General features: G+C 71.3%; 50 protein-coding genes, 1 pseudogene and 1 riboswitch (1 of these 52 running past the window's edge). Of the genes and pseudogenes, 38 read left to right on the top strand and 13 right to left on the bottom strand.

Going from position 1 to position 56,708, the window contains the following annotated elements; genetic code table 11:
* The 7 genes from ABZY45_RS33160 to ABZY45_RS33130 all read left to right on the top strand — a co-directional run.
* On the top strand, positions 1 to 456 hold the 3' portion of the coding sequence (locus ABZY45_RS33160) for an NUDIX hydrolase (protein ID WP_356745974.1). It extends 33 nt beyond the left edge of the window; 456 of the gene's 489 nt are visible here — the last part of the coding sequence; its start codon lies beyond the left edge, outside the window; it ends in the stop codon at positions 454 to 456.
* 63 nt (positions 457 to 519) lie between these two features.
* A complete protein-coding gene (locus ABZY45_RS33155; protein WP_008745401.1) occupies positions 520 to 828 on the top strand; it encodes a DUF2469 domain-containing protein in 309 nt (102 codons plus the stop codon).
* A 258-nt stretch (positions 829 to 1,086) separates the two neighbouring features.
* Positions 1,087 to 1,446, top strand: coding sequence for a YraN family protein (locus ABZY45_RS33150; protein ID WP_356745973.1), 360 nt, complete (start codon positions 1,087 to 1,089; stop codon positions 1,444 to 1,446).
* Positions 1,446 to 3,068, top strand: a complete 1,623-nt coding sequence (locus tag ABZY45_RS33145) for an ATP-binding protein (protein ID WP_356745972.1) — start codon at positions 1,446 to 1,448, stop codon at positions 3,066 to 3,068. Before ABZY45_RS33150 ends, ABZY45_RS33145 begins: the two co-directional genes overlap by 1 nt.
* Positions 3,065 to 4,240, top strand: coding sequence for a DNA-processing protein DprA (gene dprA, locus ABZY45_RS33140; RefSeq protein WP_356745971.1), 1,176 nt, complete (start codon positions 3,065 to 3,067; stop codon positions 4,238 to 4,240). Before ABZY45_RS33145 ends, dprA begins: the two co-directional genes overlap by 4 nt.
* Before the next feature lie 251 nt (positions 4,241 to 4,491).
* The gene (gene whiG, locus ABZY45_RS33135; RefSeq protein WP_356745970.1) at positions 4,492 to 5,328 is read left to right on the top strand and encodes an RNA polymerase sigma factor WhiG; all 837 of its coding nucleotides are present in this window, start codon (positions 4,492 to 4,494) and stop codon (positions 5,326 to 5,328) included.
* A 97-nt stretch (positions 5,329 to 5,425) separates the two neighbouring features.
* Positions 5,426 to 5,983, top strand: coding sequence for a helix-turn-helix domain-containing protein (locus tag ABZY45_RS33130; RefSeq protein ID WP_356746022.1), 558 nt, complete (start codon positions 5,426 to 5,428; stop codon positions 5,981 to 5,983).
* Positions 5,984 to 6,024: 41 nt separating this feature from the next.
* Here ABZY45_RS33130 and ABZY45_RS33125 read toward each other — a convergent pair.
* Positions 6,025 to 6,714, bottom strand: a pseudogene (locus ABZY45_RS33125) (M23 family metallopeptidase); the annotation flags it as partial.
* 358 nt (positions 6,715 to 7,072) lie between these two features.
* Between ABZY45_RS33125 and rpsB the strand changes: the two are divergent.
* The 6 genes from rpsB to ABZY45_RS33095 all read left to right on the top strand — a co-directional run bounded on the left by rpsB (position 7,073) and on the right by ABZY45_RS33095 (position 12,044).
* Positions 7,073 to 8,008: a 30S ribosomal protein S2 gene (rpsB, locus tag ABZY45_RS33120; protein ID WP_356745969.1), complete on the top strand. Its 936-nt coding sequence runs from the start codon at positions 7,073 to 7,075 to the stop codon at positions 8,006 to 8,008.
* Positions 8,009 to 8,109: 101 nt separating this feature from the next.
* Positions 8,110 to 8,946 carry a translation elongation factor Ts gene (gene tsf, locus ABZY45_RS33115; RefSeq protein ID WP_356745968.1) on the top strand — a complete coding sequence of 279 codons (837 nt, stop codon included), beginning with the start codon at positions 8,110 to 8,112 and terminating at the stop codon, positions 8,944 to 8,946.
* 158 nt (positions 8,947 to 9,104) lie between these two features.
* Positions 9,105 to 9,881, top strand: a complete 777-nt coding sequence (gene pyrH, locus ABZY45_RS33110) for a UMP kinase (protein WP_356745967.1) — start codon at positions 9,105 to 9,107, stop codon at positions 9,879 to 9,881.
* Positions 9,882 to 9,996: 115 nt separating this feature from the next.
* Positions 9,997 to 10,554, top strand: a complete 558-nt coding sequence (gene frr, locus ABZY45_RS33105) for a ribosome recycling factor (RefSeq protein WP_031100531.1) — start codon at positions 9,997 to 9,999, stop codon at positions 10,552 to 10,554.
* Positions 10,554 to 11,642, top strand: coding sequence for a phosphatidate cytidylyltransferase (locus ABZY45_RS33100; RefSeq protein WP_356745966.1), 1,089 nt, complete (start codon positions 10,554 to 10,556; stop codon positions 11,640 to 11,642). The genes frr and ABZY45_RS33100 overlap by 1 nt, the downstream gene beginning before the upstream one ends.
* Positions 11,643 to 11,735: 93 nt before the next feature.
* Positions 11,736 to 12,044, top strand: a complete 309-nt coding sequence (locus ABZY45_RS33095) for a DUF6191 domain-containing protein (RefSeq protein WP_356745965.1) — start codon at positions 11,736 to 11,738, stop codon at positions 12,042 to 12,044.
* Between the two features lie 298 nt (positions 12,045 to 12,342).
* On the opposite strand, the gene ABZY45_RS33090 is transcribed toward ABZY45_RS33095, so the two are convergent.
* Entirely contained in the window at positions 12,343 to 12,684 is a 342-nt protein-coding gene (locus ABZY45_RS33090) for a DUF6233 domain-containing protein (protein WP_356745964.1), read from the bottom strand.
* A gap of 237 nt (positions 12,685 to 12,921) precedes the next feature.
* On the opposite strand from ABZY45_RS33090, the gene rlmN reads away from it, so the two are divergent.
* From rlmN to ABZY45_RS33070, 4 genes are all read left to right on the top strand, one after another.
* Entirely contained in the window at positions 12,922 to 14,028 is a 1,107-nt protein-coding gene (gene rlmN, locus ABZY45_RS33085; protein ID WP_356745963.1) for a 23S rRNA (adenine(2503)-C(2))-methyltransferase RlmN, read from the top strand.
* Between the two features lie 119 nt (positions 14,029 to 14,147).
* Positions 14,148 to 14,263, top strand: a riboswitch (TPP riboswitch).
* Between the two features lie 71 nt (positions 14,264 to 14,334).
* Positions 14,335 to 15,429, top strand: a complete 1,095-nt coding sequence (locus tag ABZY45_RS33080; protein WP_356745962.1) for a thiamine ABC transporter substrate-binding protein — start codon at positions 14,335 to 14,337, stop codon at positions 15,427 to 15,429.
* A gap of 44 nt (positions 15,430 to 15,473) precedes the next feature.
* Positions 15,474 to 17,087 carry an iron ABC transporter permease gene (locus tag ABZY45_RS33075; RefSeq protein ID WP_356746021.1) on the top strand — a complete coding sequence of 538 codons (1,614 nt, stop codon included), beginning with the start codon at positions 15,474 to 15,476 and terminating at the stop codon, positions 17,085 to 17,087.
* A gap of 2 nt (positions 17,088 to 17,089) precedes the next feature.
* Entirely contained in the window at positions 17,090 to 18,112 is a 1,023-nt protein-coding gene (locus tag ABZY45_RS33070) for an ABC transporter ATP-binding protein (protein ID WP_356745961.1), read from the top strand.
* A 181-nt stretch (positions 18,113 to 18,293) separates the two neighbouring features.
* Here ABZY45_RS33070 and ABZY45_RS33065 read toward each other — a convergent pair whose 3' ends face one another.
* The 5 genes from ABZY45_RS33065 to ABZY45_RS33045 form a co-directional block, all read right to left on the bottom strand.
* Positions 18,294 to 19,412 carry a Rossmann fold nucleotide-binding protein gene (locus ABZY45_RS33065; RefSeq protein WP_356745960.1) on the bottom strand — a complete coding sequence of 373 codons (1,119 nt, stop codon included), beginning with the start codon at positions 19,410 to 19,412 and terminating at the stop codon, positions 18,294 to 18,296.
* A 35-nt stretch (positions 19,413 to 19,447) separates the two neighbouring features.
* Positions 19,448 to 20,611 (bottom strand): hypothetical protein, encoded by a 1,164-nt coding sequence (locus ABZY45_RS33060; RefSeq protein WP_356745959.1) that lies wholly within the window; start codon positions 20,609 to 20,611, stop codon positions 19,448 to 19,450.
* Complete coding sequence (locus ABZY45_RS33055; protein WP_356745958.1) at positions 20,593 to 21,330, bottom strand: ATP-binding cassette domain-containing protein; 738 nt, start codon at positions 21,328 to 21,330, stop codon at positions 20,593 to 20,595. The genes ABZY45_RS33060 and ABZY45_RS33055 overlap by 19 nt, the downstream gene beginning before the upstream one ends.
* A gap of 226 nt (positions 21,331 to 21,556) precedes the next feature.
* Complete coding sequence (locus ABZY45_RS33050) at positions 21,557 to 22,936, bottom strand: aspartate aminotransferase family protein (RefSeq protein ID WP_356745957.1); 1,380 nt, start codon at positions 22,934 to 22,936, stop codon at positions 21,557 to 21,559.
* Positions 22,921 to 23,427 (bottom strand): Lrp/AsnC family transcriptional regulator, encoded by a 507-nt coding sequence (locus tag ABZY45_RS33045; protein WP_356746020.1) that lies wholly within the window; start codon positions 23,425 to 23,427, stop codon positions 22,921 to 22,923. Before ABZY45_RS33045 ends, ABZY45_RS33050 begins: the two co-directional genes overlap by 16 nt.
* 161 nt (positions 23,428 to 23,588) lie before the next feature.
* On the opposite strand from ABZY45_RS33045, the gene ABZY45_RS33040 reads away from it, so the two are divergent.
* A complete protein-coding gene (locus tag ABZY45_RS33040) occupies positions 23,589 to 25,028 on the top strand; it encodes a gamma-aminobutyraldehyde dehydrogenase (RefSeq protein WP_356745956.1) in 1,440 nt (479 codons plus the stop codon).
* 168 nt (positions 25,029 to 25,196) lie between these two features.
* The gene (locus tag ABZY45_RS33035) at positions 25,197 to 25,718 is read left to right on the top strand and encodes a hypothetical protein (RefSeq protein ID WP_356745955.1); all 522 of its coding nucleotides are present in this window, start codon (positions 25,197 to 25,199) and stop codon (positions 25,716 to 25,718) included.
* A 119-nt stretch (positions 25,719 to 25,837) separates the two neighbouring features.
* On the opposite strand, the gene ABZY45_RS33030 is transcribed toward ABZY45_RS33035, so the two are convergent.
* The 3 genes from ABZY45_RS33030 to ABZY45_RS33020 are packed head-to-tail and all read right to left on the bottom strand — an operon-like array spanning position 25,838 to position 28,550.
* Positions 25,838 to 26,644, bottom strand: coding sequence for an SAM-dependent methyltransferase (locus ABZY45_RS33030; RefSeq protein ID WP_356745954.1), 807 nt, complete (start codon positions 26,642 to 26,644; stop codon positions 25,838 to 25,840).
* A gap of 51 nt (positions 26,645 to 26,695) precedes the next feature.
* On the bottom strand, positions 26,696 to 27,400 hold the full coding sequence (locus tag ABZY45_RS33025; RefSeq protein WP_356745953.1) for a glycerophosphodiester phosphodiesterase: 705 nt from the start codon (positions 27,398 to 27,400) through the stop codon (positions 26,696 to 26,698).
* A gap of 22 nt (positions 27,401 to 27,422) precedes the next feature.
* A complete protein-coding gene (locus tag ABZY45_RS33020; RefSeq protein ID WP_356745952.1) occupies positions 27,423 to 28,550 on the bottom strand; it encodes an adenosine deaminase in 1,128 nt (375 codons plus the stop codon).
* 25 nt (positions 28,551 to 28,575) lie between these two features.
* On the opposite strand from ABZY45_RS33020, the gene ABZY45_RS33015 reads away from it, so the two are divergent.
* The gene (locus ABZY45_RS33015) at positions 28,576 to 29,298 is read left to right on the top strand and encodes a DUF4190 domain-containing protein (RefSeq protein WP_356745951.1); all 723 of its coding nucleotides are present in this window, start codon (positions 28,576 to 28,578) and stop codon (positions 29,296 to 29,298) included.
* A 66-nt stretch (positions 29,299 to 29,364) separates the two neighbouring features.
* Here the strand turns inward: ABZY45_RS33015 and ABZY45_RS33010 are convergent, their stop codons facing one another.
* A complete protein-coding gene (locus ABZY45_RS33010) occupies positions 29,365 to 29,925 on the bottom strand; it encodes an NADAR family protein (RefSeq protein WP_356745950.1) in 561 nt (186 codons plus the stop codon).
* A 203-nt stretch (positions 29,926 to 30,128) separates the two neighbouring features.
* Here ABZY45_RS33010 and ABZY45_RS33005 point away from each other — a divergent pair, with 203 nt between their 5' ends.
* The 8 genes from ABZY45_RS33005 (at position 30,129) to ABZY45_RS32970 (ending at position 39,803) form a co-directional block, all read left to right on the top strand.
* The gene (locus ABZY45_RS33005; protein ID WP_356745949.1) at positions 30,129 to 31,643 is read left to right on the top strand and encodes a gamma-aminobutyraldehyde dehydrogenase; all 1,515 of its coding nucleotides are present in this window, start codon (positions 30,129 to 30,131) and stop codon (positions 31,641 to 31,643) included.
* Between the two features lie 48 nt (positions 31,644 to 31,691).
* Entirely contained in the window at positions 31,692 to 32,939 is a 1,248-nt protein-coding gene (locus tag ABZY45_RS33000; protein WP_356745948.1) for a spermidine/putrescine ABC transporter substrate-binding protein, read from the top strand.
* A gap of 50 nt (positions 32,940 to 32,989) precedes the next feature.
* Positions 32,990 to 34,141: an ABC transporter ATP-binding protein gene (locus ABZY45_RS32995; RefSeq protein WP_356745947.1), complete on the top strand. Its 1,152-nt coding sequence runs from the start codon at positions 32,990 to 32,992 to the stop codon at positions 34,139 to 34,141.
* The gene (locus ABZY45_RS32990) at positions 34,138 to 35,061 is read left to right on the top strand and encodes an ABC transporter permease (protein ID WP_356745946.1); all 924 of its coding nucleotides are present in this window, start codon (positions 34,138 to 34,140) and stop codon (positions 35,059 to 35,061) included. Before ABZY45_RS32995 ends, ABZY45_RS32990 begins: the two co-directional genes overlap by 4 nt.
* Positions 35,061 to 35,864: an ABC transporter permease gene (locus ABZY45_RS32985; protein ID WP_356745945.1), complete on the top strand. Its 804-nt coding sequence runs from the start codon at positions 35,061 to 35,063 to the stop codon at positions 35,862 to 35,864. Before ABZY45_RS32990 ends, ABZY45_RS32985 begins: the two co-directional genes overlap by 1 nt.
* A 21-nt stretch (positions 35,865 to 35,885) precedes the next feature.
* On the top strand, positions 35,886 to 37,301 hold the full coding sequence (locus ABZY45_RS32980; protein ID WP_356745944.1) for an FAD-dependent oxidoreductase: 1,416 nt from the start codon (positions 35,886 to 35,888) through the stop codon (positions 37,299 to 37,301).
* 128 nt (positions 37,302 to 37,429) lie between these two features.
* A complete protein-coding gene (locus ABZY45_RS32975) occupies positions 37,430 to 37,891 on the top strand; it encodes a hypothetical protein (RefSeq protein WP_356745943.1) in 462 nt (153 codons plus the stop codon).
* An 85-nt stretch (positions 37,892 to 37,976) separates the two neighbouring features.
* On the top strand, positions 37,977 to 39,803 hold the full coding sequence (locus ABZY45_RS32970; protein ID WP_356745942.1) for a glycoside hydrolase family 18 protein: 1,827 nt from the start codon (positions 37,977 to 37,979) through the stop codon (positions 39,801 to 39,803).
* On the opposite strand, the gene ABZY45_RS32965 is transcribed toward ABZY45_RS32970, so the two are convergent.
* Both ABZY45_RS32965 and gabT read right to left on the bottom strand, forming a co-directional pair.
* Positions 39,788 to 40,360, bottom strand: coding sequence for a phosphatase PAP2 family protein (locus ABZY45_RS32965; protein ID WP_356745941.1), 573 nt, complete (start codon positions 40,358 to 40,360; stop codon positions 39,788 to 39,790). The genes ABZY45_RS32970 and ABZY45_RS32965 overlap by 16 nt on opposite strands.
* 374 nt (positions 40,361 to 40,734) lie before the next feature.
* Entirely contained in the window at positions 40,735 to 42,075 is a 1,341-nt protein-coding gene (gene gabT, locus ABZY45_RS32960; RefSeq protein WP_356745940.1) for a 4-aminobutyrate--2-oxoglutarate transaminase, read from the bottom strand.
* A gap of 244 nt (positions 42,076 to 42,319) precedes the next feature.
* Here gabT and ABZY45_RS32955 point away from each other — a divergent pair, with 244 nt between their 5' ends.
* From ABZY45_RS32955 to ABZY45_RS32910, 10 genes are all read left to right on the top strand, one after another.
* Complete coding sequence (locus ABZY45_RS32955; RefSeq protein WP_356745939.1) at positions 42,320 to 44,722, top strand: ATP/GTP-binding protein; 2,403 nt, start codon at positions 42,320 to 42,322, stop codon at positions 44,720 to 44,722.
* A 175-nt stretch (positions 44,723 to 44,897) separates the two neighbouring features.
* Positions 44,898 to 46,478: a PucR family transcriptional regulator gene (locus ABZY45_RS32950; protein WP_356745938.1), complete on the top strand. Its 1,581-nt coding sequence runs from the start codon at positions 44,898 to 44,900 to the stop codon at positions 46,476 to 46,478.
* 289 nt (positions 46,479 to 46,767) lie between these two features.
* On the top strand, positions 46,768 to 48,213 hold the full coding sequence (locus ABZY45_RS32945) for an aldehyde dehydrogenase family protein (RefSeq protein WP_356745937.1): 1,446 nt from the start codon (positions 46,768 to 46,770) through the stop codon (positions 48,211 to 48,213).
* Positions 48,214 to 48,737: 524 nt separating this feature from the next.
* The gene (locus ABZY45_RS32940; RefSeq protein WP_356745936.1) at positions 48,738 to 48,902 is read left to right on the top strand and encodes a hypothetical protein; all 165 of its coding nucleotides are present in this window, start codon (positions 48,738 to 48,740) and stop codon (positions 48,900 to 48,902) included.
* A gap of 344 nt (positions 48,903 to 49,246) precedes the next feature.
* A complete protein-coding gene (locus tag ABZY45_RS32935; protein ID WP_356745935.1) occupies positions 49,247 to 51,193 on the top strand; it encodes an acyl-CoA dehydrogenase family protein in 1,947 nt (648 codons plus the stop codon).
* A gap of 80 nt (positions 51,194 to 51,273) precedes the next feature.
* A complete protein-coding gene (gene aroA, locus ABZY45_RS32930; protein WP_356745934.1) occupies positions 51,274 to 52,518 on the top strand; it encodes a 3-phosphoshikimate 1-carboxyvinyltransferase in 1,245 nt (414 codons plus the stop codon).
* Between the two features lie 408 nt (positions 52,519 to 52,926).
* On the top strand, positions 52,927 to 53,703 hold the full coding sequence (locus ABZY45_RS32925; RefSeq protein WP_356745933.1) for a hypothetical protein: 777 nt from the start codon (positions 52,927 to 52,929) through the stop codon (positions 53,701 to 53,703).
* Between the two features lie 52 nt (positions 53,704 to 53,755).
* Complete coding sequence (dxr, locus tag ABZY45_RS32920; RefSeq protein WP_356745932.1) at positions 53,756 to 55,018, top strand: 1-deoxy-D-xylulose-5-phosphate reductoisomerase; 1,263 nt, start codon at positions 53,756 to 53,758, stop codon at positions 55,016 to 55,018.
* Positions 55,015 to 56,325: a site-2 protease family protein gene (locus ABZY45_RS32915; RefSeq protein WP_356745931.1), complete on the top strand. Its 1,311-nt coding sequence runs from the start codon at positions 55,015 to 55,017 to the stop codon at positions 56,323 to 56,325. Before dxr ends, ABZY45_RS32915 begins: the two co-directional genes overlap by 4 nt.
* A 150-nt stretch (positions 56,326 to 56,475) precedes the next feature.
* On the top strand, positions 56,476 to 56,708 hold a 233-nt coding region (locus ABZY45_RS32910), incomplete at its 3' end, for a flavodoxin-dependent (E)-4-hydroxy-3-methylbut-2-enyl-diphosphate synthase (protein ID WP_356745930.1).

Below are 56,708 nucleotides of genomic sequence, written 5' to 3'. Positions count from 1 at the left end.
GTGCTCCTGGACCCGGACGACAGGATCCTGCTGCTGCACGGTTTCGAGCCGGAGGATCCGGCCGAGAGCTGGTGGTTCACCCCGGGCGGTGGCCTGGAGGGAGACGAGACCAGAGAGCAGGCCGCACTGCGCGAGCTGGCGGAGGAGACGGGGATCACGGACGTCTCACTCGGGCCGCTGCTGTGGACGAGGATTTGCTCCTTCCCCTTCGACGGGCGGCGCTGGGACCAGGACGAGTGGTACTTCCTGGGGCGTACGTCGCAGACCGTCACGGACCAGAAGGGCCTGACCGAGCTGGAGCTGCGCAGCATCGCCGGTCTGAGGTGGTGGACGTCCGCCGAACTTCTCGCCACGCGTGAGACGGTGTATCCGACCAAGCTCGCCGGGCTGCTGCGCACGCTGCTCGACGAGGGTCCCCCGAGTGTTCCGCTGGTTCTCGCCCCCGAAATCGTGTAATCGGCCAGGGGTGCGTGAGGCTGACGCACAATGGGGGGACGCACGGCTGAAGGGGAACATGCCATGAGCGCCGAGGACCTCGAGAAGTACGAGACCGAGATGGAGCTGAAGCTCTACCGGGAGTACCGCGATGTCGTCGGTCTGTTCAAATATGTGATCGAGACCGAACGGCGTTTCTACCTCACCAACGACTACGAGATGCAGGTGCACTCGGTCCAGGGTGAGGTCTTTTTCGAGGTTTCCATGGCGGACGCCTGGGTCTGGGACATGTACAGACCGGCGCGGTTCGTCAAGCAGGTCCGAGTGTTGACGTTCAAGGACGTGAACATCGAGGAGCTCAACAAGACCGACCTGGAGCTTCCGGGCGGCTGATTCGCACGGCTCGGTCGCCCGGCTGAGCGCGCGGGCTCCCGCGTGGGGGTCCGCGTGCCGGTGCGCCGCCCCCATCCCGGTGCTCCGCCCGTGCTCCGCCCGTGCCCGTGCCGGTCCATGTACCGGTATCCCGGTCCACTCGTATCGACATATTTCACTCGTACGAGTGGCCGGGATATTCACATCGCCAAGGTTGTCCACCAAGATCCAAAAGATCCGGCGGGGCGCGTCAGAGTCGGTGCCGGAGGTGGTGCCGACATGAACGCACAGGGGGCACTCGGGCGGTACGGCGAGGATCTGGCGGCGCGGCTGCTGAGCGAAGCCGGAATGACCGTCCTGGAGCGCAACTGGCGCTGTCGCGCAGGAGAGATCGACATCGTCGCCAGGGACGGCGACGCGGTGGTCATCTGCGAGGTGAAGGCCCGGAGGGCGGGCTTCTTCGAACATCCGATGGAGGCCGTCACACCGGCCAAGGCCGACCGGCTGCGCAGGCTCGCCGAGATCTGGCTCTCCCGGCACGGTGGTCCTCCGCCGGGCGGGGTCCGGATCGATCTGGTCGGCGTGATCCTGCCCAGGCGGGGCGCCCCGGTCGCCGAGCACGTGCGGGGCGTGGCCTGATGGGGTTCGCGCGGGCGTGCTCGGTGGCGCTGGTCGGCGTCGAGGGTGTGGTGGTGGAGGTCCAGGCCGATCTGGAACCGGGCGTCGCGGCGTTCGCGCTCGTCGGCCTCCCGGACAAGAGCCTGGTGGAGAGCCGCGACCGGGTGAGGGCGGCGGTCGTCAATTCCGGCGCGGAGTGGCCGCAGAAGAAGCTCACCGTGGGCCTGTCGCCCGCGTCCGTTCCCAAAGGCGGATCGGGCTTCGACCTCGCGGTGGCGTGTGCGGTGCTGGGCGCCGCGGAGCGGATCGACCCCGCGGCCATCGCCGACGTGGTGATGATCGGAGAGCTGGGGCTGGACGGCCGGGTGCGTCCCGTGCGCGGGGTGCTGCCAGCGGTGCTCGCGGCGGCGGAGGCGGGGTACCGCCACGTCGTGGTTCCGGAGCAGACGGCAGGGGAGGCGGCCCTGGTCCCGGGAGTCTCGGTGCTCGGCGTGCGCAGTCTGCGCCAGCTGATCGCCGTCCTCGGCGACGAACCGGTGCCCGACGAGCCCGTTGCCGACCGGAGCCGTCCCGACACGATGCTGAGCGGCCTGATGGTGCCGGGAGCGGGCATCGGCACGGGCCTGGCCCCGCATGCGGCCGACGGCACGGGACGTCCCCCCGACCTGTCGGACGTCGCCGGCCAGGGCCGGGCGCGCAAGGCGCTGGAGGTGGCCGCGGCGGGCGGACACCATCTGCTGCTCTCCGGGCCGCCCGGCGCCGGGAAGACCATGCTGGCCGAGCGGCTCACGGCGATCCTGCCGCCGCTCACCCGGCAGGAATCCCTCGAAGTGACGGCGGTGCACTCGGTCGCGGGCATCCTCCCCCCGGGCGAACCACTGATCGGCACGGCACCGTACTGCGCACCGCACCACTCGGCGACGATGCAGTCGCTCGTGGGCGGGGGGAACGGCCTGCCGCGGCCGGGCGCGGTGAGCCTGGCGCACCGGGGCGTGCTCTTCCTGGACGAGGCCCCCGAGTTCTCCGTGCGGGCCCTCGACGCGCTGCGTCAGCCCCTGGAGTCCGGGCACGTGGTGGTCGCGCGCGCGGCCGGGGTCGTGCGGCTGCCCGCGCGGTTCCTCATGGTCCTGGCCGCGAATCCCTGCCCCTGCGGCAGGCACACCCTGGCGGGCGCCGGCTGTGAATGCCCGCCCTCCCTGGTGCGCCGCTACCAGTCGCGACTGTCGGGCCCCCTGCTCGACCGGGTCGATCTACGGGTCGAGGTCGAGCCGGTCGGCCGGGCGGATCTGATGGGGAACGGCGGGCGCGGGGAGCCCTCGGCCGCCGTCGCCGCCCGGGTGGCGGAGGCCAGGGAGCGGGCCGCCGCGCGTCTCACGGGCACTCCCTGGGCGACCAACAGCGAAGTGCCGGGACATGAGCTGCGGACGAGGCTGGTCGCGGCGCCCGGTGCGCTCATGGCCGCCGAGCGGGACATGGAGCGGGGCATCCTCACAGCCCGTGGGCTCGACCGCGTCCTGCGGGTGGCCTGGACCGTGGCCGATCTGAGGGCCGCCGAGCGGCCGGACGCCTCGGACATCGCGGTGGCCCTGGAGCTGCGCACCGGCATCCAGCGCGGGGTGCCGATGCGGGCCGGTGCCTCATGAACGGCGCGCCCGCCGTCGACGAGCGCGAGCGGCTGGCGCGAGCCGCCCTGACCCGGGTCTTCGAGCCCGGCGACGAGCGGGGCGGGCGCTGGCTCCGCGAGGTCGGCGCCGTCGAGCTGGTGCGGAGGCTCAGCGGCACGGACGACGGACCGGCGCAGGCGCTCGCCGGGATGACGGAGACCCGGCTCGCCGGTTACCGCTTACGGGCATCGGACGTCGATCCCCGCAAGGACCTCGCCGACACGGCGGCGATCGGGGGACGGTTCGTCTGCCCCGGTGACCTGGAGTGGCCGAGCCAGCTCGACGACCTGGGAGACGCGCGACCCATCGGACTCTGGGTACGCGGCAGATGCGATCTGCGCCTGTGGGCGCTGCGCTCCGTGGCGCTCGTCGGCGCCCGGGCCTGCACGCCCTACGGGGCGCACATGGCGGCGACCCTCGGCGCCGGACTGGCCGAGCTGGGCTGGGTGGTCGTCTCCGGTGCGGCGTTCGGCGTGGACGGCGCCGCCCACCGGGGGGCGCTCGCGGCCGGTGGGGCGACCATGGCCGTGCTGGCCTGCGGAGTGGACGTGGCCTATCCCCGGGGCCACGCCGAGCTGATCGGGCGTATCGCGGAACAGGGCCTGGTCATGGGGGAACTGCCGCCCTCCGGTCATCCCACCCGTAGCAGATTCATCCTCCGCAACAGGGTCATCGCCGCACTGACCAGGGGGACCGTCGTCGTGGAGGCCGAGTACCGCAGCGGTTCGCTGGTCACCGCCAGGAACGCACAGCAGCTGGGCCGCTTCACGATGGGTGTGCCCGGCCCCGCGACCAGCGGTCTGTCGTCCGGGGTGCATGAACTCCTGCGCGGCGAGGGCGTCCTGGTGACCGACGCCGCCGAGATCGTCGAACTCGTGGGGGAGATCGGTGACCTCGCCCCGGTCAGGCGTGGGCCCGTCCTGCCCAGGGACCACCTCGACGCCGTCTCCGCCCGGGTGCTGGACGCCCTGCCGGGCAAGGGCGTCATGGACGGCCGCGACATCGCCCGGAGCGCCGGGACGTCCACGGACGAAGCACTCGGGCACCTGTACGAACTTCACTCACTGGGGTTCGTCGAACGCCAAGGCGACGGATGGAGGTTGACGTCCGCACGGACATGCAATGGCGACGCGCGGCGAGGCGTTACTTGACCCGGAGCATTCGGGTGAAAAGGTGATGCCGATGACCTCGGCAGTACCTCTACAGGCCCCTGGGGCCGGTGCGCGCGGTGACGGTCCCGCCGTCGGGCCGTCTCCGGCGGCGGGGGAAATGGAACGCAATCGCACCGCACGGTTCCCTTGTCCTGCGCGCACCGCAACACCTCAGTCACGCTACGCTCACAAGGAATCCGCCCCAGAGACACGTCCCCAGCACGTCACGGCAGAACGGCTCAAGGCACCACATGCCCCAGCACACCTCCGGGTCTGACCGCGCGGCAGTACCACCGGCTGCGCGTGGCACTGTGCGCCCTCCCGCCCCCTCCTCGCTCGACGAGTTGTGGCGTTCGTACAAGTCCACCGGTGACGAGCGGCTGCGGGAGCAGCTGATCCTGCACTACTCGCCCCTGGTGAAGTACGTCGCCGGGCGGGTCAGCGTGGGGCTGCCGTCCAACGTGGAACAGGCGGACTTCGTGTCCTCCGGAGTGTTCGGGCTGATCGACGCGATCGAGAAGTTCGACATCGAGCGCGCCATCAAGTTCGAGACGTACGCGATCACCAGGATCCGCGGCGCGATGATCGACGAACTCCGGGCCCTGGACTGGATTCCCAGGTCCGTGCGGCAGAAGGCGCGCAACGTCGAGCGCGCCTACGCCACGCTCGAGGCCCAGTTGCGGCGTACACCGTCGGAGTCCGAGGTCGCCGCGGAGATGGGTATCGCCCTGGAGGAACTGCACGCGGTTTTCAGCCAGTTGTCGCTCGCCAACGTGGTGGCACTGGAGGAGTTGCTGCACGTGGGCGGCGAGGGCGGTGACCGGCTGAGCCTGATGGACACTCTGGAGGACACGGCGGCGGACGACCCGGTCGAGGTCGCCGAGGACCGCGAGCTCAGACGGTTGCTCGCCCGCGCCATCAACACGCTCCCCGAGCGGGAGAAGACCGTGGTCACCCTGTACTACTACGAAGGCCTCACCCTGGCCGAGATCGGCAACGTCCTCGGAGTCACGGAGAGCAGGGTCAGCCAGATCCACACCAAGTCGGTGCTCCAGCTCCGCGCGAAGCTGGCCGACGCCGGCCGCTGAGCCGGAGCCGCTTCGGCCACCTCGTGGCGGACGCGCACCCCCCTTCGGGCGGGCCCCGCCGTAGAGTGGACGGGTGCCCAGGATTCGAGCGGCCTCCGTGGCCGAGCACCGGACCATGCAGCGCGGCGCCCTCCTGGACGCCGCGCGCTCCCTGCTGTCCGAGGGCGGCACGGAAGCGCTGACCTTCCCCGCCCTTGCCGAGCGCACCGGCCTCGCCAGGTCCTCCGTCTACGAGTACTTCCGCTCCCGGGCCGCCGTGGTCGAGGAACTCTGCGCCGTCGACTTCCCCGTCTGGGCGGCCGAGGTGGAGAACGCCATGGAGCGCGCCGCCACACCCGAGGCGAAGATCGAGGCCTATGTGCGCCGGCAGCTCGACCTGGTCGGCGACCGCCGGCACCGGGCCGTCGTGGCGATCTCCGCGAGCGAGCTGGACGCGGGCGCGCGCGAGAAGATCCGCGCCGCGCACGGCGGCCTGATCGCCATGATCGTCGAGGCGCTGGCCGACCTGGGCCACACCGAGCCGAGACTCGCCGCCATGCTGCTGCAGGGTTCCGTGGACGCCGCGGTGCGCAGGATCGAGCTGGGCGCGGCGGAGGATCCCGGCACCGTGGCCGACACGGCCGTGGCCATGATCCTGCGCGGCGTACGCGGCTGAGCGGTCGAGCTCCCCGTCTCCGGTGACGGGCCCCCCGTGTCCGGCAACGGCACGCCCAGCACCGGCAGCAGCCTGGAGGGGCCCCGCCGCAGCTGTGAGGGCGGAAGCATCGACAGCGGGTCCAGGTAGACGCCGCCCCGGCGCAGCCCCCAGTGCAGACAGCCGGAGGCGCAGTGGGACGGCTCAGGGCCGGCCACTCCCACCAGCTGCCCCGCGGCCACCGTCTCGCCCCTGGTGACACGCGTCCGCACCGGCTCGTACGTGAAGCGCAGCGGGGGCTCACCGCTCCCGGCCACGTCGACCGAGAGCACCCCGCGCCCCGCCACCTGGCCCGCGAAGGCGACCCGGCCCGCGGCAGCCGCCCGTACCGGGGTGCCCGGTGGGGCGGCGAGATCCACGCCGCGGTGGCCCGGCCCGTAGGGCCCCGCGGGCGGCTCCCATCCCCGCACGACCAGCGGCCGGCCCGCGAGCGGCCAGACACGGTCACCGCCGGGCCCCCGCGCCCCCGCCCTGGCCCCGGGCCCCGAGGCCGCGTCCCGATCGGTGGACGCCCGTGTCCCGGCCTCGGTTCTGGGCCCCGAAGCCGCGTCCCGGTCGGTGGACTCCCGGGAGGCGGACCAGGCGGTGGGCTGCGAGGCCCCTGCCCAGGGGGCGGGCCGCACCGCGGGCGACGACGCCGGCAACGACGCCGGCAGCAACGTCAGCAGCGCGGTCGGCAGCGCGGCGGCCACGGCGCGCGCGAGTGGCGCCGAGGGCAGGGCGATGCGGAAGGACGGTGGCCGGGACAGCCGTGTTCCAGGTGTACGGGGCATGGCGTCACGATCTCCCGGCCGTCCGTTCCGTGGGGATCATGGCCCGGATCTGTGGACAGCCGGCCGCTTGTGGACATCGCCGTCACCCGGCACCCGGCGGGTCCCGTACACTTCTTCTGGCGATCCGGGTCACCGGGTCGACTTCGCACGCCCCTCCACCTCCCTCTCTGCGGACGGTGGCCGCGCCTCTCGGTCCCTCGTGGCACGGCGCGTCGGGGCGTCAGGCGCGGCAGCAATCCTGCTGTCGCGACAACCGAGCACCTCAAGGAGTACGGCCATGGCCGTCGTCACGATGCGGGAGCTGCTGGAAAGCGGCGTCCACTTCGGTCACCAGACCCGTCGCTGGAACCCGAAGATGAAGCGCTTCATCTTCACCGAGCGCAACGGCATCTACATCATCGACCTGCTCCAGTCGCTGTCGTACATCGACCGCGCCTACGAGTTCGTCAAGGAGACCGTCGCCCACGGCGGCTCCATCATGTTCGTGGGTACGAAGAAGCAGGCCCAGGAGGCCATCGCCGAGCAGGCGACGCGCGTCGGCATGCCGTACGTCAACCAGCGTTGGCTCGGTGGCATGCTCACCAACTTCTCCACCGTCTACAAGCGCCTTCAGCGTCTGAAGGAGCTCGAGCTCATCGACTTCGAGGACGTGGCCGCCTCCGGCCTCACCAAGAAGGAGCTCCTGGTCCTCTCCCGCGAGAAGGCCAAGCTGGAGAAGACCCTCGGTGGTATCCGCGAGATGCAGAAGGTGCCGAGCGCCGTCTGGATCGTCGACACCAAGAAGGAGCACATCGCCGTCGGTGAGGCGCGCAAGCTCCACATCCCGGTCGTCGCGATCCTCGACACCAACTGTGACCCCGACGAGGTCGACTACAAGATCCCGGGCAACGACGACGCGATCCGCTCCGTCACCCTGCTCACCCGCGTGATCGCCGACGCCGTCGCCGAGGGCCTCATCGCCCGTTCCGGTGCCGCCACCGGTGACTCGAAGCCGGGCGAGAAGGCCGCCGGCGAGCCCCTCGCCGAGTGGGAGCGCGACCTGCTCGCGGGCGAGAAGAAGGACGACGCGGAGGTCCAGTCCTCCGCCGAGACCGAGAAGGCCGCCGACGCCGAGCCGGCCGCCGCCGCTCAGGAGCAGGCCGAGGCCGAGGCCCCCGCCGCCGCTGAGGCGCCCGCCGCCGAGGCCCCGGCCGCCGACGGCGAGCAGGCCTGACACCCGTCAGTCACGGCTGAATGACGGCGGGGGCCGGTGCGCAGGCACCGCCCCCGCCGTTCACCCGTAGATCTTTCAGACTTCGAGAGAGAAACAGACTCATGGCGAACTACACCGCCGCTGACGTCAAGAAGCTCCGCGAGCTCACCGGCGCCGGCATGATGGACTGCAAGAAGGCGCTCGACGAGGCCGACGGCAACGTCGACGGCGCGGTCGAGGCCCTCCGTATCAAGGGCCAGAAGGGCGTCGCCAAGCGCGAGGGCCGTTCGGCCGAGAACGGCGCCGTCGTCTCCCTCCTCTCCGAGGACAAGACGTCCGGCGTGCTGGTCGAGCTGAAGTGCGAGACGGACTTCGTCGCCAAGGGTGACAAGTTCCAGGCCGTCGCCAACGCGCTGGCCGCGCACGTCGCCGCGACCTCCCCGGCCGACATCGAGGCGCTGCTCGCCTCGGAGATCGAGCCCGGCAAGACCGTCCAGGCGTACGTGGACGAGGCCAACGCCAACCTCGGCGAGAAGATCGTCCTGGACCGCTTCGCGCAGTTCACGGGTGCCTTCGTCTCCGTGTACATGCACCGCACGATGCCCGACCTGCCGCCGCAGATCGGTGTCATGGTCGAGCTGGACAAGGCCGACGCCGAGCTGGCCAAGGGCCTCGCGCAGCACATCGCCGCCTTCGCCCCGAAGTACCTGTCCCGCGAGGACGTCCCCGCCGAGGTCGTCGAGGCCGAGCGCCGCGTCGCCGAGGAGACCACGCGTGCCGAGGGCAAGCCCGAGGCCGCGCTCCCGAAGATCGTCGAGGGTCGCGTCAACGGCTTCTTCAAGGAGGCCACCCTCCTCGGCCAGCCGTACGCGCTGGACAACAAGAAGTCGGTCCAGAAGGTCCTGGACGAGGCCGGTGTCAGCCTGAAGCGCTTCACGCGCATCAAGGTCGGCATCTGAGTCCGTCCGCGAACAACGGTGGACCCCGATAGGGTCTGGTGCAGTCGTCGGCCGCACCCAGCCGGACGACCGCAGATCTGACGAGGAGGCCATTGCCGCTCAGGGACGACAGCCCCACCGGCAATGGCCTTCTTCGTATGTGCACGAGGAGAATCTCCATGAACAAGGGCGCGGACGCCACACACGGTGACCACAAGCGCGACGACGGCAAGATTTCCGGACGCTTCATGCTGAAGCTGTCCGGCGAGGCCTTCGCCGGTGGGGGAGGCCTCGGTGTCGACCCCGACGTCGTGCACGCCATCGCCCGCGAGATCGCCGCGGTCGTGCGCGACGGCGCGGAGATCGCGATCGTCATCGGCGGCGGCAACTTCTTCCGTGGCGCCGAGCTCCAGCAGCGCGGCATGGACCGGGCGCGGTCCGACTACATGGGCATGCTCGGCACGGTCATGAACTGCCTGGCGCTGCAGGACTTCCTGGAGAAGGAAGGAATCGACTCACGCGTCCAGACCGCCATCACCATGGGCCAGGTCGCTGAGCCGTACATCCCGCTCCGTGCCGTGCGGCACCTGGAGAAGGGACGCGTCGTGATCTTCGGCGCCGGCATGGGCATGCCGTACTTCTCCACCGACACGACCGCCGCCCAGCGAGCCCTGGAGATCGACGCCCAGGCGCTGCTGATGGGGAAGAACGGGGTGGACGGGGTCTACGACTCCGACCCCAAGACCAACCCGGACGCGGTGAAGTTCGACGCCCTGGAGTACGGCGAGGTGATCGCCCGCGACCTCAAGGTCGCCGACGCCACCGCCATCACGCTGTGCCGCGACAACCAGCTCCCGATCCTCGTCTTCGAGCTGACCGCGGAGGGCAATATCGCCCGCGCGGTCAAGGGTGAGAAGATCGGCACGCTGGTGAGCGACGAGAGCACCCGGGCCTGACGGCCCAGAAGATGGACAACGGCCTGCCGGTCGGACACCGTGCAGGTGAGGACGCGACGCAGGATCCGCAGGACCCGGCGATGCCGGGTCCGCTCAAGACACGCAGGAGCACGTGGTGATCGAAGAAATCCTCCTCGAGGCCGAGGAGAAGATGGAGAAGGCCGTCGTGGTCGCGAAAGAAGACTTCGCCGCCATCCGTACCGGCCGTGCGCACCCGGCGATGTTCAACAAGATCGTCGCGGACTACTACGGCGCGCTGACCCCGATCAACCAGCTGGCCTCGTTCTCGGTCCCCGAGCCGCGGATGGCTGTGGTGACCCCGTTCGACAAGACCGCGCTGCGCAACATCGAGCAGGCGATCCGTGACTCCGACCTCGGCGTCAACCCGAGCAACGACGGCAACATCATCCGTGTGACGTTCCCCGAGCTCACGCAGGACCGCCGCAAGGAGTACATCAAGGTCGCGAAGACCAAGGCCGAGGACTCCAAGATCTCGATCCGCTCCATCCGCCGCAAGGCCAAGGAGTCGCTCGACAAGCTCGTCAAGGACAAGGAGTCCGGCGAGGACGAGGTCCGCCGCGCGGAGAAGGAGCTCGACGACACCACCGCGAAGTACGTCGCGCAGGTGGACGAGCTGCTCAAGCACAAGGAAGCCGAGCTGCTCGAAGTCTGATGAACGACTCCTCCTGGGGCGCCCCGCAGGGAGCCGGTTACTGGGGCGCGCCCGAGATGGGGGCCGCTCCGGCGGGTCCTGCATACGATGTGCACGGCGCCCAGCAGACTCGGCCCATGCCCATCGTGCCGGACGTTCCCGACGCAGGTAGAGACGCTGACGACCGCGACGACCGGAACGGGGACGCCGCGCGCGTCAGCGGCCCCCTGTTCCGTGACGAGAAGCCGCAGGAGCCCATGTCCACCCCGCTGCCGCCCCCCACGCCGCCCAAGAAGCGTGCGGGGCGCGACCTGCGTGCGGCCATAGGGGTGGGGCTGGGTCTCGGTGCGCTCGTCGCCGGCTCCCTCTTCGTCGTGAAGGCCGTCTTCGTCGGTGTGGTCGCGCTGGCCGTGGTCGTCGGGCTGTGGGAGCTCACGTCCCGCCTCAAGGAGCGCAAGGGCATCAACGCCCCCTTGGTGCCGCTCGCCGTGGGCGGCGCCGCGATGGTGGTCGCCGGATACGTACGGGAGGCCGAGGGCGCCTGGGTCGCCATGGCCCTCACCGCCCTCGCCGTGCTGGTGTGGCGGATGACGGAGCCTCCCGAGGGCTACCTCAAGGACGTCACGGCGGGTGTCTTCGCCGTCTTCTACGTCCCGTTCCTGGCCACTTTCGTCAGCATGATGCTCACCGCGGACGACGGTCCGTGGCGGGTCCTGACCTTCCTGCTGCTGACCGTGGTCAGCGACACCGGCGCGTACGCCGTCGGGTGGCGCTTCGGTACGCACAAGCTTGCGCCGCGCATCAGCCCCGGAAAGACCCGTGAGGGCCTGTTCGGCGCGGTCGGCTTCGCGATGGTGGCCGGTGCCCTGTGCATGGAGTTCCTGATCGACGGCGGAAGCTGGTGGCAGGGGCTGCTGATGGGCCTCGCGGTCGCCGCCAGTGCGACCCTGGGTGACCTCGGCGAGTCCATGATCAAGCGGGACCTGGGGATCAAGGACATGGGCACGCTGCTGCCCGGTCACGGCGGCATCATGGACCGGCTGGACTCGCTGCTGCCGAGCGCGCCGGTGGTGTGGCTGCTGCTGGTGCTGTTCGTCGGGGCCGGCTGAGACCACGCCGGAAGTGTTCCGTGTGGGGCCGTCGCCAGGAGCGACGGCCCCAGCGGCGTTCACGGGCCGAGTGCGGGCGCGGATACTACGTGCATGGCATTCGCGGTCTTCATGACTCTGCCGGGACTGGTGGTCGTCCTGACGCTCCTGGCCTTCGTCGATCAGTTCCTGATGCGCGCGGGCCGTGCGGGCGTCCTGCCGTGGCGTAACAGTGCCCGGCAGGGCCAGATCTCGGCCACCGGCTTCGAGCAGCTCCACGCGAGCTTCTCGCCCGGGAAGCAGAGCGAACTCAAGGAGCGGCAGTCGGCCCTGCTGATGCGGGACGACGAGGCGGACGGCGCGCCCCCGAACCGCACCACGGTGGACCTGGCGCGCGGTACGGCGGTCGTCCGGCTTCCGTAGCGCGCCGCGACCCGCCCGGCCGCCGGTGCCGGGACTCAGGCCGGTGGGCCGATCCGGGCCGCGGTGATGTCCGCGAGCCGTGGTCCTCGTCCCCGGCCGCCACCGCGGCTCCGCCCCGGCGATCGCGTCGCAGACCCGCGGCCAGTCGGTGAGATCGGCAGGGCCGATGTGCCGTGGCACGGCCGGCACACCCGCCGAATGGGTCAGGACCTGAGTCCGCCGGGAAACTCATCGGCCCCCGCGAACCCCGACCCGTGGGCGTACCGGGCAGACGGGGGAGGGCCATCGAACCCCATGGTCACAGCACCCCGAGGTCCCGGTCCGGCCGGCAGTACGGGCAGGCCGGGATGCCGTCCTCCGTCAGGGCGCGCAGGGCCTGCTCGCGCGTCATCGGCCGTGTGCTGCCCCCGCCCATACCGCAGTCGCCCGTGTGCACCGCGTCGGACCGGCTCCCGGCCCCCACGCGCAGTACGGACAGCTTCCAGGACGGCGGAGGCGGTGGCGCGGTGCGCGCGGCCCGGGCCGCCGCGGCCTCACGCCTTTCCAGGTCGGCGATGGTCCGATCGGTTCGGCCGAGTTGATACGCCTGCCACTCGCGTACGATCCGCAGGCGATCCAGACGGGAAAGGTTTTCGGACACGTATTCGATTCTAAGGCGCAGTGGGTCTGCGAGAGGTCTGTGGGTCCGCGCGCGCACCTCCTGCCCGCCGTGCGATCGGTCACGGCCCGAGCGCCGCCCCGGGGCGTATCGGGGCCGTCGAAGGGGCGCCGACGTCGCGTGACGGCCGCCGACGGCGACCGGTACGCCGATCCCCGCCCCCTTCCGAGCAGGCGAAGGTTTCTGCGACCTCGGCGTGTCTGTAACACTGGATGAACCATGCCTAAGCCCGGAGAACTCACTTTCGTCGCGCCCCGCGGAGCCAAGAAGCCCCCGCGGCACCTCGCCGACCTCACGCCCGACGAGCGCAAGGAGGCAGTCGCCGCGACCGGCGAGAAGCCCTTCCGCGCCAAGCAGTTGTCGCAGCACTACTTCACGCGGTACGCCCATGACCCGGCCGAGTGGACCAACATCCCCGCCGCGTCCCGGGACAAGCTCGCCGAGGCGATGTTCCCCGACCTGATGTCGGTCGTGCGCCACATCAGCTGCGACGACGACACCACCCGTAAGACGCTCTGGAAGCTGCACGACGGCACGCTCGTCGAGTCCGTGCTCATGCGCTATCCGGACCGGGTGACCATGTGCATCTCGTCCCAGGCGGGCTGCGGCATGAACTGCCCGTTCTGCGCGACGGGGCAGGCGGGTCTCGACCGCAACCTGTCGACCGCCGAGATCGTGCACCAGATCGTGGACGGCATGCGGGCGCTGCGTGACGGGGAGGTCCCGGGCGGGCCCGCCCGGCTGTCCAACATCGTCTTCATGGGCATGGGCGAGCCGCTGGCCAACTACAAGCGCGTCGTCGGGGCGATCCGCCGGCTGACGGATCCGGAGCCCGACGGGCTGGGACTCTCGCAGCGCGGGATCACCGTCTCCACCGTGGGCCTCGTGCCGGCCATGCTCCGCTTCGCCGACGAGGGCTTCAAGTGCCGCCTCGCGGTCTCGCTGCACGCCCCGGACGACGAGCTGCGCGACACCCTCGTCCCCGTCAACACCCGCTGGAAGGTCCGGGAGGTCCTGCACGCGGCGTGGGAGTACGCGGAGAAGTCGGGCCGCCGCATCTCCATCGAGTACGCGCTGATCCGGGACATCAACGACCAGGCGTGGCGGGGCGACCTGCTGGGCCGGCTGCTCAAGGGCAAGCGGGTGCACGTCAACCTGATCCCGCTGAACCCGACTCCGGGGTCCAAGTGGACCGCCTCGCGCCCCGAGGACGAGAAGGCGTTCGTCGAGGCCATCGCGCGCCACGGTGTGCCCGTCACCGTCCGGGACACCCGCGGCCAGGAGATCGACGGCGCCTGCGGCCAGCTGGCGGCCTCGGAGCGCTGAGGACGGACCGGACGGGCCGCCCGATGGCCGCTCGGCGCGCGGTCCCTCCGGCCGGGCACCGGTCGGGCGGCCGGTACGGCAAGATCCGGCCGGTGTAGCCTGGTCCGGAAATCAACTTCATATTCCGACAGGGGAGCGCCACAGCGCTGAGAGTGCGGCACCGGAACAGGTAGGCCGCAGACCCTCTGAACCTCGCCCGGGTCATTCCGGGTAGGAAGTTCGGACCTTACTCAAGCTGTTGCGCCCTGCCCGCTCGCCGAGCGGGCGGGGCCGCGTCTCTTCCTGGTCACTTCCAGGAGGAATCACATGAACACCACCACGAGGTACGCCGCGACGGCGCTCGCCGCCGCGCTCGGCGTCTCCGTGCTCGCGGGCTGCGGCGGCGACGACGAGTCCGGCGCCACCGGGTCGTCGAAGGGCTCCAAGACCGTCACCCTGGTCAGCCACGACTCGTTCAACGCCTCGGACGCCGTCCTGAAGGCGTTCACGAAGGAGACCGGCTACACGGTCAAGGTGCTCAAGAGCGGTGACGCCGGAGCCGCGCTCAACCAGGAGATCCTGACCAAGGGATCCCCCCGGGGCGACGTGTTCTTCGGCGCCGACAACACGCTGCTCTCCCGCGCCCTGGACAACGGCCTGTTCACGCCGTACGAGGCGAAGGGCCTCGAACGTGTCGCGTCCGCCACCCAGCTGGACGCGAAGGAGCACCGGGTGACGCCCGTGGACACCGGCGACATCTGCGTGAACTACGACAAGAAGTACTTCGCCGACAAGAAGCTCGACCCGCCGAACTCCTTCGACGACCTCCTGAAGCCTGCGTACAAGAACCTCCTCGTCACCGAGAACGCCGCGACCTCCTCACCGGGCCTCGGCTTCCTGCTCGGCACGGTGGGCACCTACGGCGAGACCGGCTACCAGGACTACTGGAAGAAGCTGAAGAGCAACGGCGTCAAGGTCGTCGACGGCTGGGAGCAGGCGTACAACGAGGAGTTCTCCGGTTCGGCCGGCGGCAAGAAGGCCAAGGCCGACCGGCCCCTCGTCGTGTCGTACGCCTCCAGCCCGCCGGTCGAGGTGCTGTACGCCGAGCCGCAGCCCACCGAGGCCCCGACCGGTGTCGCCACCGGCACCTGCTTCCGCCAGATCGAGTTCGCCGGACTGCTGGACGGCGCGAAGAACGAGGCCGGCGGCAAGGCGCTGCTGGACTTCCTGATCAGCAAGCGGTTCCAGGAGGACATGCCCCTCAACATGTTCGTGAACCCGGTGGTGAAGGACGCGAAGCTGCCGGAGCTCTTCACGAAGTTCGGTGCGACCGTCGAGCAGCCCGCGACCGTGGCACCGGAGAAGATCGCCAAGAACCGTGAGCAGTGGGTCCAGTCGTGGTCCTCGCTCGTCGTGAAGTAGTCGCGCGGCCCTCCAGGAGGGGGAACGCGGTGCGGCTCGGGCTGATGGCCCTGCCCGTCGCGTTCTTCGCGCTGTTCTTCGCCTACCCGGTCGTCGCGATCGTCGGCCGGGGGCTGAGGGCGGACGGCGTCTGGCAGTTCGGCCGGATCGGTACGGTGCTGAGCCGGCCGGACATCCTGGACGTCCTCTGGTTCACCACCTGGCAGGCGCTCGCCTCGACCGCGCTCACCCTGCTGATCGCGCTGCCGGGCGCCTACGTCTTCGCCCGGCTCGACTTCCCCGGCAAACAGCTGCTGCGCGCCGTGGTGACCGTGCCGTTCGTGCTGCCGACCGTCGTCGTCGGTACGGCGTTCCTGGCCCTGCTGGGGCGCGGCGGATTCCTCGACGAGCTCTGGGGCGTCCGGCTCGACACGACGGTGTGGGCGATCCTGCTCGCCCACGTGTTCTTCAACTACGCCGTCGTCGTCCGCACCGTCGGCGGCCTGTGGTCGCAGCTCGACCCCCGCCAGGAGGAGGCGGCCCGGGTGCTCGGCGCCGGACGGTTCGCCGCCTGGCGGCGGGTGACGCTGCCCGCGCTGGCCCCCGCCGTGGCCGGTGCCGCGGTGATGGTCTTCCTGTTCACCTTCACCTCCTTCGGAGTCGTCCAGATCCTCGGCGGCCCGGCGTACTCCACGCTGGAGGTGGAGATCTACCGCCAGACCGCGCAGCTGCTCGATCTGCCGACCGCCGCCGTGCTGACGCTGGTGCAGTTCGCGGCGGTCGCCGGCATCCTCGCCGTGCACGCCTGGACCGTGCGGCGCCGGGAGACGGCGCTGAGGCTCGTCGACCCCGCCCAGACCTCCAGGCCGCCCCGGGGCGCCGGGCAGCGGGCGCTGCTCGGCGGCGTACTGCTGACCGTGCTGCTCCTCGTCGTGCTGCCCCTCGGTGTACTCGTCGAACGCTCCCTCGACACCTCCGGGGGCTACGGCTTCGGCTTCTACCGCGCGCTGGGATCGGCCGACGCCGGCGGCTCCACCTTCCTCGTGCCACCGATCGACGCCATCGGGAACTCCCTGCGCTACGCCCTGGTCGCGACGCTCATCGCCCTCCTGATCGGCGGCCTCGCCGCGGCGGCCCTCACGAGACGCGCGGGCCGGCTCGTGCGGGGCTTCGACGCCCTTCTGATGCTCCCGCTCGGCGTCTCGGCGGTCACCGTCGGCTTCGGCTTCCTGATCACGCTCGACGAGCCGCCGCTCGACCTGCGTACGTCATGGATCCTCGTCCCGCTCGCACAGGCCCTGGTGGGCGTGCCCTTCGTCGTACGGACCATGCTGCCCGTCCTGCGCGCGGTCGACGAACGGCTGCGGGAGGCCGCCTCGGTGCTCGGCGCCTCGCCGCTCCGGGCCTGGCGCGAGGTGGACCTGCCGCTGATGCGCCGCGCGCTCCTGGTGGCGGCCGGCTTCGCCTTCGCCGTGTCGCTCGGGGAGTTCGGCGCGACCGTCTTCATCGCCCGCCCCGACAACCCGACGCTCCCGGTCGCCGTCGCCAGGCTGCTCGGCCGCTCCGGGGAGCTCAACTACGGCCAGGCGATGGCCCTCAGCACGATTCTGATGCTCGTCTGCGCGGTGTCGCTGCTCCTGCTCGAACGTATCCGCACCGACCGATCCGGGGAGTTCTAGAGATGCTGGCAGTGGAGTCGGCCACGGTCCGGTTCGGCGGGCGGACCGCGCTCGACGCGGTCGACCTGGAGGTCGCGGACCACGAGATCGTCTGTGTGCTGGGGCCGAGCGGCAGCGGCAAGTCGACGTTGCTGCGGGCGGTCGCCGGACTGCAGCACCTGGACGGCGGGCGGGTCCTCGTCGACGGCGTCGACCAGGCCCCGCTGCCCGTGCACCGGCGCGGGCTGGGGCTGATGTTCCAGGACCACCAGTTGTTCCCGCACCGGGACGTCGGCGCCAACGTCGCCTTCGGGCTGCGGATGCACGGCGTCTCCCGCGCCGAGCGCGACCGCAGGGTCGGCCAGCTCCTCGACCTCGTGGGCCTGCCAGGGGCGGGCCGGCGGGCCGTCGCCGCCCTGTCCGGCGGTGAACAGCAGCGGGTGGCGCTGGCACGCGCGCTGGCCCCGCGCCCGAAGCTGCTGATGCTGGACGAACCGCTCGGCCAGCTGGACCGGAGTCTGCGCGAACGGCTCGTCGTCGAACTGCGCTCCCTCTTCGCCCGGCTGGGCACGACGGTGCTCGCCGTCACCCATGACCAGGGAGAGGCCTTCGCGCTGGCCGACCGGGTCGTCGTCATGCGGGACGGCCGCATCGCCCAGGCGGGCACCCCCCTGGAGGTCTGGCAGCGCCCCGCGTCGGCCTTCGTCGCCCGTTTCCTCGGCTTCGACAACGTGGTGGGGGCGACGGTGACGGGAACGGCCGCCGACACCCCCTGGGGCAAGGTGCCGGTACCCGAGGGCTCGCCCCAGGGGGAGCACGAGCTGCTCGTGCGGCCGGGCGGTGTGCGGCTCGGCGGCCCGAAGGACGGACTCCGCTGCACGGTGGGCGTCCGCACCTTCCGCGGCCACCACGTCGCCGTCACCCTCCACCCCGGCGACGGGCCTCCCCTGGAGGCGGAGTGCGCCCTGCGCGACACCCCGGAGGAGGGGACGGTCGTGGGCGTGACCTTCGACCCGGCCGAGACCGTGGTCCTGCCGCCGGCCTGAAGGAGGTCCCCGCGCGGGCCGCCACGGCCCGGGTGGCGCCCCCGCACGGAGCCGGTCCTCCGGACGAGGGCGCCGGAGAGGAACAGGGACATGGCCGGGTCACCCCGCGAGGGCATCGACACCACCCGCGTCATCGCGGGGCCGAGGGACCGGGTCACCTCCCGCTGAGCCCCCGGCCGGGTCAGCCCGTCAGCCGGGCGAGCGCCCCCGCCGCCTCCTCCACCGTGTCGACGAGCGCGATACGCGCCTCCATCGCCCGGTCCGCCGCGAGCGCCCGCAGCAGCGGCCAGGCGGGGAGCTTCTCCGTCCAGTGCGCGCGGTTCACCAGCACCATCGGGGTGGGCGCGGAACGCGACTCGTAGTAGTTCGGCGTCGCGTTGTCGAAGATCTCCTGGACGGTCCCGGCCGCTCCGGGCAGGAAGATCACACCGGCGGTCGAGCGGGCCAGCAGCCCGTCCTCGCGCACGGCGTTCGCGAAGTACTTGGCGATGTGGTCCGCGAAGGCGTTCGGCGGCTCGTGACCGTAGAACCAGGTGGGGATCGCGACCGAGGACCCGCCCTTCGGCCAGCGCTCCCGAACGGCGAAGGCAGCCGTCGCCCAGTCGGTGACCGACGGGCTGAACGAAGGTGCCGAAGCGAGGAGTTCGCAGGCCTTGAGCAGCATCGCGTCGGAGTGCGGGGCGGAGTACGCGCCCAGATTGGCGGCCTCCATCGCGCCGGGCCCGCCACCCGTGGCGACCGTCAGGCCGCTGCGGGCGAGCTCCCTGCCCAGCGTGGCCGCGCCGCGGTACTCCTCGGAACCCCGGGCCATCGCGTGGCCGCCCATCACGCCCACCACCCGGGCCCCCGCCAGGTGTTCGTCCAGCGCGTCGGACACCGCGTCGTCGTGCAGCGCCCGCAGCATCGATGCGAACACGTCGCCGTTCGCCTTGGTCAGCTGGAACCAGCCGTAGGCCCGTGCGTCCGGCGTCGCCGCGTAACCGCCCTCGGCCAGGCCCTCGTACAGGGCTTCGGGACTGTAGAGCAGACCGCGGTACGGGTCGAAGGGCAGACCGGGCACCGGGGGGAAGACGAAGGCCCCGTCCGCCCGTATCTTCGCGTCGGCGCGGGGCTCCATCCGGCAGCCGAGGAAGACGGCGCCCCGCGTCCCGGTCGTGAGCAGCGCCTCCGTCCGGGCCGTCAGATCGACGGACTGGACACGATGGTCCGCCAGGCTGCCGGCCGCCACGGCCAGGTCGAAGGCGGCGAGCGTCTCGATCTCGACGCCGGGTGCGTAGGTGTTCTCGTCCGGATTCTCCACGCCGCCATGCTACGGACCGGCCCCGGCGCCGGGTGTCACTCCGTCAGGGGGAGCGCGGCCAGCCAGGCGATCGCCCAGGTCAGCGGAGCGAAGACGGCCAGGAGCGTCACCGCGCGCAGGGCGGCGGCCGAGCGGAGCGCGGAGGCCGGGGCGCCCATCCGCAGCAAGGTCCTGGCCGTACGGACCCGCGCCTGCTTGGCCTCCAGGGCGGAGGTCAGCAGCGTCGCCGTGGTGCAGCCGAGGACGAGTACGGCGCCGAGCGCGGTGAGCGGGCCGAAGGGGCGCGGCTCACCGGAGTACAGCACGGATGCGGCGATCACCCCGGACAGCACCGCGCAGACGACGCCGAGCGGACGGCCGATCCTGGTCGCCTCGTCCATCAGGGCCCTGCCCGCGAGCAGCCGTACGGCCCCGGGGCGCACCGCCTGGAGCAGCCGCCCGCACAGATGGGTGAGGCCGGGACCGGCCATGGCCAGGCCGATCGCGGTGAGCACCCAGCCCGCGAGCACGGCCGCCGGGGTGGAGTCCAGCCGCCCGGGCAGCGGGAAGGGATTGCCGCCCGAGCCGCGGCTCGTGTAGGCCTCGACCGCGAGTCCGGCCGCGGTCAGCGCGACCCCCCAGGGGAGTCCCGTCGGCGCCGGGGCGGGCGTCAGGTCGTCCTCCGCCTCCTGGGCCTCGGACGGTGCGACCGGCCGGGAGCGCAGCGCCAGCCCGCCGGCGGCCGACGCGGCCAGCGGCACCAGGGCCAGCAGCGTGAGCGCGGCGCCGAGGGGCAGCGGGGTGCCGGCCCCCAGGAACTCCGCCGCGCCTCCGTCGAACGGCAGCCCGGTCAGGTCGCCGCGCAGATGGAGGAAGAACAGCAGCGCCACCACCGAGCCGAGCGTGGTGGACACCGCGGTCGAGATGGCCGCGAGCACGGCGAGCCGGTTGGGGCCCAGCCCGGCGGCGAAGAGGCCTGGCCGGGGCCGGGTGCTCGGGTCCGTGCGCGCGACCGCCACCGCGAACTGCACGGTCGCGGCCAGCGGGACGACACACCAGAGCAGCCTCAGCACGGAGCCGGAGGAGTGTGCCGGGTGCCCCGACGCGTATCCCAGGGTGCACAGGAGCAGGAAGCCGACCCCCGCGGACGCGGCGGCGAGGAGCAGCCGCCGCACCAGGACCAAGGGGTGCGAACCGCGGGTCAGACGGAGAGCGAGCACGCCGAGCGGCCTTCCGTATCGGACGCGGCGGGCAGGGAGACGGTGTTGACGCGGCGGCCGTCGAGCATCGAGATCACACGGTCCGCGAGGGAGGCGACTTCCGGGTCGTGGGTGGCGAGCACGACCGTGATGCCGTGGGAGCGTGCCGCCGTCGTCAGGGTCCGCAGGAGCTGGGCGCGCTCGGCGCTGTGGAGCGAGGCGGTCGGCTCGTCGGCGAAGATCACGGACGGGGAGGAGGCCAGCGCGCGCGCCACGGAGATCCGCTGCCGCTGAGACTGGAGGAGGGTGTGCGGCCTCTTCCTGGCGAGCGGGCCGATGTCCAGGCGCTCCAGCCACTCCGTGGCGGCCTTCTTCGCCACCCGGTGCGAGACCCCCCGCAGCAGCAGCGGCAGGGCGGCGTTCTCCCAGGTGTTGAGCTCCGGCACGAGCTGTGGTTCGGCGGCGATCCAGCCGAATCTGTCGCGGCGCAGCTGCTCGCGCAGCCGGGGGCCCATGGTGTGCACGGGCACGCTGTTGAACCAGACCTCACCCTGCTCGGGCACCAGCTGGCCGGAGAGGCAGTGCAGCAGCGTCGTCTTCCCGGACCCCCGAGGACCGGTCACGGCGAGGACCTCGCCGTCCCGGACGCCGAGCGAGACACCGCCGAGCCCCGGGGAGCCGTTGTGGGAGTGGTGCAGGGAACGTGCCCAGATCACGTCGTTGTCGGGCGGGGCCACCATGGCGTACACCTCGGTTCGGATCAGATCTCCCGTCCCCCGTACGGGGGAACGAATACAACGAGAAAAAGGCCGATCGGTCACTCGGCACGCTAGGCAGCCGGACCGGGGTGTCGGGACAGTACGCGGCCCGGATGCCCCCCTTCTCACTCGAACGGGTGCATCCGGGCCGTGTGGACCGTATGAAATGACTGCCGCGTGTATCGGTGGCGGCAGGTCGGTGTGCCGGTCAGAGCTTGGTCCAGGCCTCCGTCAGCACGCTCCGCAGGATGCCCTCGATCTCGTCGAAGGTGGACTGGTCGGAGATCAGCGGCGGCGCGAGCTGCACGACCGGGTCGCCCCGGTCGTCGGCCCGGCAGTAGAGGCCGTTCTCGTACAGCGCCTTGGAGAGGAAGCCGTACAGGACGCGCTCGGTCTCCTCGTCGGTGAAGGTCTCCTTGGTGGCCTTGTCCTTCACCAGCTCGATGCCGTAGAAGAAGCCGTTGCCGCGGACGTCGCCGACGATCGGCAGGTCGTGCAGCTTCTGGAGCGTCGTCAGGAAGGCGTTCTCGTTGTCCAGGACGTGCTGGTTGAGGCCCTCGCGCTCGAAGATGTCGAGGTTGGCGAGGCCGACCGCGGCGGAGACCGGGTGCCCGCCGAAGGTGTAGCCGTGCAGGAAGGTGTTGCCGCCCTGGTAGAACGGCTCGGCGATGCGGTCCGAGACGATGCAGGCGCCGATCGGGGAGTAGCCCGACGTCATGCCCTTGGCGCAGGTGATCATGTCCGGCACGTAGCCGAACTTGTCGCAGGCGAACATCGTGCCGAGGCGGCCGAAGGCGCAGATGACCTCGTCGGATACGAGCAGCACGTCGTACTGATCGCAGATCTCGCGCACGCGCTGGAAGTACCCGGGCGGCGGCGGGAAGCAGCCGCCGGCGTTCTGTACGGGCTCCAGGAAGACGGCGGCCACGGTGTCCGGGCCCTCGAACAGGATCTCCTGCTCGATCTGGTCGGCGGCCCAGCGGCCGAAGGCCTCCGGGTCGTCGCCGAACAGGGGCGCACGGTAGATGTTCGTGTTCGGCACCTTGTGGGCGCCGGGGACCAGCGGCTCGAACGGGGCCTTGAGCGCGGGCAGTCCGGTGATCGACAGGGCGCCCTGCGGGGTGCCGTGGTAGGCGACCGCGCGCGAGATGACCTTGTACTTGGTCGGCTTGCCCTTGAGCTTGAAGTACTGCTTGGCCAGCTTCCAGGCCGTCTCGACGGCCTCACCGCCGCCCGTGGTGAAGAAGACCTTGTTGAGGTCGCCCGGGGCGTAGTCCGCGAGCCGCTCGGCCAGTTCCACGGCCTTGGGGTGCGCGTAGGACCACACGGGGAAGAAGCCGAGCTCCTGCCCCTGCTTGTACGCCGTCTCGGCGAGCTCGTGACGGCCGTGCCCGGCGTTGACCACGAACAGGCCGGAGAGGCCGTCGAGGTAACGCTTGCCCTTGTCGTCGTAGATGTAGGTGCCCTCGCCACGCACGATGGTGGGAACGGGCGCGTTCTCGTAGTCCGACATGCGGGTGAAGTGCATCCACAGGTGGTCGTACGCGGTTCGGCTGAGGTCCTTGCTCACGGCTATCGGGTTCCCCACATATAGGTCTGCTTCTTGAGCTTGAGGTAGACGAAGCTCTCGGTGGAGCGCACGCCGGGAATGGCCCGGATGCGTTTGTTGATCGTCTCCAGCAGGTGGTCGTCGTCCTCGCAGACGATCTCCACCATGAGGTCGAAGGAGCCCGCGGTCATCACCACGTACTCGCACTCGGCCATGGCCGCCAGGGCCTCGGCCACGGGGTCGAGGTCGCCCTCGACGTTGATCCCGACCATCGCCTGGCGTCGCAGCCCTACGGTGAGCGGGTCCGTGACGGCGACGATCTGCATCACGCCCTGATCCAGCAGCTTCTGGACGCGCTGGCGTACGGCCGCCTCGGACAGGCCCACGGCCTTGCCGATCGCGGCGTACGGCCTGCGCCCGTCCTCCTGGAGCTGCTCGATGATTGCGAGGGACACGGCATCGACCGCTGGTGCCGATCCGTTCCCGGTCCTGGAGTCTGCGCTGCGACTGGCCACGCAGCCACTGTGCACTGCGAGTCGTCTGTCTGGCAAGCCCGAACCGATGAAATTCGTTGTTTGGGTCGCTGAAACTCACTGAATCCGAAGTTCTCGGCGGTTGGGTATGTCGAAAGCGTCACCCGACCGTCTAGGCTGGACATCTCACCCATCGGACAGTGACAGGAGGGGTGGTTGTGACCACCGAGGTGCGCCGTCTGCGCAACTACATCAACGGAGAGTTCCGGGACGCCGCGGACGGGCGGACCATCGACGTGGTCAACCCGGTGACCGAAGAGGTCTACGCGACCTCCCCGCTCTCCGGGCAGGCCGACGTCGACGCCGCCATGGAGGCCGCAGCCGCGGCCTTCCCCGCCTGGCGTGACGTGACTCCCGCCGAGCGCCAGAAGGCCCTGCTGAAGATCGCGGACGCCTTCGAGGAGCGTTCGGAGGACCTCGTCGCGGCCGAGTCGGAGAACACCGGCAAGCCGCTGGAGCTCACCCGTACCGAAGAGATCCCGCCGATGGTGGACCAGATCCGCTTCTTCGCGGGCGCCGCCCGGCTGCTCGAAGGCCGCTCGGCCGGCGAGTACATGGAGGGCCTCACCTCCATCGTCCGCCGCGAGCCGGTGGGCGTCTGCGCCCAGGTCGCGCCGTGGAACTACCCGATGATGATGGCCGTGTGGAAGTTCGCCCCGGCGCTCGCCGCGGGCAACACCGTCGTCATCAAGCCGTCCGACACCACCCCGGCGTCGACGGTGCTGATCGCCGAGATCATCGGGCAGATCCTGCCCAAGGGCGTCTTCAACGTCGTCTGCGGCGACCGGGAGACCGGCCGCGCGATGGTCGAGCACCCGACCCCGGCGATGGCATCCATCACCGGCTCCGTGCGGGCCGGCATGCAGGTCGCCGAGTCCGCCGCCAAGGACGTCAAGCGGGTCCACCTGGAGCTCGGCGGCAAGGCCCCCGTCGTCGTGTTCGAGGACACCGACATCGCCAAGGCCGTCGAGGGCATCTCCGTCGCGGGGTACTTCAACGCGGGCCAGGACTGTACGGCCGCGACCCGCGTCATGGTCCACGAATCCATCCACGACGAGTTCGTCACCGCGCTCGCCAAGGCGGCGGCAGACACGAAGACCGGCCTGCCGGACGACGAGGACGTGCTGTACGGCCCGCTCAACAACGCCAACCAGCTCGCGCAGGTCACGGGATTCATCGAGCGGCTCCCCGCGCACGCCAAGGTCGAGGCGGGCGGCCACCGGGTCGGCGAGAAGGGCTACTTCTACGCCCCGACCGTCGTCTCCGGTCTCCGCCAGGACGACGAGATCATCCAGCACGAGGTCTTCGGGCCCGTCATCACCGTCCAGTCCTTCACCGACGAGGCGCAGGCCGTGGAGTACGCCAACGGCGTGGAGTACGCCCTGGCCTCCTCGGTGTGGACCAAGGACCACGCGCGCGCGATGCGGATGTCCAAGAAGCTCGACTTCGGCTGTGTGTGGATCAACACCCACATCCCGCTCGTCGCCGAGATGCCGCACGGCGGGTTCAAGAAGTCCGGCTACGGCAAGGACCTCTCCGCGTACGGCTTCGAGGACTACACCCGGATCAAGCACGTCATGACGTCGCTCGACGGCTGACCCGCGCTGGACGATCGGTCCGCGTACGGCGATCGTCCACGTGAAGTGATCGATCCAGGCGCTGCGTTCGACCCGTGTGCGGTGCCGACGACGGCCCCGGGCTCAGCCCGGGGCCGTTCCTCGCACCCCGGTTTTTGAACGTGTTCATGGCGGGCGTACTCTGCCGCCATGAGCGAGCGAGCCCTCTTGCGGCGCATACGCGTGTGGTTGGTCGTCTTCATCGTCTGTCTGGTGCTCAGCGGCCTCACCGCCTTCCCGCTGGTCACCGAACTCCGCTGGGCCGAGGACCTGCTGAACTCCTCCGCCTCTCCCGTCCCCGAGCACCTCCCGGCCCTGACGGAGTGGATCGGCCGGGTACGGGCCGGCCTCGACGAGGCCGACGCGAACCATCCCTTCGTCCTCTACGGCACCGACTGGCTGGCCTTCGCCCACCTCGTCATCGCCGTCGCCTTCTACGGCCCCTACCGCGACCCGGTCCGCAACATCTGGGTGATCGAGTTCGGCATGATCGCCTGCGTGGGGATCATCCCGCTCGCCCTGATCTGCGGGCCGATCCGGGACATCCCCTTCTGGTGGACCGTGATCGACATGTCCTTCGGAGTGTTCGGGATCATCCCGCTGCTGGTGGTCCACCGCATGATCAAGCGACTGGAGGCGGCGACCGCGGGGGTGACCGCGGTGCCGGCGTGACGCTCAGCCCGCCGCCGGGGCCCCGAAGGCCGCCACCACGATGTCCATCGCCGTGGCGTTCAGGTCAGTTCTGGAAAGGTCCCGCAGCGCCCATGGTCTCGGCGCTCGGACTCCCCTCGTCAGGGTTTCCGGCCCACCGCGCCGAACTGGGCGACCTCGGGAATCCGCGCCGACGAGCCCGCCCGCCAGCGGGAGCAGGACACGATGCCCGGCTCCAGCACGGTCAGACCGTCGAGGAACGAGGCGAACTCCGACCGGCTGCGCGCGGTGATCGGCGGGGTGGCGTTCTTGTTCCAGAAGCGCATCGCCGCCTCGTTGCCCTCGCCGCCCAGCTCCAGCGTGGGATGGGTGAGCACCAGGTGGCTGCCGGAAGGCAGCGCGTCCATCAGCGTCCGCACGATGCTCCGCGCCTCGTCCGTGTCCAGCACGAAGTTGAGGATGCCGAGCATCATCACCGCGACCGGGCGCCGAAGGTCCAGAGTCCCGTCGGCGGCCCGCAGGATGCGCAGCGGGTCCCGGGCGTCCGCGTCGACGTACTCGGTCGCGCCCTCGGGCGAGCTGGTGAGCAGGGAGCGCGCGTGCGCCAGCACGATCGGGTCGTTGTCGACGTAGACGACGCGCGCGTCCGGGGCGGTGTGCTGGGCTACCTCATGGGTGTTGTCCGCACTCGGCAGCCCGGTGCCTATGTCCAGGAACTGGCCGATGCCCGCGTCACCGGCCAGATGGCGCACCACCCGCCCCAGGAACGCCCGGTCGGCACGCGCCACTTCGCCGATGCTCGGGTACATGCCGGTGACCCTGTCGCCGACCACGCGGTCCACGGGATAGTTGTCCTCGCCGCCCAGCCAGTAGTTCCAGACGCGGGCGTTGTGGGCGATGTCGGCACGGACACGGGCGGGTGCGGGGCGGGGGCCTGGCTCGGGCACGTCAGCTCCTGGGGTCACGGAGGGTACGGACCGCCCATGATGCCGGACCGATCAAGAGGCGCCGGACGGGGGCGACTTGGCCAGTTCCGCCTTGAGTGCGTCGATCCTGTTCGTGGTGATCGAGTCGACGCCGTACGCCAGCAGCCGGCGCATCGTGCGGCGGGTGTCGGCGGTCCAGGCGGAGACCAGCAGTCCGTCGGCGTGGTTGCGGGCGGTCAGCTCCCGGCTCAGCAGCCCGAAGCGGTAGTTGAGCCAGCGGGGACGCACCGCGTCGAGCAGGACGGCACGCGGCGGCGCGAGCGTCGTCCACGTCAGCGCGATCTCCGCGGACGGGTCCGCGGCGCGCACCCGCAGCATCGCCTCGGTGTTCGCGCAGTAGTAGACGCGGTCGGCCGCCCCGCTCTCCCGCACCATGCCGACGACCTCCCGCACCCCGGCCTCGGTGGCACCGGGCAGGTCGATCATGATCCGCCGGTCGCCGGCGGCGGACAGGGCCTCGCGCAGCGCCGGGACCCCACCGCCGGTCCGCTCCGCCAGCTCCCGGTGGCCGATGCGGTCGACGCGGACGTCATGGCCCCACAGGCGTTCCAGGGTCGCGTCGTGCAGCAGGACGGGCACCTTGTCACGGGTGACACGGACGTCGATCTCGACCGCGTCCGCCCCCCGTGCGACGGCGGACCTGATCGAGGGGAGCGTGTTCTCGCGGGCACGGTAAGGATCGCCGCGGTGGGCCACGGCGGTGACGTCGGTGATCATGGGGCCATTGTGACGCGAGGGCTCACCGGCCGGGGCCGCTCAGCCAGTTCGTGGTGTACGTGTCGATCTCGGCTGCCAGCGTCCGCTTTCCGGCAGGGTCGAGATAGGAGGCCTCCACCGCGTTCTTCGCCAGGGCCGCGAGGCCGATCTCGTCCAGGCCGAGCAGCCGGGCCGCCACCGCGTACTCGTTGTTGAGGTCGGTGCCGAACATCGGCGGGTCGTCGCTGTTGACGGTGACCAGCACACCCGCCGCGACCATCTCCTTGATCGGGTGCCGGTCCAGGTCGGTGACCGCGCGGGTGGCGATGTTCGACGTCGGGCAGACCTCCAGGGCGATGCGGTGCTCGGCGAGATGGGCCAGCAGCTTGGGGTCCTGCGTGGAACTGGTGCCGTGTCCGATGCGCTCGGCGCGCAGGGCGGTGAGGGCGTCCCAGACGGTCTGCGGGCCCGTGGTCTCCCCGGCGTGCGGGACGGAGTGCAGGCCCTCGGCGATCGCCCGGTCGAAGAACGGCTTGAACTGCGGGCGGTCCACGCCCACCTCGGGTCCGCCGAGACCGAAGGAGACCAGCCCCTCGGGCCTGAGGTCGACGGCGAGCCTGGTCGTCTCCTCGGCGGCCTCCAGGCCTGCCTCGCCGGGGATGTCGAAGCACCAGCGCAGTACGACACCGAGCTCGGTCTCGGCCGCCCTGCGGGCGTCCTCGATGGCCTCCATGAAGCCCTGCTCCGGGATGCCCCGCCGGGTCGAGCTGAAGGGGGTGACGGTCAGCTCCGCGTACCGGATGTTCTGCCGGGCCATGTCCCGTGCGACCTCGAAGGTCAGCAGCCGGACGTCCTCGGGGGTGCGGACCAGGTCCACCACCGAGAGGTAGACGTCGATGAAGTGCCCGAAGTCGGTGAAGGTGAAGAAGTCCGACAGTGCCTCGGGGTCGGTGGGGACCTTGGAGTCGGGGTGGTGGGCCGCGAGTTCGGCCACGATGCGCGGCGAGGCGGACCCCACGTGATGGACGTGGAGCTCGGCCTTGGGCAGCCCCGCGATGAAGGGGTGCAGATCGTTCATCGGATTCTCCCGGATCTCTGTTCTGGGCCGGGCGGACCGGCTGCACGGATCATCGTAGGCCGGGGTCCTGGGCCTGATGCCGGGCCGTAGCATGGCTGGACCACGATGGGGGAGGCCCATGTCAGACAACACACCGCAGCCCGGTGGCGAGGGCGCGCCGCGCGATCCGTGGGCACCGCCGGACAGCCGCGTCGATCTCGGCAAGCAGCCCGCTGACGCCGGACCGCCCGCCGTGCACAACCAGCCGACGGTCACATCCATGCCGAGCCCGGACCCGAGGGGCGGGCACATACCCGCACCGCCCGGAAGCTTCGGCCCGGCGGCCCCGCAGCCCGGTGTCCCCGCGCCGCCGATGGCGCCGAACGGACCGGGGCAAGCCGGCCAGTACGGCTACCCGGACCCTGCCGCCCCGCCGTCCGCGGCGTACGCCTACCCCTCTCCGGCGCCGCCGCCCTCGGGGGCGTACGGCTACCCGGGCTACCCCGGTTACGCGGGCCAGCAGGCCTGGGGCCCGGCGCCCTCGAACGGCCTCGGGGTCGCGGCGATGGTGCTCGGCATCATCGCCGTGGCCGGGTTCTGCATGTGGGGACTCGGCATCATCCTGGGCATCCTCGCCCTGATCTTCGGCGTCATCGGCCGCGGTCGCGCCAAGCGGGGCGAGGCGACCAACGGGGGAATGGCGCTCGCCGGGATCATCCTGGGGTCGATCGCGATCGCCGTCAGCGCGGTCTTCCTCGGATTCATGATCTGGGCCATCGCCAACGAGGACTCGGGCAGCGAGTACGACTACGAGTACGACGACCCCTACGCCACGTCGCTGGTGCTCGGCTCCTCCCGCTGACCCACGGCGGACCGGCGCGTGTGGCCGGTCCCGGGGCGCCCGCTCCCGGACCGGCCACAGCCCGTTTCACCCGGCGCGCAGCAGCGCGCGCGCCTCCATGAGCGCGAAGCCCAGCAGGTTCAGCCCTCGCCAGGAGGCCGGTGTCAGGGCGCGCGGATCGTCCTCGGCGAGCCCGATGCCCCATATCCGGTCCATCGGACTGGCCTCCACGAGCACCCGGTCGCCGGTTCCCAGCAGATACGCCAGCAGGGCCGGGTCCTGGCCGAACTTGTGGACGCTGCCCGCGACGACCAGGGCGAACCGCTCCCGCTCCCACACGGCGTCGTCGAAGCCCTTGACCAGCCGCCCGGCCTTCTTCGCCTCCGCCGGGCTGCGCGCCGCCAACGCCGCGGACTCCGCCTCCGCGTCGCCGAAGAGCCGTGCCTTGCCGGCCATCATCCAGTGCTCCGCCGTCGCATAGGTCACCGCGTCGACGGTGAAGGGCGCCGGCCACCACTGACTGAGGCAGCTCTTGCCGAGCACGTTGTCCGCGCGGGCCCGATGCCCCCAGAACGGCAGGTACTTCACACGCTCCCCGCCGGCCACCCGCGCCTCGAGGGCGTCACGGTGCACACAATCCCGTTCCATGGCAGCCGAGTCTGGCATCCGCCACTGACACCCAGTACAGGGATTTCCATGTGCACGAGACACATCGTCGACAGATTCCGTCGCGTAACCAAAAGGAAACAACGGAATCACTTGTTGGTAGAGGTCACCTCTGTCAGGATCGGCACTCAATTCGACAAGAAGCTACGCCGCCCCTGGTCACGGGGGTGGCGGAGGAGAGCGTCATGGACAACGGCTTCCAGATGCGGGAGCGCTTCGCGGCGGGTGCGCAGTACATAGGTGGCCGGCTGCGCCCGGGCACCTCCGGGCGCCACCAGGAGGTGGTCGACCCCGCGACGGGCGAGACGGTCCTGCGCTACGAACTGGCCGGCACCGAGGACGTCGACGCGGCCGTCGCCGCCGCGCGCGAGGCGTTCCCCGGCTGGTCGGGGCTCACTCCTGGCGAACGCTCCCAGGCGCTGCACCGCTTCGCCGCCGTACTGGACGGGCAGGCCGGGGATCTCGCGTACGCCGAGTCCCTGCAGTGCGGCAAGCCGCTCAAGCTCTCCACCGAGTTCGACGTCCCCGGCACGATCGACAACACCTCGTTCTTCGCGGGCGCCGCACGGCACCTCGAAGGTAAGTCGGCCGCCGAGTACAGCGGCGACCACACCTCCTACGTACGCCGCGAGGCCCTCGGGGTCATCGGCTCCGTCGCACCCTGGAACTACCCGCTCCAGATGGCCGCCTGGAAGATCCTCCCCGCCGTCGCCGCGGGCAACACCATCGTGCTGAAGCCCGCCGAGATCACACCGCTGACCTCGTTGATGTTCGCCCAGGCGGCCACCGAGGCCGGCATCCCGGACGGCGTGATCAACATAGTGTCCGGTGCGGGCCGGGACGCGGGTGAGCACCTCGTCGGCCACCCCGACGTCGTGATGACCTCCTTCACCGGTTCCACGGCTGTCGGCAGGCGCGTCGCCGAGCTCGCCACCTCCACCGTGAAGCGCCTGCACCTGGAACTCGGCGGCAAGGCCCCCTTCCTCGTGTTCGACGACGCCGATCTCGACGCCGCCGTCCAGGGGGCGGTCGCCGCCTCCCTCATCAACACCGGCCAGGACTGCACGGCCGCCACCCGCGCCTACGTGCAGCGCCCCCTCTACGACGCCTTCGTCAGCGGGGTGGCCGCACTGATGGAGAGCGTGCGGCTGGGGGACCCCTTCGACCCGTCGACCGACCTCGGCCCGCTGATCAGCCGTCAGCAGCGCGACCGTGTCGCCGGATTCGTCGACCGCGCCCGCGCCTACGCCACGGTCGTCACCGGGGGCGAGGCTCCCGGTGGCGCCCTGGCCGACGGGGCCTACTACCGGCCGACCCTGATCACGGACGCCGCCCAGGACAGCGAGATCGTCAGCGCGGAGATCTTCGGACCCGTCCTGGTCGTGCTGCCCTTCGACACCGACGACGAGGGCATCGCCCTCGCCAACGACACCCCGTACGGACTGGCCGCCTCCGCCTGGAGCACCGGTCTGTACCGGGCCAACCGCGCCACCCGTGAGCTCAGGGCGGGTTGCGTGTGGATCAACGACCACATCCCGATCATCAGCGAGATGCCGCACGGCGGTTACCGGGCCAGCGGTTTCGGCAAGGACATGTCGTCGTACTCCTTCGAGGAGTACACGCAGGTCAAGCACGTCATGTACGACAACACCGCGGTTGCCGCGAAGGACTGGCACCGCACCGTCTTCGGGGACCGATAGCAGCGGCCGCCGCACGGCGGCCCCACCCACCCGGAAGGGCCCACGCGTATGGAGCAGTACGAGCCCGAGCGCCTCTCGGCGCCCCAGCTGGCCGCCATGAGGCGCAGCCTCAGCAACGGCAGGGGCGCCCTCACCCGCCGTTCCCTCCTCCGGGCGTCGGGCATGGGCGCCCTCACGCTCGGCGGCCTCGGGGCGCTGAGCGCGTGCGGCATCCCGCCCGCGAAGCGGGACGGGGACACCGCGGAGTCCGACGACCACTCGGCGGCGGAGAAACAGATCAACTTCTCCAACTGGACCGAATACATGGACGTCGGCGAGGACGAGAAGAGCCGTCCGACGCTGGAGGCGTTCACGAAACGCACCGGCATCAAGGTCAAGTACACCGAGGACATCAACGACAACGTCGAGTTCTTCGGGAAGATCAAGCCGCAGCTCGCCGCGGGCCAGGACACCGGGCGCGACCTCATCATCGTGACGGACTGGCTCGCCGCGCGGATCATCCGGCTCGGCTGGGCGCAGAAGCTCGACCACGCGAACCTGCCGCACGCCTTCGCGAACCTCTCGGCCCAGTTCCGCACGCCCGACTGGGACCCGGGACGCGCCTACTCCTACCCGTGGACCGGCATCCCGACCGTCATCGCCTACAACGAGAAGGCGACAGGCGGGCGGAAGGTCGACTCCATCACCCAGCTGCTGGACGACCCCAAGCTCAAGGGCAAGGTCTCCTTCCTCTCCGAGATGCGCGACTCGGTCGGCATGACGCTCCTCGACATGGGCAAGGACCCCGGTTCGTTCGACGACGCCGACTTCGACGCGGCCATCGGCCGGATGCAGAAGGGCGTGGACACGAAACAGATACGCCGCTTCACCGGCAACGACTACACCGCGGACCTGAGCAAGGGCGACATCGCGGCCTGTGTGGCCTGGGCGGGCGACATCATCCAGCTCCAGGCGGACAACCCGGCCATCAAGTTCACCATCCCCGCCGCCGGTTACATCACCTCCAGCGACAACATGCTGATCCCGGCCGAGGCACGGCACAAGACGAATGCCGAGAAGCTCATGGACTACTACTACGAGCTTCCCGTGGCCGCCCAGCTGGCCGCGTACATCAACTACGTCTGCCCGGTGGACGGGGTCGCCGGCGAACTCGCGAAGATCGACGAGTCCATGGCCTCCAACACGCTGATCCTCCCCGACAAGGCGATGGCCGCGAAGTCGCGGGCCTTCCGCTCCCTCAGCTCCGAGGAAGAGACGGCGTACGAGGAGAAGTTCGCCGAGCTCATCGGCGCCTGACCGGCCCGTCCCCCGCCCGATCTCCTCCGACACCACCGGGACCGCGACCCATGACACAGCAGCAGACAGAGGGCGGCGACGTCCGTCTCACCGGGATCAGCAAGACCTACGGCTCCTTCACCGCAGTGCACCCCCTCGACCTGACCGTCCCGCAGGGCTCCTTCTTCGCGCTGCTCGGCGCGTCCGGATGCGGCAAGACCACCACGCTGCGGATGATCGCGGGCCTGGAGGACGCCACCACCGGCACGGTCTCGCTCGGCGGCCGTGACATCACGGACCTGCCCCCCTACAAACGGCCCGTCAACACCGTCTTCCAGAGCTACGCGCTCTTCCCGCACCTCGACGTCTTCGAGAACATCGCCTTCGGCCTGCGCCGGCGCGGCATCAAGTCCGTGAAGAAGCAGGTCGGGGAGATGCTGGAGCTCGTCCAGCTCGGCGACTTCGCCCACCGCAAACCCCACCGGCTCTCCGGCGGCCAGCAGCAGCGCGTCGCCGTGGCCCGCGCGCTCATCAACCACCCCCAGGTGCTCCTCCTCGACGAGCCCCTCGGCGCGCTCGACCTCAAGCTGCGCCGCCAGATGCAGCTCGAACTCAAGCGCATCCAGACCGAGGTCGGCATCACGTTCGTCCACGTCACCCACGACCAGGAGGAGGCCATGACCATGGCCGACACCGTCGCGGTGATGAACGGCGGCCGGGTCGAACAGCTCGGCGCCCCCGCCGATCTGTACGAGAACCCGCGGACCACCTTCGTGGCCAACTTCCTCGGTACCTCCAACCTCATCGAGGGCGAGATAGTCTCCGCCGGCGCCGATGTCGTCGTCGCGGCCGGCGGGGGGAAGCTCCGGCTGCCCGGCGCCCGGTGCACGTCCCCGGCGTCCGGCGGCGGGAAACTGCTCGTCGGTGTGCGGCCCGAGAAGATCTCACTCGCCCACGCCGATGACGCGGCCGCGATACCCGAAGGCCGCAACCGTGTCACCGGGCGCATCACTGACTCCAGCTTCATCGGCGTCTCCACCCAGTACGTCGTCGAGAGCCCGGCCGGGACGGCGCTCCAGGTCTACGAGCAGAACGTCGAGCGCGACAGCCGGCTCGTCCCCGGCGCCGAGGTCGTCCTGCACTGGAACCCCGAGCACACCTTCGGGCTCGACGCGGCCCAGGACATCAGCGCCGGCGCGGAGAGCCTGGAGGACGCGGCGTGAGCGTCACCGAGGCGCCACCGGCGCTCCCCACCAAAGGCGAGGTCCGCAAGCCGCCCGCCCGCAGACGGCTCGTCCCCTACTGGCTGCTGCTCCCCGGCATCCTGTGGCTGCTCGTCTTCTTCGCGCTGCCGATGGTCTACCAGGCCTCCACCTCCGTGCAGACCGGATCCCTGGAGAAGGGCTTCGAGGTCACCTGGCACTTCAGGACCTACTGGGACGCGCTCGCCGACTACTACCCGCAGTTCGTCAGGTCGCTGCTGTACGCGGGCACCGCCACGCTCCTGTGCCTGCTGCTCGGCTACCCGCTCGCCTACCTGATCGCCTTCAAGGCCGGACGGTGGCGCAACCTGGTGCTCGTACTGGTCGTCGCGCCGTTCTTCACCAGCTTCCTCATCCGGACGCTGGCCTGGAAGACGATCCTCGCGGACGGCGGTGCGGTCGTCGAGGCGCTGAACAGCCTGCACGTCCTGGACGTCACCGGCTGGCTCGGCTGGACCGAGAACAACCGGGTGCTGGCCACCCCGATGGCCGTCGTGTGCGGCCTGACGTACAACTTCCTGCCCTTCATGATCCTGCCGCTCTACACCTCGCTGGAGCGGATCGACGGCCGGCTGCACGAGGCCGCGGGCGACCTCTACGCCACGCCCGCCACCACCTTCCGCAAGGTGACACTGCCGCTCTCCATGCCCGGAGTCGTCTCCGGCACCCTGCTGACGTTCATCCCGGCCAGCGGCGACTACGTCAACGCGGAACTCCTCGGCTCCACCGACACCAAGATGGTGGGCAGCGTCATCCAGACCCAGTTCCTGCGGGTCCTGGACTACCCGACCGCCGCCGCACTCTCGTTCATCCTCATGGCGGTCGTCCTGCTCGTGGTCACCGTCTACATCCGCCGCTCCGGGACGGAGGACCTGGTCTGATGCCCGTACTCCGTCTCATCCGCCGGAACCTGGTCGTGATCGCGGGTCTGCTGACCCTCGCCTACATGATCCTTCCGAACGCCGTCGTCATGGTCTTCTCCTTCAACCGGCCCAACGGGCGCTTCAACTACGCCTGGCAGGATTTCTCCCTCGACGCCTGGAAGGACCCCTGCGGGGCCGCGGACCTCTGCGACTCGCTCTCGCTCTCCCTGCGGATCGCCTTCTGGGCGACAGCCGGCGCCACCCTGCTCGGCACGATGATCGCCTTCGCGCTGGTCCGCTACCGCTTCCGGGCGCGTGGCGCGATCAACTCGCTGATCTTCCTGCCGATGGCCATGCCCGAGGTCGTCATGGCCGCCTCGCTGCTGACGCTCTTCCTCAACATGGGGGCCGAGCTCGGCTTCTGGACCGTACTCATCGCCCACATCATGTTCTGCCTCAGCTTCGTGGTGACCGCCGTCAAGGCACGCGTGATGTCGATGGACCCGCGGCTGGAGGAGGCGGCCCGCGACCTCTACGCGGGGCCTGTGCAGACCTTCCTCCGGGTGACCCTCCCGATCGCCGCACCCGGGATCGCGGCGGGAGCGCTGCTCGCCTTCGCGCTCTCCTTCGACGACTTCATCATCACCAACTTCAACGCGGGCTCCACCGTGACCTTCCCCATGTACGTCTGGGGATCGGCCCAGCGAGGAACGCCCGTGCAGATCAACGTCATCGGTACGGCCATGTTCGTCATCGCCGTGGCGGTGGTCCTCGCCGGACAGCTGATCGCGAACCGGCGGAAGAGCAACGCGGGAAAGTAGAACCCGAAGGAGTTGGAAACCATGGCCCCGGACGCCATGCGTACTGCCGCACACTCACTCTCCGACGCACGCCCCCTCTCCTACTGGCTCGACGACCCGGGAAAGCCCGAGGCCCTTCCCGCGCTGACCGGGGACCAGCGGTGCGACCTGCTGGTCGTCGGCGGCGGCTACAGCGGACTGTGGACCGCCCTGCTCGCCAAGGAACGCGATCCCGGGCGCGACGTCGTCCTCGTCGAGGGGAACGAGGTGGGCTGGGCGGCCTCGGGCCGGAACGGCGGATTCTGCGCCGCGTCACTGACACACGGCCTGGCCAACGGCCTTGAGCGCTGGCCAGGCGAGATCCGGAAGCTGGAGGAGCTGGGCGCGCGGAACCTCGACGCCATCGAGGCCGCCGTCGGCCGCTACTCCCTCGACTGCGACTTCGAGCGCACCGGTGAGATCGACGTGGCCACGGCCCCCCACCAGCTCGAAGAGCTACGCGAATGGCACCGCAGGACCGAGGAACTGGGCTTCACCGGACTGGAGTTCCTTGACCGGGACCAGGTGCGGGCAGAAGTGGACTCGCCGACGTTCCTGGGCGGCCTGCTCGACCGGCGCGGCGTCGCCATGCTGCATCCGGCGAAACTCGCCTGGGGCCTGAAGAAGGCCTGCCTCGCCCTCGGCGTGCGGATCCACGAGCACACCAGGGCACTCGAACTCGCCCGGTCGGGGGCCGGTACGGCGGTGCGTACGCCGTACGGCCGGATCTTCGCCCGGGACGTCGCCCTCGCCACGAACATCTTCCCCTCCCTGGTGAGGCGGGTACGCCCGTACACCGTGCCGGTGTACGACTACGCCCTGATGACGGAGCCGCTCAGTGCCGGCCGGCTCGCCTCGCTCGGATGGCGCGGAAGACAGGGACTGGGAGACAGCGCCAACCAGTTCCACTACTTCCGGCTCTCCGCGGACAACCGGATCCTGTGGGGCGGATACGACGCGGTCTATCCGTACGGCGGGCGGCTCGACCCCTCCCTGGACCAGCGGCCCGAGACCTTCCTGAAACTCGCCGGACAGTTCTTCGAGTGTTTTCCCCAGCTGTCAGGGGTGCGCTTCACCCACGCCTGGGGCGGGGCGATCGACACCTGCTCGCGCTTCTCCGCCTTCTTCGGCACGGCCCACCGCGGGCGGGTCGCCTACGCCGCCGGCTACACCGGTCTGGGCGTCGGGGCGACACGTTTCGGCGCGGATGTGATGCTCGACCTGCTGTCGGGCCACGAGACCGAGCGGACCGCGCTGCGGATGGTCCGCTCGAAGCCGGTGCCCTTCCCGCCCGAACCCTTCGCGTGGGCCGGGATCGAGCTCACCAAGAGGTCCCTCGCCCGCGCCGACAGCAACGGCGGGCACCGCAATGTCTGGCTGCGCACCATGGACCGGCTGGGGCTCGGTTTCGACAGCTGAGCCGGGAGTGACCCAGCTCACCACCGATCGGCGGCCGAACCCGCGTCATGATCCGGGCCCGGCGCTCTCTCTCCCGTGCACGCACCGGCAGGACCCTGCCGGTGCCCACGGGGAGAAGGAGGAAGTCCATGGCCGGCACGGGGGCGAAAGCCGCGGTCGCGTGGCTCGCATCGGTGGCACCGCATCCGGGTGCCTGCCGGAGGGCATGGGAGCGCGACCCCCAGGGGATGGCGCTCCTGCCCGCCGGGAAGCGCTGGGACGTGCTCGTCGTCCCGGGCGAGCTGGGCTATCCCACGCTCGACGTGCTCACCCGTCTCATCGACCGGCCGGGCCCCGTTCTCGCCGACTTCGGCGATCACCGCATGGGCTTCTTCGTGCCGCCGGGGACGGCGTCCCGCTGGGTCGGGACAGGCATCCGCGGTGTCGGTGAAGGGACGTGGATCGTCGTGCCCCGGCCCGGCAGCACGGTGGGCGGGGTGCGGTGGCTGATCCTGCCGGACGGTTCGGGCACGCTCACCGATCCGGCGATCCTGGAGCTCGCCCTGCACGAGGCAGCCGCCGCCCGTGGGGCGCGGGGCGGGGAGGGGTGAGGCGCTGCCAGAGGTCTTGACAAGTGGATTGGTCTGGACCATGTTGTGCGCGGACCGCTCAATTCCCCCGTGCACGGAGGCTGTTGTGGAACGCACCGGACCACCCGTCCGCTTCTCCGGACTTCTGGCCGCATTCTCGGCGGTACTGCTCGCCGCGGGCGGTCTGGCCGCGTCGGCGCCCGCCGCCGGAGCGGCCGACGCCGACCTCGCGCGCAACGGCGGCTTCGAGGCCGGACTCGACGGCTGGTCCTGCTCGGGCGGCAGCGGAGCGACCGTCAGCACGCCCGTGCACAGCGGGACCTCGGCGCTCAAGGCGACCCCGGCCGGGAGCGACAACGCGCGCTGCTCCCAGACGGTGACGGTGAAGCCCGACTCCGCGTACACGCTCAGCGCCTGGGTGCAGGGGAGTTACGTCTACCTGGGGGCATCCGGCACCGGGACCACCGACGTCTCCACCTGGACGCAGTCCGCCGGTGCCTACCAGCGGCTCAGCACCACCTTCAGGACCGGCTCCTCGACCACCTCGGTGACCGTCTACACCCACGGCTGGTACGGCACTCCCGCCTACTACGCCGACGACCTCACCCTGACGGGACCCGGCGGCGGCCCGGTGGCCGTCCCCGCCGCTCCCACCGGACTGCGGGCCGGCACCGCCACCGCGTCCACCGTCCCGCTGTCCTGGACGGCCTCCGCCGGAGCCACCGGCTACCGGGTCTACCGCGACGGCACGAAGGTCCTCGACACCACCGGCACCTCGGCGACGGTGACGGGACTGGCCGCCTCGTCCGCGTACAGCTTCCAGGTCGCGGCGGTCAACGCGGCCGGTGAGTCCGCGAAGTCCGCTGCCGTGAGCGTGAGCACGGCCGCCGGAGGCGGGGGAGGGAGCGACGCGGGACTCCCGGCCCATGCGCTCGTCGGCTACCTCCACTCCAGCTTCGCCAACGGCTCCGGCTACACGCGCATGGCCGACGTGCCCGACTCGTGGGACGTCATCAACCTCGCCTTCGGGGAGCCGACCTCCGTCACCTCCGGCGACATCCGCTTCTCGCTCTGCCCCGTGGCCGAGTGCCCGGGAGTGGAGACGGAGGCGGAGTTCAAGGCGGCCATCAAGGCGAAGCAGGCCGCGGGCAAGAAGGTGCTGATCTCCATCGGCGGCCAGAACGGACAGGTGCAGCTCGCCTCCACCGCCGCCCGCGACGCCTTCGTCTCCTCCGTCAGCAAGATCATCGACACCTACGGCCTCGACGGTCTCGACATCGACTTCGAGGGCCACTCGCTCTCGCTCGCGACGGGCGACACGGACTTCCGCAGCCCGACGACCCCCGTCATCGTCAACCTGATCTCCGCGGTGAAGTCCCTCAAGGCCAAGTACGGCGACGACTTCGTCCTCACCATGGCCCCCGAGACCTTCTTCGTCCAGCTCGGGTACCAGTACTACGGCTCCGGCCCCTGGGGCGGCCAGGACCCGCGCGCGGGTGCCTATCTGCCGGTCATCCACGCCCTGCGCGACGACCTCACCCTGCTGCACGTCCAGGACTACAACTCCGGCTCCATCATGGGCCTGGACAACCAGTACCACTCGATGGGCGGCGCGGACTTCCACATCGCCATGACCGACATGCTGCTCACCGGCTTCCCCGTCGCGGGTGACCGGAGCAAGGTCTTCCCGGCCCTGCGCCCCGAGCAGGTCGCCTTCGGCCTCCCGGCGTCCACCCAGGCGGGCAACGGGCACACCTCGCCCGCCGAGGTCACCAAGGCGCTGAACTGCCTGACGAGGAAGACCGACTGCGGCACGTACCAGACACACGGCACCTGGAGCGGGCTGCGCGGGCTGATGACCTGGTCCATCAACTGGGACCGCTTCAACAACTGGGAGTTCTCGAAGAACTTCGACGCCTACTTCGGGGGCTGACCGCCCCGGGTACCCGCCCTCAGGGCGAGCAGCAGCACCCCGCTGAGGCACCAGCCGGCCACCACGTCCAGTGGCCAGTGGTAGCCGCGCAGCACCAGACCGACGCTCGTCGCCGCCGTCAGCAGGACGGCGGCGACGAGCGTCACCCATGTCCGCCTCACGTACGGGACCAGCAGCAGGGCAGTGGCCCCGTACGCCACCATCGCCGTGGTCGTGTGCCCCGAGGGGAAGTAGCCCGTCGCCCCCGTCAGCGGACCCTGACGGTCCGTCCACAGCTTGAGCGGAACGACGAGGGCCGGGACGGCGGCCATGGCGAGTACGGCGTACAGCGCCGCACGCCGGGCGCCTCGGAACCAGGCGTGGACGACCGCGCACGCCAGGACCGGAACGGCGACCTGCATGTTGCCGAGGTCGGCGAAGAGATCCGCGAGCCACGCCGGGCCTCGCCCCGCCAGGTCGAGGCCGAGCCGCTCGTCGGGAACCAGCAGCGGGCCGTCGGCCAGCACCTGCCAGGTGATCAGGGCGAAGAGGGTCAGCAGCGTCACGGCCGTGGACACGAGAAGAACCGGCCACCGGGGAACAGGGGGGATTGTTCCGCGGTGGCCGGTCGGATCGGTTTGCCGCGCGCCCCGGGGGGTGTGGGGCGAGCGGCCATCCGATCGGTGAGGAGTCCCGGAGCACGAGGCTCCAGCGGTGTGCGCGATGGCACGTCCGGGACGGCGCTGGGGGAGCCCCGGCCCGGGTTCGCCCGCAGTCCCCTGCGGGCGGGGTGTTTCTCTCATCTGGAAAAACCGTACGTCAGAGGAAGCGGGCACCGGAAGTGACAACGGTATCCCGCCATCGCCCCCGCACACCTTCTTCACACGCTCTCACCCGGGCGCCGGTCACACCGCCCGAAGCGGCGCGTCGGCACCCGGACGATTCGCACAGATCAGATGCGGCCGAACGCCTGCTCGATGATGTCCAGGCCCTCGTTCAGCAGGTCCTCGCCGATGACGAGCGGCGGCAGGAAGCGCAGGACGTTGCCGTACGTGCCACAGGTGAGTACCAGCAGCCCCTCCGCGTGGCAGGCCTTGGCCAGCGCCGCCGCGGCGGCCGCGTCCGGGTCCTTCGTGCCGGACTTCACCAGCTCGATCGCGATCATGGCGCCCCGGCCGCGGATGTCGCCGATGGTGTCGCCGTTCGGGAGCTTCGCCCGCATCTCGGCGAGGCGGCCCTTCATGACCTCCTCGATGCGCTTGGCCTTGCCGTTGAGGTCCAGCTCGCGCATCGTCTCGATGGCGCCGAGCGCACCCGCGCAGGCCACCGGGTTGCCGCCGTACGTCCCGCCGAGGCCGCCCGCGTGGGCGGCGTCCATGATCTCGGCGCGGCCGGTCACCGCCGAGAGCGGGAGGCCGCCGGCGATGCCCTTGGCCGTCGTGATCAGGTCGGGCACGATGCCCTCGTCCTCGCAGGCGAACCACTGGCCGGTGCGGCAGAAGCCGGACTGGATCTCGTCCGCGACGAAGACGATCCCGTTGTCCTTCGCGAACTGCGCGATCGCCGGGAGGAAGCCCTTGGCCGGCTCGATGAACCCGCCCTCGCCGAGGACCGGCTCGATGATGATCGCGGCGACGTTGTCCGCGCCGATCTGCTTGGTGATCTCGTCGATGGCCTGCGCGGAGGCCTCGGCCCCGGCGTTCTCGGCACCGGTGGGCCAGCGGTAGCCGTACGCCACCGGCACCCGGTAGACCTCCGGCGCGAAGGGGCCGAAGCCCTGCTTGTACGGCATGTTCTTGGCCGTCAGCGCCATCGTGAGGTTCGTCCGGCCGTGGTAGCCGTGGTCGAACACGACGACCGCGGTGCGCTTGGTGTACGCGCGGGCGATCTTCACGGCGTTCTCGACGGCCTCGGCACCCGAGTTGAACAGCGCCGACTTCTTGGCGTGGTCGCCCGGGGTCAGCTCGGCGAGCTGCTCGCAGACCTCCACGTAGCCCTCGTACGGCGTCACCATGAAACAGGTGTGGGTGAAGTCGGCGAGCTGCGCCGAGGCGCGGCGTACGACCGCTTCGGCGGAGGCGCCCACCGACGTCACGGCGATGCCGGAACCGAAGTCGATCAGCCGGTTCCCGTCCACGTCCTCGATGATCCCGCCGCCGGCGCGGGCGGTGAAGACCGGCAGCGTGGAACCCACACCCGCGGCCACCGCCGCGACACGGCGGGCCTGCAGCTCGGCCGACTTCGGGCCGGGGATGGCGGTGAGGACGCGGCGCTCCTGCGGGAGGTCGGACATGCGGGGCTCCTGGGGGTGTTTCGGACGCTTCTGTTTCTGCAGGCTAGGGGCGGCCGAGGGTGCCGGTCATGCTCCGATCGGGAGTGGTGGCGGCGTGTCCTTGTCCGCGACGGACAGATGGCCGGGCGGGCCCCCGGGCACCTGTGCCGCCGGGTCGTCCGGCCGCGTGGCTGAACTCCCGGTGCCCGGGCACTAGATTGGCCGTGCAGAAGGCGGGACCTGGCTGGTCAGGGGGCAGCGGTTCATGGACACCGAAGGCACGTACGACGCACGCGGCACAGGCGCGGAACGGGTGCCGCGTCCCGCTGGGCCACCGCCCGTGAGCCCGCCCCTCCCGGCCCACGCGGGGCCGCCCGGAGCGGTGCCACCGCCTCCCGCGTACGCTCCGCGTCCGCTTCCCGCCGCCGAGGAGAACCTCGAGGAGTGGCTGCGTACCCCCCGCCCCGTACGCGAACCGGGCGTGTGGCGGTTCGGGCACACCCCGCGCCCGCCCGAGCGGCCCGAGGGTGTGTCCGACCGCTCGCTGCTGGTCGGCGTGCTGATCTCCGTACTGAGCGGCCTGCTCCTGTGGTCCCTCTGGCGCAACGGATACATCCCCTACAGGCTCGTGCCGCTCAAGCTCTTCACCCCCGGCGACTGGTGGTACGCAGGCACCTTCGGCGGGCCCCGCACGATCGAGGGCGCCGACGCCCTCACCGTCTACGAGGCCGTCCTCTTCGGGCTGCTCGTCTACGGCTGCGGGCGCCTGGGCAACTGGTCCGAGATCTTCCGGCGCCATGTCGCGGGCCGGGGACAGCCCTTCCTCGGGCTGGCGACGGCCGCCGCGGCGGGTCTTGCCGAACTTCTCGTGTGGAAGGACGCGGTGCCGCTCGTCCGGCCCGTCCTCATCCTCGTGGCCTCGGTGGCGGGAGGCGAGATCTACCAGAGCCAGACCGTGGTGAACGTGATCTACGCCCTGATCGCCGTCGGCGTCCTCTGGCCCTTCGCCCGCCTCGGTGGCTGGCGCGCGCTGATCGCCGGACGCGTCGGGAAGGCCGCTGCCGAGCCGCCCCGTGACCACGCCACGCCCCCGGACGCCCCCACTCCGGGGGAGTGGCCGGAACTGCGCGCCGCCGGGCGGACGGACGCGGCCGACACCCTCGCGGCGGAGGTGCGCACCGGCCGGATGAACGATGTCGACGTCGCGCGCGTGCGCCACGCCTGGAGCGTGGGCCGGGCGCATCCCGAGCGCCTGGCCGCGCTCACCGAGGCCGTGCTGCGCACCGGCGGCGCCGCCGCCCTGCACCCCTCGGGCGCCCGCGACCTCCCGCGCCGCACCGCCCCGCACGACCTGCTCACCGGCCAGGTCCGCATCGGCAGCGTCGCCGAGCACCCGCACAACCCCTATCCCCGTCGCGGCTCGGGCGTCGCCCTGGAACCCGCGCTGCTCGGCACCTCGCTGCTGGCGGTAGGTCCCCCCGGCGCGGGCAAGTCGGCGCGTCTGGTCCGCCCCGTCGTCGAGTCACTGTCCCTCCAGGCGCTCGCCGGCCGGGCGGCCGTGCTCGCCGTCGGCAGCGGCGGAGGAGAGCTCGGCCCGGACGACGCCTTCGACGTCGTGGTGCGGATCGGCGACCCCGCGTCCGTGCACGACTTCGACCTCTACGGCGGCACGACCGACCCCGACGAGGCTGCGGGCGTGCTCGCGGAAGGGCTCGTCGGCGACGTGACCCAGCTGGACAGCAGGCGCGCGGCCACCGTGCTCGCCCAGCTGCTCGGCCCCTATCGCGCCGTCCACGGGCACTTCCCCGGGGTGCCCGCGCTCCGGGAGCTGCTGGACGGCGACCTGGCCGCGACGGCCTCCCTGAGGGAGGCGCTCGCGGCGGGCGGCCACCGGACGATGCTGCGCGAGCTGGAGGCCCGCGGCAGGCAGCAGTCGGCCCCGGGGGACCCCGGCCCGGTGCTCGCCGACCGGATCGCGCTGCTGGACCGGCCCGCGTTCGCACCGTTCTTCGCCACCGGGGCGGAGGCCAGACCGTTCTCGCTGCGCTCCCTCGAACACCTGCCGCTGCGGGTCAGGATCGACCTCCCCGAGCGGGGGCACGCGGAGGCTTCGCGCCTGCTCGCCCGGCTGGTCCTGGCCCAGTTCACGGCGATCGCCGCCGCGCGGGCCGACCGCTCGCTCTTCGTCTGCCTGGTCCTGGACGACGCCACGCACACGGTCACCGCCGAGACGGTCCGGAACATCAGGCGGCTGCGATCGGTCAACGCGGGAGCGGTCCTGACGCTGCGCACCGTCGACGACGTCCCCGAAGGGCTGCACACCGCGCTGCTCGGCGCGGTCGGCTGCTGCATGGTCTTCAGCGGGGTCACCACCTGGGACGGCAAGCGCTTCGCCGAGGTCTGGGGCAAGGAGTGGGTGGAGACCCGTGAGGTCGCCCAGCACGCGGTCTTCGCGGACCAGCCCTTCACCCGCGCCCTGCACGGCCTGCGCAAGCTGGTCACCGGAAAGGCCGTGACCAGGGACGCCGTGACCGTGCGACGGGTCGAGCGGGAGCGCTGGTCGGCATCCGAGCTCGCGTACCAGCTGCCCGCCGGGCACGCCGTCCTGTCGCTCACCAACGTCGAGGGCGAGCACGCGGCCCCGCTCCTCGTCGACCTGCGGAGCTGAGCGGCGAGGTTACGCGGACCCTGCCGCCCTGGCAGAATTGGCCCTGGCCGCCTGTACGGGGCGGCGTAATCCAGCCACCCGTAGGACGCGGTGCACGCGGGCCGTCCGCACGGGCGGCGCGCCCGAGCCGTTCGTACGGGGCGGCCCAACCGACTCCCAGAGGTCCGGCGGTCCCATGCCCCTCACACTCGCCTCGCTCGTCCAGCACTCGGCGCTCAAGCTCACCGTCCGGGCGGGGGCCGACCGGCTCGGTACGCCGGTGCGCTGGGCCCATGCGAGCGAGCTCGCCGACCCCCTGCCGTACATGGACGGAGGCGAGCTGCTCCTCGTCACGGCGACCAACCTCGACGCCGAGGACCCGGACACGATGCGCCGCTACGTCCAGCGGCTGGCCGGGGCGGGGGTCGCCGGGATCGGCTTCGGTGTCGGCGTCACCTACGAGGACATCCCGCCCGCGCTCGTCGACGCCGCCGAGGAGGCGGGCCTGCCGCTGCTCGAGGTGCCACGGCGCACGCCCTTCCTCGCGATCAGCAAGGCGGTGTCGGCGGCGATCGCCGCCGAGCAGTACAGATCCGTCACGGCCGGCTTCGAGGCACAGCGGGAGCTGACCCGGGCCGCGATCGCCGGGGACGGGCCGGCGGCGCTCCTCACCCGCCTGGCCGCGCACGTCGACGGCTGGGTCGCCCTGTACGACGCCTCGGGGGCCGTCGTCGCCGCGGCGCCCGACTGGGCGGCCCGCCGGGCGGCCCGGCTCACGCCCGACGTGGAGCGCCTGCGGGAGCGCCCCGCACCGGCCAGCGCGGTGGTCGGCGACAGCGACAGTGACGACCGGGTCGAGCTCCAGTCCCTCGGCACCGGCCACCGGACCCGCGGCGCGCTGGCCGTCGGCACGGGGGCGGCGCTGGGCACGGCCGAGCGGTACGCCGTGCACTCGGCGGTCGCCCTGCTGACCCTCACCACGGCCCGTTCCCGCTCGCTCCAGGGCGCGGAGCAACGCCTCGGCGCAGCAGTACTGCGGATGCTGCTGGCGGGGCAGCCCGACCACGCCAGGGCCGTCGCCGGAGACCTGTACGGGGGCCTGCTGGACGCCCCCTTCAGGCTCCTGATCGCCGAGGCGCCGGCCTTCACGGGGACGGAACTGCTGGTGGAGGCGATGGAGGCGGCGGCCTCCCGTTCGGGCGAGACGCTGCTGATGGTGCCCGAGGGCGAGCGCCTCGTGGTGCTGGCCGCGGACGGCGGCGCCGCGGTCGCGGCCTGTGCCGCCCATGCCGCCCGGGCCGAGGACGACCGCCCCGTCCGGGAGCCCATGGCCGAGGACGGCGAGGTGGTCATCGGCCTGTCCGCCCCGGCCGGCCCGATCGCCGTGTCGGCGGCGTACAAGCAGGCCGAGCAGGCGCTCTCCGTCGCCCGCCGCCGGGGCAGGGTCCTGGTCGAGCACGAGGAACTGGCGGCGGGCTCCGTCCTGCCGCTCCTGGCCGACGACGCCGTACGCGCCTTCGCCGACGGGATGCTGAGGCCCCTGCGGGAGCACGACGCCAAGGGGCGGGGCGACCTCACGGCCTCCCTGCGCGCCTGGCTCTCCCGGCACGGTCAGTGGGACGCGGCGGCCGCCGACCTGGGCGTCCACCGCCACACCCTCCGCTACCGGATGCGCAGGGTCGAGGAGATCCTGGGCCGCTCGCTGGACGACCCGGACGTCCGTATGGAGCTGTGGCTCGCCCTGAAGGCGACGGCGGCCTCCTCGGGCACGCAGTAGGGCCCACGATCCGGGAGGGGGCCCGGTCCGGGGCTTCGGGTCTCCCCTGTACGGGAGCGTCCGGGTGGCTCGGGCGCGACTGCCGGGCCGGCATGCGCACGAGTGAGCTCCCACCAGCCCTCACCGCCCGCCCCGGCCCAGCTACGACAAACCGGCGTATCGCCGCCCGGCTCCACTCCACGGCGGACAAACCTCATCCGCGCCGGGTCGCCCTACGGTGGGGCCGGACGGGTGCCCGCGCGGGCACCCGCCGATCGTCGTTCACCACCCCCGAAGGGCCGGTACCGCCATGACTTCCACCCATGCCTTCTGGCTGGCCGGCCGCCAGGCCACCGGCGAGGACAGCTTCGACGTCACCAACCCCTGGGACGGCCGGCTCGTCGGCACGGTCTCCGTGCCGACCGACGCCCAGGTCGAGGAGGCCGTCGCCGCCGCGTACGCGGTGCGCGAGGAGTTCGCCGCGACGCCGGCCCACGTACGGGCCGCCGCTCTCGACCACGTCGTACGCCGCCTCACCGAGCGCACCGAGGAGATCGCCCAGCTGATCTCCGCCGAGAACGGCAAGCCGATCAAGTGGGCCCGCGGCGAGGTCGGCCGGGCCGTCTCGGTCTTCCGCTTCGCGGCCGAGGAGGCCCGCCGCTTCAACAGCGGCGACGCCCAGCGGCTGGACACCGACGCCGGCGGCACCGGCCGCCTCGGACTGACCCGGCGCTTCCCGCGCGGTCCCGTCCTGGGTATCGCGCCCTTCAACTTCCCGCTGAACCTGAGCGCCCACAAGGTCGCCCCGGCCATCGCCGTCGGCGCCCCGATCATCCTCAAGCCGGCGCCCGCCACCCCGATCTCCTCCCTGATCCTGGGCGAGCTGCTGGCCGAGACGGACCTCCCGGCCGGGTCCTGGTCCGTGCTGACCGTGCCCAACGACAAGATGCCCGCCCTGGTCCAGGACGAGCGCCTGCCGGTGATCTCCTTCACCGGGTCCGGGCCGGTCGGCTACTCGATCATGGAGTCGGTGCCGCGCAAGCACTGCACCCTGGAACTCGGCGGGAACGGCGCGGCCGTCGTGCTCGGCGACTACTCCTCCGAGGAGGACCTGGACTGGGCCGCGACCCGCATCGCGACCTTCTCCAACTACCAGGGCGGCCAGTCCTGCATCTCGGTGCAGCGCGTCATCGCCGACGCCTCCGTCTACGACCGGCTCGTCCCGAAGATCGTCGCGGCCGTGGAGGCCCTGGTCACCGGCGACCCCTCCGACGCGGCCACCGACGTCGGCCCGCTGGTCAGCGAGGACGCCGCCCGCCGCGTCGAGTCCTGGGTCGACGAGGCCGTGACCGCCGGAGCCACGCTGCTGACCGGCGGCAAGCGCGACGGCGCCACGTACGCCCCGACGGTCCTCACCGACCTCCCGGACACCACGACGATCGCCTGCGAGGAGATCTTCGGCCCGGTCCTGTACGTCCAGAGGACGCAGGGCGAGGCGGAGGCCTTCGCCGCCGTCAACGCCTCCAAGTACGGCCTGCAGGCAGGCGTCTTCACCCACGACCTGCAGACCGCCTTCCGCGCCCACCGGGCCCTGGAGGTCGGCGGCGTGGTCATCGGCGACGTGCCCTCCTACCGCGCCGACCAGATGCCGTACGGCGGTGCCAAGCAGTCCGGAGTGGGCCGCGAGGGCGTGCGCTACGCCATGGACGACTACACCTACGAGCGGGTGCTGGTCCTCACCGGCCTGGCCCTGTAGACCACGGCGGACCCGTGTGGACCACGGACGGAACGAACCGGCCGGAGCCCGCTGTGCGGGGGCTCCGGCCGGTTCGTTCCTCCCCGCAACAGGCCTGCGGGCACGGGCCCTTCCGCCGGGCTGACGGTCGGGCACCTGCCGAGGCCGCGCGGGCCGCGACGACACGGAGACGGAGGCGCTGAAGGTGTTCGCCGAAGGTCCCTGCGAGGACACCGTCGTCCAGTACACGGCGGCTTCGTAGCCGGCCGCCCGGGCGCGCTCACGCAGCGCGCGCCCGGCAGACCGCGGCCGCGCCACCCGCCGGGGGCCCGGGGCGGGTGAGCTCCGGGCGGAGGCGGCCGGCGCCCGCGAGCGCGGCGACGGATCTGCCCCCGTCGGATGATCTTGCGTGACCTGGCGCTCCTCCAGCGGTTGAGGCGAGGAGCGGGTGGACACATCCGACGAGAAGAAGACGAGGTCACAGCGTGAAGTCATACCGGACGCCGTTACTGCTCCGAGGCTCCGCCGCATGCGGTGCCGCTCTGATGGCCATGGGGCTGTCCGCCGCGGAGGCCCACGCCGACGAGACGCACACCCATTCGCACAACGGGCCCCAGGTGGGGCTCATCCAGACCGGACAGATCGACGACCCCCTGGAGGACGTGCTGGAGCACGCGGCGGTCCTCGGCACCACCTACGTCTTCGACTGACCGCAGGTCCGGGCAGGCGCCCTCCTCCACCGGCGCGGCCCGCACGCCGCGCCGGTGCACCGGCCTCCGGGGCGTCCCCACAAGCGCACCTCCGGGGCCGCGGGCGTCCTCGACGAGGTCGCCCGACCGGCGCAGCGGCCCCCGCCGTCCCGGCGGCAGCGGTTCCCGCCGTCCCAGGGTCCCGGCGGGGCCCCGCGCCGGGACCCAGTCGCTTCCGAGCACCGCTCCGGACCTGCCGCAGAGGTGGTGGGTGTTGCGCAGATCGGGTAGATACGGACGAGAGGTACCGATCGGCACGCGTACAGCCCGACCAACATCCCGACTCGCGGCGAGGTGAGCTCCTCATGTCCGCCCCATCCGACATCCCCCAGGCCCCGAAAGTCACCGAGCGCGAAGCGCGGCAGGTGGCAGAGGCCGCCCGTGAACAGGACTGGCGCAAGCCGAGCTTCGCCAAGGAACTCTTCCTCGGCCGCTTCCGGCTGGACCTGATCCATCCCCATCCCCAGCCGGCTCCCGACGACGTACGGCGCGGCGAGGCCTTCCTCGCCCGGCTGCGCGAGTTCTGCGAGACCCGGATCGACGGCGCCCTCATCGAGCGCGAGGCCAGGATTCCCGACGAGGTCATCGACGGCCTCAAGGAGCTCGGCGCCCTCGGCATGAAGATCGAGACCAAGTACGGCGGCCTGGGGCTGACCCAGGTGTACTACAACAAGGCGCTGGCACTGGCCGGTTCGGCGAACCCCTCGATCGGCGCGCTGCTCTCCGCCCACCAGTCCATCGGCGTACCGCAGCCGCTGAAGATGTTCGGCACGCAGGAGCAGAAGGACGCCTTCCTGCCGCGCCTGGCCCGCACGGACATCTCGGCCTTCCTCCTCACCGAACCGGACGTCGGCTCCGACCCGGCCAGGCTCGCCACCACGGCCGTGCCCGACGGCGACGCCTACGTCCTGGACGGCGTGAAGCTCTGGACGACCAACGGCGTCGTCGCCGACCTACTCGTCGTCATGGCGCGGGTCCCGGAGTCGGAGGGCCACAAGGGCGGCATCACCGCTTTCGTCGTCGAGGCCGACTCCCCGGGCATCACCGTGGAGCACCGCAACGCCTTCATGGGCCTGCGCGGCATCGAGAACGGCGTGACCCGTTTCCACCAGGTCCGGGTCCCCGCGGCCAACCGGATCGGCCCCGAGGGTGCCGGTCTCAAGATCGCCCTCACCACGCTCAACACCGGCCGCCTCTCGCTGCCCGCCATGTGCGTCGGCGTGGGCAAGTGGTCGCTGAAGATCGCCCGCGAATGGTCGGCGGTCCGCGAGCAGTGGGGAAGGGCGGTCGCCCGGCACGAGGCGGTCGGCGCGAAGATCTCCTTCATCGCCGCGACGACCTTCGCCCTCGAAGCGGTCGTGGACCTCTCCTCGCAGATGGCCGACGAGAGCCGCAACGACATCCGCATCGAGGCCGCCCTCGCCAAGCTGTACGGCTCCGAGATGGGCTGGCTGATCTCCGACGAACTGGTCCAGATCCGCGGCGGACGCGGCTTCGAGACCGCCGCCTCGCTCGCCGCCCGCGGTGAACGCGCCGTGCCCGCCGAGCAGATGCTCCGCGACATGCGGATCAACCGGATCTTCGAGGGCTCCACGGAGATCATGCACCTGCTGATCGCACGTGAGGCGGTCGACGCCCACCTCAAGGTCGCCGGCGACATCATCGACCCCGAAAAGCCGCTCTCCGACAAGGCGAAGGCGGGCGCCAACGCCGCCGGCTTCTACGCCCGCTGGCTTCCCAAGCTGGTCAGCGGTCCGGGTCAGCTGCCCAACTCGTACGCCGAGTTCCGTGTTCCGGGGCACCCCGACCTCTCCGCCCACCTGCGGTACGTCGAGCGCTCGGCCCGCAAGCTGGCCCGCTCCACCTTCTACGCCATGTCCCGCTGGCAGGGCCGCATGGAGACCAAGCAGGGCTTCCTCGGCCGGATCGTCGACATCGGCGCCGAACTCTTCGCGATGAGCGCGGCCTGCGTCCGGGCCGAGCACCTGCGGGTCGACGGGGACCACGGGCGCGAGGCGTACCAGCTCGCCGACGTGTTCTGCCGGCAGGCCCGCATCCGGGTCGAGGAACTCTTCGGCCGGCTCTGGTCCAACACCGACGACATCGACAAGCGCGTCGTGGACGGCGTCCTCTCCGGCACCTACACCTGGCTGGAGGAGGGTGTCATCGACCCCAGCGGCGACGGCCCCTGGATCGCCGACGCCACCCCCGGCCCTGCCACCGGGGAGAACGTCCACCGCCCCATCCGCTGAAACCCGGCACTCCCGTGGGACGCGTCCACTGCCTGGACGCGTCCCACGGGCACGCCCGGCGCAGGGCACCATGGACGCCCGTGACCGTCACCCATGTTCCCGGCTCCAAGTCCGTCACCGCCCGCGCCCTGTTCCTGGCCGCCGCGGCGGACGGCACCACCACCCTTCTGCGGCCCCTGCACTCGGACGACACCGAGGGGTTCACCGAGGGCCTGACCCGCCTCGGGTACGGGGTGAGGCGCGAGCCGGACCGCTGGCACATCGAGGGGCGCCCCTCGGGCCCCGCCGTCACGGACGCCGAGGTCCACTGCCGCGACGGTGCCACCACCGCGCGCTTCCTCCCGACGCTCGCCGCCGCCGCGGCCTCCGGCACCTACCGCTTCGACGCCTCCGCGCAGATGCGCCGCCGCCCGCTCGCCCCGCTCACCGAGGCACTCCGTACCCTCGGCGTCGACCTGCGCCACGAGGGAGCCGAGGGCCACCACCCGCTCACCATCGAGGCGTCGGGCGTCAAGGGCGGCGAACTGACCCTCGACGCGGGGGAGTCGTCCCAGTACCTCACCGCGCTCCTGATGCTCGGCCCGCTCACCGCCGAAGGGCTCCGCATCGAGGTCACGGAGCTCGTCTCGGCGCCGTACATCGAGATCACCCTCGCGATGATGCGGAGCTTCGGCGTCGAGGTCGTCCGGGAGGGGAACACCTTCACCGTCCCGCCCGGGGGCTACCGCGCCACCACGTACGCCGTCGAGCCCGACGCGTCCACCGCCGGCTACTTCTTCGCCGCGGCGGCGCTCACCGGCCGTGAGGTCACCGTCCCCGGTCTCGGCTCCGACGCGCTCCAGGGAGACCTGCGCTTCACCGACGTGCTGCGCCGCATGGGCGCCGACGTCCGTACGACCGCGGACTCCACGACCGTACGGTCCTCCGGGCGGCTCTCCGGCCTCACGGTGAACATGCGCGACATCTCGGACACGATGCCCACCCTCGCCGCCATCGCGCCGTACGCCACCTCGCCCGTGCGCATCGAGGACGTCGCCAACACCCGGGTGAAGGAGTGCGACCGGCTGGAGGCCTGCGCGGAGAACCTGCGGGCCATGGGCATCACCGTGCACACGGGACCCGACTGGATCGAGATCCACCCCGGTACCCCGCGGCCCACCGAGATCGTCACCCACGGCGACCACCGCATCGTGATGTCGTTCGCGGTCGCCGGACTGCTCACCCCCGGCATGAGCTACGACGACCCCGGCTGCGTGCGCAAGACCTTCCCCCGTTTCCACGAGGAGTTCGCGGAGCTCGTGGCGAGGAGCGCCGCGGCGTCATGACCGTGGCTCCGGGGCGGGGCGGACCGCGGTCACCCGCATGATGTCCCGGAGCGAGGTCCTGTCCGTCCTGGCACTGCTGCGTGCGGCGGGCACCGGCGTGGTGCTCGCGGCGGGCCGGTGCATCGACGCCCTGCTCGGCGAGGAGACCCGCGAGCACCGCGACCTCGACCTGCTGCACGTCCGCGACCAGGAGCCCGCCGTGATCGTGGCTCCGGCGCCGGCCGGCTACAGGCAGACGCCGGACCAGCGCCCCGCACGCTTCGTGCTCGGTCATCCCTGCGGAACCGAGATCGGCCTGCACCCGCTGGAGCGCATCGATACGTGGTTCCGATCCCGGATGCCGCACAATCGAGCCTCGGCCGCGCACGGGACACAGGCTCGGCGGGTCAACGGGAGACAGGGGCAGGGATGTTCGGGGTGTACGGGGCGGACGAGCGGCGAGGCGCCGCGGCCATGGGGTGCGTGGCACTGGCTCTCGCGGTCCTCACGGGATGCGGTGGCGGATCCGGTGAGGGACCGGGGGACGGCGGGGGGAAGCCCGGGAAGGGAGCCGCCTCCCGTCCGGCGGCCACGTCGGCCCCGGCCGGCGGGCTCACCGAGGCACAGCTCACAGCGGTCGCCTTCACCGACGGGGAGCGCGTCGGCGAGTTCACCGCGTCCGACTACACCCTGGACGGGCCGCTCGGCGACGCCTACACCGCCACCCCGGCCGTCTGCCAGCCGCTCGTCAGCCTCGCCGGTGACGTCAGCGGCCACGAGCCCACCGCCCAGGTGCAGCGCAAGGTCGACAAGCCCGAGGAGATGCTCGGAGTCACCGTCGACGTCACCCTGCGCTCGTACGCCGACGACGAGGCGGCCCAGGTCATGAAGGCGCTCGGCACGGCGGGCCGGGAGTGCGCGGGCGGGCTGACCGAGGAGCGGGCGATCGCGCGCGCGACGTACGAGAAGGTCGAACCCGTCACGCCGCCCGCCTTCGCCGATGAGGCCGACGAGGCGCAGTCCTACCGCTTCACCGTCCTCGACGTGAAGGGGAAACTGAAGCTGTACGAGTACCTCACCGTCGTGCGGTCCGGCTCGACCACCCTCGCCTTCCGTGGCGAGATCCTGGGCACCGCCGACATCGGCGGGATCCCGGACGCCGTCCTGTCGGCCCAGTGGAAGAAATTCCGTGCCGGGCAGGCCTGAGGCGCGCGCCGACGGGGGCGCGCTGTCGGCGCACACAGCGGATGCGGCAACAATGGGGGCCATGAGCGACAGCCCCGCACCCCTCGCCGATCCGCACCTTGTCTTCGACGCGGCGCAAGGCCGCCGGGATCTGGTGATCCTCGGCTCCACCGGCTCCATCGGCACCCAGGCCATCGACCTGGTCCTGCGCAACCCCGGCCGCTTCCGGGTCACCGCCCTCTCCGCAGCGGGCGGCAGGGTCCAGCTCCTCGCCGAGCAGGCACGGCAGCTGCGGGTGCGCACGGTCGCGGTCGCCGACGCGGACAAGGCGCCCGCGCTGCGCGAGGCGCTCCGTGAGGCCTACGGGGCCGGCGAGACCCTCCCGGAGATCCTGGCCGGGCCCGACGCGGCCACGGAGCTCGCCGCGAGCGACTGCCACACCGTGCTCAACGGGATCACCGGGTCGATCGGCCTCGCGCCCACCCTCGCCGCGCTGAAGGCGGGCCGCACCCTCGCGCTGGCCAACAAGGAGTCGCTGATCGTCGGCGGCCCGCTGGTGAAGGCCCTGGCCGCCCCCGGCCAGATCATCCCGGTCGACTCGGAGCACGCCGCGCTCTTCCAGGCCCTCGCCGCAGGGAAGCGCGCCGACGTCCGCAAGCTCGTCGTGACCGCGTCCGGCGGGCCGTTCCGCGGACGGACCAGGAACGAACTGGCCGGCGTCACGCGCGAGCAGGCCCTCGCACACCCGACCTGGGCCATGGGTCCCGTCATCACGGTCAACTCCGCGACCCTGGTCAACAAGGGACTGGAGGTCATCGAGGCTCACCTCCTCTACGACATCCCGTTCGACCGGATCGAGGTCGTGGTCCACCCCCAGTCGTACGTTCACTCGATGGTGGAGTTCACCGACGGCTCCACCCTCGCCCAGGCGACCCCGCCCGACATGCGGGGGCCCATCGCCATCGGTCTCGGCTGGCCCGAGCGCGTCCCGGACGCCGCCCCCGCCTTCGACTGGACGACGGCCTCCAGCTGGGAGTTCTTCCCGCTCGACACCGAGGCCTTCCCCTCCGTCGGGCTCGCCCGTCACGTGGGCTCCCTGGGCGGCACGGCCCCCGCCGTGTTCAACGCCGCCAACGAGGAGTGTGTCGACGCGTTCCTGGCGGGCCGGCTGCCCTTCAACGGAATCATGGATACGGTCACGGCGGTGGTGGCCGAACACGGCACCCCCGCCACGGGAACTTCACTGACGGTCGCGGACGTCCTCGAAGCGGAGACCTGGGCGCGGTCCAGGGCCCGGGAGCTCTCGGCGGAAGCGACAGCGGAGGCGCACGTATGAGTACGACGACGATCCTGATGACGATCCTGGGGATCGCCATCTTCGCCGTGGGTCTGCTGTTCTCGATCGCCTGGCACGAACTGGGCCACCTGTCGACGGCCAAGCTCTTCGGCATCAGGGTGCCGCAGTACATGGTCGGCTTCGGGCCGACGATCTGGTCGCGCAGAAGAGGCGACACCGAGTACGGCATCAAGGCCATCCCCGCCGGCGGCTACATCCGCATGATCGGGATGTTCCCGCCGGGCCCCGACGGCCGGCTCGAGGCGCGCTCCACCTCGCCCTGGCGCGGCATGATCGAGGACGCCAGGTCCGCCGCCTTCGAGGAGCTCCAGCCGGGGGACGAGACCCGCCTCTTCTACACGCGCAAGCCCTGGAAGCGCGTGATCGTGATGTTCGCCGGGCCCTTCATGAACCTCGTACTCGCCGTCGCGATCTTCATGGGCGTGGCGATGTCGTTCGGCTTCCAGACGCAGACCACCGAGGTCGCGGGCGTCCAGCAGTGCGTCATCGCGCAGAGCGAGAACCGCGACACCTGCAAGGCATCCGACCCGGTCTCCCCGGCGAAGGCGGCAGGCCTGGAGGAGGGCGACACGATCGTCGCCTTCAACGGCCGGAAGATCGACGACTGGGCCACGCTCTCGGAGAAGATCCGCGAGACCATCGGCCCCGCCACCATCACCGTGCAGCGCGACGGCCAGGAACAGACCCTGAACGCCGTGCTGAAGAAGAACGCCGTCGCCAAGAAGGACGCGGACGGCGAGATCATCCCCGACCAGTACGTCAGCGCCGGCTACCTCGGCTTCGCGGCGAAGACGGAGATCCTGCCGCTCTCCTTCGGGGACTCGGTCGTCCGCATGGGCGACATGATCGAGAACGGCGTCGACTCGATCATCGCGCTGCCGTCCAAGATCCCCGACCTGTGGGACGCGGCGTTCGGCGACGGCGAGCGTGCCGACGACTCACCGGTCGGTGTGGTCGGCGCGGCACGCATCGGCGGCGAGGTGATGAACCTCGACGTCCCGGCGCAGAACCAGATCGCGATGATGCTGTTCCTGCTGGCCGGATTCAACCTCTCCCTGTTCCTCTTCAACATGCTGCCCCTGCTCCCGCTGGACGGCGGACACATCGCCGGAGCGCTCTGGGAATCCCTGCGCCGCACCGTGGCCCGGGTCTTCAGGCGCCCCGACCCCGGACCGTTCGACGTGGCGAAGCTCATGCCCGTCGCCTACGTGGTAGCCGGAATCTTCATCTGCTTCACGCTGCTGGTGCTCGTCGCCGATATCGTGAACCCCGTCAAGATCACCTGAGGTCGCACGGGCCCCGGCGGGGCGCCACGGGGGACGGGCTCGCCGACGGGGTGCCTCCCGTCCTCCCGCGGTGCCGTAACCTCGAAGCCTGGAGCCCGCTCTCTCGGGACCTCGATCCACACTGATCCACACCTTGGGGATGCTCAGCGCATGACTGCGATTTCTCTCGGAATGCCGGACGTTCCGACCAAGCTCGCCGACCGACGGGTCAGCCGCCAGATCCAGGTCGGGTCGGTGGCGGTCGGTGGGGACGCACCGGTGTCGGTGCAGTCGATGACGACGACGCGCACGTCGGATGTCGGTGCGACGTTGCAGCAGATCGCTGAGCTGACGGCGTCGGGGTGTCAGATCGTGCGGGTGGCGTGCCCGACGCAGGACGACGC

The sequence above is a fragment of the Streptomyces sp. NPDC006516 genome (assembly GCF_040611875.1).
GTDB lineage: Bacteria > Actinomycetota > Actinomycetes > Streptomycetales > Streptomycetaceae > Streptomyces.
The sequence above is the reverse complement of the archived record's forward strand: the minus strand, read 5'-3'. Positions and strand labels throughout refer to the sequence as shown.

What these genes read in the sequence shown, in the direction of transcription:
- ABZY45_RS33155 (WP_008745401.1), top strand. Translation starts at nt 520, where the DNA reads ATGAGCGCCGAGGACCTCGAGAAGTACGAGACCGAGATGGAGCTGAAG.
- ABZY45_RS33150 (WP_356745973.1), top strand. Translation starts at nt 1,087, where the DNA reads ATGAACGCACAGGGGGCACTCGGGCGGTACGGCGAGGATCTGGCGGCG.
- ABZY45_RS33145 (WP_356745972.1), top strand. Translation starts at nt 1,446, where the DNA reads ATGGGGTTCGCGCGGGCGTGCTCGGTGGCGCTGGTCGGCGTCGAGGGT.
- dprA (WP_356745971.1), top strand. Translation starts at nt 3,065, where the DNA reads ATGAACGGCGCGCCCGCCGTCGACGAGCGCGAGCGGCTGGCGCGAGCC.
- whiG (WP_356745970.1), top strand. Translation starts at nt 4,492, where the DNA reads ATGCCCCAGCACACCTCCGGGTCTGACCGCGCGGCAGTACCACCGGCT.
- rpsB (WP_356745969.1), top strand. Translation starts at nt 7,073, where the DNA reads ATGGCCGTCGTCACGATGCGGGAGCTGCTGGAAAGCGGCGTCCACTTC.
- tsf (WP_356745968.1), top strand. Translation starts at nt 8,110, where the DNA reads ATGGCGAACTACACCGCCGCTGACGTCAAGAAGCTCCGCGAGCTCACC.
- pyrH (WP_356745967.1), top strand. Translation starts at nt 9,105, where the DNA reads ATGAACAAGGGCGCGGACGCCACACACGGTGACCACAAGCGCGACGAC.
- ABZY45_RS33100 (WP_356745966.1), top strand. Translation starts at nt 10,554, where the DNA reads ATGAACGACTCCTCCTGGGGCGCCCCGCAGGGAGCCGGTTACTGGGGC.
- ABZY45_RS33095 (WP_356745965.1), top strand. Translation starts at nt 11,736, where the DNA reads ATGGCATTCGCGGTCTTCATGACTCTGCCGGGACTGGTGGTCGTCCTG.
- rlmN (WP_356745963.1), top strand. Translation starts at nt 12,922, where the DNA reads ATGCCTAAGCCCGGAGAACTCACTTTCGTCGCGCCCCGCGGAGCCAAG.
- ABZY45_RS33080 (WP_356745962.1), top strand. Translation starts at nt 14,335, where the DNA reads ATGAACACCACCACGAGGTACGCCGCGACGGCGCTCGCCGCCGCGCTC.
- ABZY45_RS33075 (WP_356746021.1), top strand. Translation starts at nt 15,474, where the DNA reads ATGGCCCTGCCCGTCGCGTTCTTCGCGCTGTTCTTCGCCTACCCGGTC.
- ABZY45_RS33070 (WP_356745961.1), top strand. Translation starts at nt 17,090, where the DNA reads ATGCTGGCAGTGGAGTCGGCCACGGTCCGGTTCGGCGGGCGGACCGCG.
- ABZY45_RS33055 (WP_356745958.1), bottom strand. Translation starts at nt 21,330, where the DNA reads ATGGTGGCCCCGCCCGACAACGACGTGATCTGGGCACGTTCCCTGCAC.
- ABZY45_RS33035 (WP_356745955.1), top strand. Translation starts at nt 25,197, where the DNA reads ATGAGCGAGCGAGCCCTCTTGCGGCGCATACGCGTGTGGTTGGTCGTC.
- ABZY45_RS33025 (WP_356745953.1), bottom strand. Translation starts at nt 27,400, where the DNA reads ATGATCACCGACGTCACCGCCGTGGCCCACCGCGGCGATCCTTACCGT.
- ABZY45_RS33020 (WP_356745952.1), bottom strand. Translation starts at nt 28,550, where the DNA reads ATGCTACGGCCCGGCATCAGGCCCAGGACCCCGGCCTACGATGATCCG.
- ABZY45_RS33015 (WP_356745951.1), top strand. Translation starts at nt 28,576, where the DNA reads ATGTCAGACAACACACCGCAGCCCGGTGGCGAGGGCGCGCCGCGCGAT.
- ABZY45_RS33010 (WP_356745950.1), bottom strand. Translation starts at nt 29,925, where the DNA reads ATGGAACGGGATTGTGTGCACCGTGACGCCCTCGAGGCGCGGGTGGCC.
- ABZY45_RS33005 (WP_356745949.1), top strand. Translation starts at nt 30,129, where the DNA reads ATGGACAACGGCTTCCAGATGCGGGAGCGCTTCGCGGCGGGTGCGCAG.
- ABZY45_RS33000 (WP_356745948.1), top strand. Translation starts at nt 31,692, where the DNA reads ATGGAGCAGTACGAGCCCGAGCGCCTCTCGGCGCCCCAGCTGGCCGCC.
- ABZY45_RS32995 (WP_356745947.1), top strand. Translation starts at nt 32,990, where the DNA reads ATGACACAGCAGCAGACAGAGGGCGGCGACGTCCGTCTCACCGGGATC.
- ABZY45_RS32985 (WP_356745945.1), top strand. Translation starts at nt 35,061, where the DNA reads ATGCCCGTACTCCGTCTCATCCGCCGGAACCTGGTCGTGATCGCGGGT.
- ABZY45_RS32980 (WP_356745944.1), top strand. Translation starts at nt 35,886, where the DNA reads ATGGCCCCGGACGCCATGCGTACTGCCGCACACTCACTCTCCGACGCA.
- ABZY45_RS32975 (WP_356745943.1), top strand. Translation starts at nt 37,430, where the DNA reads ATGGCCGGCACGGGGGCGAAAGCCGCGGTCGCGTGGCTCGCATCGGTG.
- gabT (WP_356745940.1), bottom strand. Translation starts at nt 42,075, where the DNA reads ATGTCCGACCTCCCGCAGGAGCGCCGCGTCCTCACCGCCATCCCCGGC.
- ABZY45_RS32955 (WP_356745939.1), top strand. Translation starts at nt 42,320, where the DNA reads ATGGACACCGAAGGCACGTACGACGCACGCGGCACAGGCGCGGAACGG.
- ABZY45_RS32950 (WP_356745938.1), top strand. Translation starts at nt 44,898, where the DNA reads ATGCCCCTCACACTCGCCTCGCTCGTCCAGCACTCGGCGCTCAAGCTC.
- ABZY45_RS32945 (WP_356745937.1), top strand. Translation starts at nt 46,768, where the DNA reads ATGACTTCCACCCATGCCTTCTGGCTGGCCGGCCGCCAGGCCACCGGC.
- ABZY45_RS32940 (WP_356745936.1), top strand. Translation starts at nt 48,738, where the DNA reads ATGGCCATGGGGCTGTCCGCCGCGGAGGCCCACGCCGACGAGACGCAC.
- ABZY45_RS32935 (WP_356745935.1), top strand. Translation starts at nt 49,247, where the DNA reads ATGTCCGCCCCATCCGACATCCCCCAGGCCCCGAAAGTCACCGAGCGC.
- ABZY45_RS32925 (WP_356745933.1), top strand. Translation starts at nt 52,927, where the DNA reads ATGTTCGGGGTGTACGGGGCGGACGAGCGGCGAGGCGCCGCGGCCATG.
- dxr (WP_356745932.1), top strand. Translation starts at nt 53,756, where the DNA reads ATGGGGGCCATGAGCGACAGCCCCGCACCCCTCGCCGATCCGCACCTT.
- ABZY45_RS32915 (WP_356745931.1), top strand. Translation starts at nt 55,015, where the DNA reads ATGAGTACGACGACGATCCTGATGACGATCCTGGGGATCGCCATCTTC.